General features: G+C 71.4%; 51 protein-coding genes and 1 tRNA gene (1 of these 52 running past the window's edge). 20 read left to right on the plus strand and 32 right to left on the minus strand.

Annotated features, from left to right (window positions below; all coding sequences use genetic code 11):
* Positions 1-362: 362 nt before the first annotated feature.
* From ACZ4W5_RS21985 to ACZ4W5_RS22020, 8 genes are all read right to left on the minus strand, one after another.
* On the minus strand, positions 363-1,058 hold the full coding sequence (locus tag ACZ4W5_RS21985; protein ID WP_360226129.1) for a response regulator: 696 nt from the start codon (positions 1,056-1,058) through the stop codon (positions 363-365).
* Complete coding sequence (locus ACZ4W5_RS21990) at positions 1,051-3,696, minus strand: ATP-binding protein (protein ID WP_465656343.1); 2,646 nt, start codon at positions 3,694-3,696, stop codon at positions 1,051-1,053. The genes ACZ4W5_RS21985 and ACZ4W5_RS21990 overlap by 8 nt, the downstream gene beginning before the upstream one ends.
* Positions 3,697-3,870: 174 nt before the next feature.
* Positions 3,871-4,500 (minus strand): potassium-transporting ATPase subunit KdpC, encoded by a 630-nt coding sequence (gene kdpC, locus ACZ4W5_RS21995; RefSeq protein ID WP_360226123.1) that lies wholly within the window; start codon positions 4,498-4,500, stop codon positions 3,871-3,873.
* Between the two features lie 22 nt (positions 4,501-4,522).
* On the minus strand, positions 4,523-6,637 hold the full coding sequence (gene kdpB, locus ACZ4W5_RS22000) for a potassium-transporting ATPase subunit KdpB (protein WP_465656344.1): 2,115 nt from the start codon (positions 6,635-6,637) through the stop codon (positions 4,523-4,525).
* Entirely contained in the window at positions 6,637-8,298 is a 1,662-nt protein-coding gene (gene kdpA, locus ACZ4W5_RS22005) for a potassium-transporting ATPase subunit KdpA (RefSeq protein WP_360226117.1), read from the minus strand. Before kdpA ends, kdpB begins: the two co-directional genes overlap by 1 nt.
* 1 nt (position 8,299) lies before the next feature.
* Positions 8,300-8,389: a K(+)-transporting ATPase subunit F gene (gene kdpF / locus ACZ4W5_RS22010; protein ID WP_360226114.1), complete on the minus strand. Its 90-nt coding sequence runs from the start codon at positions 8,387-8,389 to the stop codon at positions 8,300-8,302.
* 411 nt (positions 8,390-8,800) lie between these two features.
* Positions 8,801-10,630, minus strand: a complete 1,830-nt coding sequence (locus ACZ4W5_RS22015) for an APC family permease (protein WP_465656346.1) — start codon at positions 10,628-10,630, stop codon at positions 8,801-8,803.
* Between the two features lie 390 nt (positions 10,631-11,020).
* Positions 11,021-11,101: transfer RNA gene (locus ACZ4W5_RS22020), tRNA-Tyr, on the minus strand.
* 218 nt (positions 11,102-11,319) lie between these two features.
* Between ACZ4W5_RS22020 and ACZ4W5_RS22025 the strand changes: the two genes are divergently transcribed.
* Positions 11,320-11,808, plus strand: coding sequence for a YajQ family cyclic di-GMP-binding protein (locus tag ACZ4W5_RS22025; RefSeq protein WP_360226108.1), 489 nt, complete (start codon positions 11,320-11,322; stop codon positions 11,806-11,808).
* Between the two features lie 190 nt (positions 11,809-11,998).
* Here the strand turns inward: ACZ4W5_RS22025 and ACZ4W5_RS22030 are convergent, their stop codons facing one another.
* From ACZ4W5_RS22030 to ACZ4W5_RS22040, 3 genes are all read right to left on the minus strand, one after another.
* Entirely contained in the window at positions 11,999-12,763 is a 765-nt protein-coding gene (locus ACZ4W5_RS22030; protein ID WP_465656348.1) for a hypothetical protein, read from the minus strand.
* Positions 12,764-12,924: 161 nt separating this feature from the next.
* The gene (locus ACZ4W5_RS22035; RefSeq protein WP_465656349.1) at positions 12,925-16,119 is read right to left on the minus strand and encodes a hypothetical protein; all 3,195 of its coding nucleotides are present in this window, start codon (positions 16,117-16,119) and stop codon (positions 12,925-12,927) included.
* A 52-nt stretch (positions 16,120-16,171) separates the two neighbouring features.
* Positions 16,172-17,491, minus strand: a complete 1,320-nt coding sequence (locus ACZ4W5_RS22040; protein ID WP_465656351.1) for a tyrosine-type recombinase/integrase — start codon at positions 17,489-17,491, stop codon at positions 16,172-16,174.
* Between the two features lie 600 nt (positions 17,492-18,091).
* On the opposite strand from ACZ4W5_RS22040, the gene ACZ4W5_RS22045 reads away from it, so the two are divergent.
* The 5 genes from ACZ4W5_RS22045 to ACZ4W5_RS22065 all read left to right on the plus strand — a co-directional run bounded on the left by ACZ4W5_RS22045 (position 18,092) and on the right by ACZ4W5_RS22065 (position 22,286).
* On the plus strand, positions 18,092-18,304 hold the full coding sequence (locus tag ACZ4W5_RS22045) for a helix-turn-helix transcriptional regulator (protein WP_400469269.1): 213 nt from the start codon (positions 18,092-18,094) through the stop codon (positions 18,302-18,304).
* A 126-nt stretch (positions 18,305-18,430) separates the two neighbouring features.
* Complete coding sequence (locus ACZ4W5_RS22050) at positions 18,431-19,714, plus strand: DUF3631 domain-containing protein (RefSeq protein WP_465656410.1); 1,284 nt, start codon at positions 18,431-18,433, stop codon at positions 19,712-19,714.
* Between the two features lie 269 nt (positions 19,715-19,983).
* On the plus strand, positions 19,984-21,027 hold the full coding sequence (locus ACZ4W5_RS22055; protein ID WP_465656352.1) for a DUF2637 domain-containing protein: 1,044 nt from the start codon (positions 19,984-19,986) through the stop codon (positions 21,025-21,027).
* Between the two features lie 383 nt (positions 21,028-21,410).
* Complete coding sequence (locus ACZ4W5_RS22060; RefSeq protein WP_465656353.1) at positions 21,411-21,857, plus strand: plasmid mobilization protein; 447 nt, start codon at positions 21,411-21,413, stop codon at positions 21,855-21,857.
* Between the two features lie 111 nt (positions 21,858-21,968).
* Positions 21,969-22,286, plus strand: coding sequence for a hypothetical protein (locus tag ACZ4W5_RS22065; protein ID WP_465656354.1), 318 nt, complete (start codon positions 21,969-21,971; stop codon positions 22,284-22,286).
* A 70-nt stretch (positions 22,287-22,356) separates the two neighbouring features.
* On the opposite strand, the gene ACZ4W5_RS22070 is transcribed toward ACZ4W5_RS22065, so the two are convergent.
* From ACZ4W5_RS22070 to ACZ4W5_RS22120, 11 genes are all read right to left on the minus strand, one after another.
* On the minus strand, positions 22,357-23,001 hold the full coding sequence (locus tag ACZ4W5_RS22070; protein WP_465656355.1) for an L-threonylcarbamoyladenylate synthase: 645 nt from the start codon (positions 22,999-23,001) through the stop codon (positions 22,357-22,359).
* Positions 23,002-23,063: 62 nt separating this feature from the next.
* Positions 23,064-23,810, minus strand: a complete 747-nt coding sequence (locus tag ACZ4W5_RS22075; RefSeq protein WP_465656357.1) for a phytanoyl-CoA dioxygenase family protein — start codon at positions 23,808-23,810, stop codon at positions 23,064-23,066.
* 26 nt (positions 23,811-23,836) lie between these two features.
* Positions 23,837-24,625, minus strand: a complete 789-nt coding sequence (locus tag ACZ4W5_RS22080) for a creatininase family protein (RefSeq protein WP_465656358.1) — start codon at positions 24,623-24,625, stop codon at positions 23,837-23,839.
* Positions 24,622-25,413, minus strand: coding sequence for a methyltransferase domain-containing protein (locus ACZ4W5_RS22085; RefSeq protein WP_465656360.1), 792 nt, complete (start codon positions 25,411-25,413; stop codon positions 24,622-24,624). The genes ACZ4W5_RS22080 and ACZ4W5_RS22085 overlap by 4 nt, the downstream gene beginning before the upstream one ends.
* Positions 25,410-26,075: an HAD family hydrolase gene (locus tag ACZ4W5_RS22090; RefSeq protein WP_465656362.1), complete on the minus strand. Its 666-nt coding sequence runs from the start codon at positions 26,073-26,075 to the stop codon at positions 25,410-25,412. Before ACZ4W5_RS22090 ends, ACZ4W5_RS22085 begins: the two co-directional genes overlap by 4 nt.
* Entirely contained in the window at positions 26,072-26,512 is a 441-nt protein-coding gene (locus ACZ4W5_RS22095) for a hypothetical protein (RefSeq protein ID WP_465656364.1), read from the minus strand. The genes ACZ4W5_RS22090 and ACZ4W5_RS22095 overlap by 4 nt, the downstream gene beginning before the upstream one ends.
* Complete coding sequence (locus tag ACZ4W5_RS22100) at positions 26,509-27,549, minus strand: enolase C-terminal domain-like protein (RefSeq protein ID WP_465656366.1); 1,041 nt, start codon at positions 27,547-27,549, stop codon at positions 26,509-26,511. Before ACZ4W5_RS22100 ends, ACZ4W5_RS22095 begins: the two co-directional genes overlap by 4 nt.
* Complete coding sequence (locus ACZ4W5_RS22105; protein WP_465656368.1) at positions 27,546-29,591, minus strand: phosphoketolase family protein; 2,046 nt, start codon at positions 29,589-29,591, stop codon at positions 27,546-27,548. Before ACZ4W5_RS22105 ends, ACZ4W5_RS22100 begins: the two co-directional genes overlap by 4 nt.
* Positions 29,585-30,682, minus strand: a complete 1,098-nt coding sequence (locus ACZ4W5_RS22110; RefSeq protein ID WP_465656370.1) for a hypothetical protein — start codon at positions 30,680-30,682, stop codon at positions 29,585-29,587. The genes ACZ4W5_RS22105 and ACZ4W5_RS22110 overlap by 7 nt, the downstream gene beginning before the upstream one ends.
* Before the next feature lie 307 nt (positions 30,683-30,989).
* Positions 30,990-31,217, minus strand: a complete 228-nt coding sequence (locus ACZ4W5_RS22115; RefSeq protein ID WP_465596233.1) for a hypothetical protein — start codon at positions 31,215-31,217, stop codon at positions 30,990-30,992.
* The gene (locus ACZ4W5_RS22120) at positions 31,214-31,657 is read right to left on the minus strand and encodes an ATP-binding protein (protein WP_465656372.1); all 444 of its coding nucleotides are present in this window, start codon (positions 31,655-31,657) and stop codon (positions 31,214-31,216) included. The genes ACZ4W5_RS22115 and ACZ4W5_RS22120 overlap by 4 nt, the downstream gene beginning before the upstream one ends.
* Positions 31,658-31,794: 137 nt before the next feature.
* On the opposite strand from ACZ4W5_RS22120, the gene ACZ4W5_RS22125 reads away from it, so the two are divergent.
* From ACZ4W5_RS22125 to ACZ4W5_RS22145, 5 genes are all read left to right on the plus strand, one after another.
* On the plus strand, positions 31,795-33,021 hold the full coding sequence (locus tag ACZ4W5_RS22125) for a helix-turn-helix domain-containing protein (RefSeq protein WP_465656374.1): 1,227 nt from the start codon (positions 31,795-31,797) through the stop codon (positions 33,019-33,021).
* Between the two features lie 27 nt (positions 33,022-33,048).
* Positions 33,049-33,522 (plus strand): NUDIX domain-containing protein, encoded by a 474-nt coding sequence (locus tag ACZ4W5_RS22130; protein ID WP_465656375.1) that lies wholly within the window; start codon positions 33,049-33,051, stop codon positions 33,520-33,522.
* 187 nt (positions 33,523-33,709) lie between these two features.
* A complete protein-coding gene (locus ACZ4W5_RS22135; RefSeq protein ID WP_465656377.1) occupies positions 33,710-34,666 on the plus strand; it encodes a hypothetical protein in 957 nt (318 codons plus the stop codon).
* A 400-nt stretch (positions 34,667-35,066) separates the two neighbouring features.
* Positions 35,067-36,596 (plus strand): hypothetical protein, encoded by a 1,530-nt coding sequence (locus ACZ4W5_RS22140; RefSeq protein WP_465656378.1) that lies wholly within the window; start codon positions 35,067-35,069, stop codon positions 36,594-36,596.
* A complete protein-coding gene (locus ACZ4W5_RS22145) occupies positions 36,593-36,991 on the plus strand; it encodes a hypothetical protein (RefSeq protein WP_465656380.1) in 399 nt (132 codons plus the stop codon). Before ACZ4W5_RS22140 ends, ACZ4W5_RS22145 begins: the two co-directional genes overlap by 4 nt.
* Positions 36,992-37,435: 444 nt before the next feature.
* Here the strand turns inward: ACZ4W5_RS22145 and ACZ4W5_RS22150 are convergent, their stop codons facing one another.
* From ACZ4W5_RS22150 to ACZ4W5_RS22170, 5 genes are all read right to left on the minus strand, one after another.
* A complete protein-coding gene (locus ACZ4W5_RS22150; RefSeq protein ID WP_465656382.1) occupies positions 37,436-38,497 on the minus strand; it encodes a threonine aldolase family protein in 1,062 nt (353 codons plus the stop codon).
* Positions 38,498-38,606: 109 nt separating this feature from the next.
* Positions 38,607-39,389 (minus strand): hypothetical protein, encoded by a 783-nt coding sequence (locus ACZ4W5_RS22155; RefSeq protein ID WP_465656383.1) that lies wholly within the window; start codon positions 39,387-39,389, stop codon positions 38,607-38,609.
* A gap of 263 nt (positions 39,390-39,652) precedes the next feature.
* Positions 39,653-40,285 (minus strand): hypothetical protein, encoded by a 633-nt coding sequence (locus ACZ4W5_RS22160; RefSeq protein WP_402482237.1) that lies wholly within the window; start codon positions 40,283-40,285, stop codon positions 39,653-39,655.
* A 155-nt stretch (positions 40,286-40,440) separates the two neighbouring features.
* The gene (locus ACZ4W5_RS22165) at positions 40,441-40,929 is read right to left on the minus strand and encodes a hypothetical protein (protein WP_360226078.1); all 489 of its coding nucleotides are present in this window, start codon (positions 40,927-40,929) and stop codon (positions 40,441-40,443) included.
* 42 nt (positions 40,930-40,971) lie between these two features.
* Complete coding sequence (locus ACZ4W5_RS22170; RefSeq protein WP_465656384.1) at positions 40,972-41,631, minus strand: ArsR/SmtB family transcription factor; 660 nt, start codon at positions 41,629-41,631, stop codon at positions 40,972-40,974.
* A gap of 140 nt (positions 41,632-41,771) precedes the next feature.
* Between ACZ4W5_RS22170 and ACZ4W5_RS22175 the strand changes: the two genes are divergently transcribed.
* From ACZ4W5_RS22175 to mug, 7 genes are all read left to right on the plus strand, one after another.
* Positions 41,772-43,151 carry an MFS transporter gene (locus ACZ4W5_RS22175; protein WP_465656386.1) on the plus strand — a complete coding sequence of 460 codons (1,380 nt, stop codon included), beginning with the start codon at positions 41,772-41,774 and terminating at the stop codon, positions 43,149-43,151.
* A gap of 164 nt (positions 43,152-43,315) precedes the next feature.
* Positions 43,316-44,851: an APC family permease gene (locus tag ACZ4W5_RS22180; protein WP_465656388.1), complete on the plus strand. Its 1,536-nt coding sequence runs from the start codon at positions 43,316-43,318 to the stop codon at positions 44,849-44,851.
* Positions 44,848-45,285, plus strand: coding sequence for a hypothetical protein (locus ACZ4W5_RS22185; protein ID WP_465656390.1), 438 nt, complete (start codon positions 44,848-44,850; stop codon positions 45,283-45,285). Before ACZ4W5_RS22180 ends, ACZ4W5_RS22185 begins: the two co-directional genes overlap by 4 nt.
* A gap of 9 nt (positions 45,286-45,294) precedes the next feature.
* Complete coding sequence (locus ACZ4W5_RS22190; protein WP_465656391.1) at positions 45,295-46,641, plus strand: M20/M25/M40 family metallo-hydrolase; 1,347 nt, start codon at positions 45,295-45,297, stop codon at positions 46,639-46,641.
* A 218-nt stretch (positions 46,642-46,859) separates the two neighbouring features.
* Positions 46,860-47,939 (plus strand): aminopeptidase P family protein, encoded by a 1,080-nt coding sequence (locus tag ACZ4W5_RS22195; protein WP_402482448.1) that lies wholly within the window; start codon positions 46,860-46,862, stop codon positions 47,937-47,939.
* A gap of 148 nt (positions 47,940-48,087) precedes the next feature.
* On the plus strand, positions 48,088-49,104 hold the full coding sequence (locus ACZ4W5_RS22200; RefSeq protein WP_360226063.1) for a phosphatase PAP2 family protein: 1,017 nt from the start codon (positions 48,088-48,090) through the stop codon (positions 49,102-49,104).
* A gap of 17 nt (positions 49,105-49,121) precedes the next feature.
* On the plus strand, positions 49,122-49,664 hold the full coding sequence (mug, locus tag ACZ4W5_RS22205; protein ID WP_465656412.1) for a G/U mismatch-specific DNA glycosylase: 543 nt from the start codon (positions 49,122-49,124) through the stop codon (positions 49,662-49,664).
* 37 nt (positions 49,665-49,701) lie between these two features.
* On the opposite strand, the gene ACZ4W5_RS22210 is transcribed toward mug, so the two are convergent.
* Positions 49,702-50,604 (minus strand): LysR family transcriptional regulator, encoded by a 903-nt coding sequence (locus ACZ4W5_RS22210; RefSeq protein ID WP_465656392.1) that lies wholly within the window; start codon positions 50,602-50,604, stop codon positions 49,702-49,704.
* A gap of 133 nt (positions 50,605-50,737) precedes the next feature.
* On the opposite strand from ACZ4W5_RS22210, the gene ACZ4W5_RS22215 reads away from it, so the two are divergent.
* On the plus strand, positions 50,738-51,736 hold the full coding sequence (locus tag ACZ4W5_RS22215; protein WP_465656394.1) for an NADP-dependent oxidoreductase: 999 nt from the start codon (positions 50,738-50,740) through the stop codon (positions 51,734-51,736).
* Positions 51,737-51,752: 16 nt separating this feature from the next.
* Here ACZ4W5_RS22215 and ACZ4W5_RS22220 read toward each other — a convergent pair whose 3' ends face one another.
* From ACZ4W5_RS22220 to ACZ4W5_RS22230, 3 genes are all read right to left on the minus strand, one after another.
* Positions 51,753-52,709, minus strand: a complete 957-nt coding sequence (locus ACZ4W5_RS22220) for a M48 family metalloprotease (protein WP_465656395.1) — start codon at positions 52,707-52,709, stop codon at positions 51,753-51,755.
* A 3-nt stretch (positions 52,710-52,712) separates the two neighbouring features.
* The gene (locus tag ACZ4W5_RS22225) at positions 52,713-53,138 is read right to left on the minus strand and encodes a BlaI/MecI/CopY family transcriptional regulator (protein WP_360226051.1); all 426 of its coding nucleotides are present in this window, start codon (positions 53,136-53,138) and stop codon (positions 52,713-52,715) included.
* Between the two features lie 109 nt (positions 53,139-53,247).
* The gene (locus ACZ4W5_RS22230) at positions 53,248-54,177 is read right to left on the minus strand and encodes a DMT family transporter (protein WP_465656397.1); all 930 of its coding nucleotides are present in this window, start codon (positions 54,175-54,177) and stop codon (positions 53,248-53,250) included.
* On the opposite strand from ACZ4W5_RS22230, the gene ACZ4W5_RS22235 reads away from it, so the two are divergent.
* Entirely contained in the window at positions 54,176-55,630 is a 1,455-nt protein-coding gene (locus ACZ4W5_RS22235; protein WP_465656399.1) for an aminotransferase-like domain-containing protein, read from the plus strand. The two genes, ACZ4W5_RS22230 and ACZ4W5_RS22235, sit on opposite strands and share 2 nt — an antisense overlap.
* A 33-nt stretch (positions 55,631-55,663) precedes the next feature.
* Here the strand turns inward: ACZ4W5_RS22235 and htpX are convergent, their stop codons facing one another.
* Positions 55,664-56,474, minus strand: the 3' portion of a protein-coding gene (htpX, locus tag ACZ4W5_RS22240) for a zinc metalloprotease HtpX (protein ID WP_360226042.1). The gene runs 53 nt beyond the window's last position; 811 of the gene's 864 nt are visible here — the last part of the coding sequence; its start codon lies beyond the right edge, outside the window; it ends in the stop codon at positions 55,664-55,666.

Raw genomic sequence — 56,474 nt, forward strand, 5'->3', positions numbered from 1 at the left:
AACGGACCAAACTCTGTCGGGGGTTGGGGGGACACGGGGGGGTGGAAATTCCCCGGGCGGTCTGGTGGCGGGGGGTGGGGGGGGGGGGGGGAGGGGGGAGGGGGGGGGGGGGGGGGGGGGGGTCCCCCCCCCCCTCCCCCACTACTGGCCGCCCTTGGCCGGCGGCTGGAGCGACCCCGGACCTCCCCCACAAGGAGCCGGAACCGCTCGTTCCGGCACTGACACTACGACCACGGAACACCGTCCCCGACCGGCCTTGACGCTCCCCTGTCGCCCACCGACCGTCTCTTGACGGCTCGTTGACGCCGTCCCGGTCGGGACCGGCCCCGGCACTTACCGGTACCTACGGCACGTACCGGTGCCTACGGCACGTACCGGTAGCCGATCCCCGGCTCGGTGATCAGGTGCCGCGGCCGGGCCGGGTCGCGCTCCAACTTCCGTCGCAGTCCGGCCAGGTAGACCCGCAGGTAGTTGCCGCGCGCCTCCTGGGCCGGCCCCCACACCTCGCGCAGGATCTGCCGCCCGGGCACCAGCCGGCCGGGGTTGGCGAGCAGCAGGCCGAGGATCCGCCACTCGGTCGGGGTCAGCCGCACCGGGCCGCCCGGCCCGACCACCGTGGTGGCCGCGAGGTCGACGGTGTGGTCGCCGATCACCGGCCGGCCCAGCGGCACCGGGCCCAGCGGCCGGCGCAGCACCGCCCGCAACCGGGCCAGCAGTTCGTCCATCAGGAAGGGCTTGGTGAGGTAGTCGTCGGCGCCCGCGTCCAGGGCGCCGATCTTGTCGGCGGCGTCGGCGCGGCCGGAGAGCACGATGATCGGCGCCGCGCTGTGGGTGCGCAGTCCGCGCAGCACGTCCATGCCGTCGAGGTCGGGCAGGCCGAGGTCGAGCAGGACGGCGTCCGGGGCGGAGTGCGCGGCCCGGTCGAGCGCCTCGCTGCCGCTGGCGGCCGTACGGACGGCGTACTTGCGGGCGCTGAGGTTGATCCGCAGGGTGCGCAGCAGGGCCGGTTCGTCGTCGACGACGAGGATCTCGCAGTTCTCGATGGTGTGCTCACTCATGGTGCGGTGGCTCCTCCCCGGTGGCGCGGTGCTCGGTGGCGCGGTGCTCGGTGGCGGGCTCGTTGACAGCGGGCTCAGCGGCGGCGGGCCCGCTCCCGGCGGGCTCGGCAGCGGCGGGCTCAGCGGCAGCGGGCAGGGTGAGCAGCATGGTGGTGCCGCCGCCCGGGGTGTCCTCCACCTCCAGGCTGCCGCCCATGGCCTCGGCCAGGCCGCGGGAGAGGGCCAGGCCCAGGCCGACCCCGGTGGTGTTGTCGGTGTCGCCGAGGCGCTGGAAGGGCAGGAAGACCCGGTCGCGGTCCTCGGGGGCGATGCCGGGGCCGCGGTCGATCACCCGGATCTCGACCTGGTCGGCGTGGTGGCTGGCGGTGACCAGCACGGGCGCGCCGGGGGCGTTGTAGCGCAGCGCGTTGGTGATCACGTTGGCGAGCACCCGCTCCAGCAGCGGGGGGTCGGCGAGCACCGGCGGCGCGGTGTCCAGGTCGAGCGGCTGGACCGGCGCGTACGGGTCGGGGAGGCTGTCGAGCGCCCGCGGCAGGATCTCGTCCAGGTGGGTCTCGGTGAGGTGCAGGGTGAGCGCGCCGGCCTGGAGGCGGCTCATGTCGAGCAGGTTGTCGACCAGCCGGGTGAGCTTGACCAGCGATTCGTCGGCGGTTTCCAGGAGTTCGGTCTGGTCCTCGGGCGAGAACTCGACGTCCGGGCTGAGCAGCGAGCCGACCGAGGCGCGGGCGGCGGCCAGCGGGGTGCGCAGGTCGTGGCTGACGGCGGCGAGCAGGGCGGTGCGCATCCGGTCGGCGGCCTTGATCGGTTCGACCTCGGCGGCGACCACGGCCAGCCGGTCGCGCTCCAGCGCGGCGCCGACGTGGGCGGCGAAGGCGGTGAGCACCCGCTGGTCGGCGGCCGGCAGCCGGCGGCCGGTGAGGACCAGGACGGCGTCGGCGCCGACCGGGACCTCGGTGGTCTCCTGCTGCGCCTCGTCCTCGTCCGGGTACTCGGCCTCGCTGTGGGCGAGCACCTCGCCGTCGGAGCGGGAGAGCAGCACGACGGTCTGCATGCCGAAGGCCGTCCGGGACTTCTCCAGCAGGGCGGGCAGCGCGTCGGCGCCGCGCAGCACGCTGCCGGCCAGGGTGGAGAGGGTCTCGGCCTCGGCGGTGGCCCGGGCGGCCCGGGTGGTGAGCCGGCCGGCGTGGTCCACCACGGTGGAGACGGCGAGCGCGATGGCGGCGAAGACCACCAGGGCGACGATGTTGTTGGTCTCGCCGATGGTCAGGCTGTGCACCGGCGGGATGAAGTAGTAGTTCAGCAGCACCGAGGCGATGAACGCGGCCAGCAGGGCGGACATCGCACCGCCGAGCAGGGCGACGATGACCACGCCGAGCTGGAAGATCAGCGCGTCGGTGGTGAGGTTGATGGTGTCGTGCGCCTGGGAGAGCACGGCGGTGAGCAGCCAGGGGATCACCAGGCCGGCCAGGTAGCCGACGACGGTGCGGCGCCGGGAGTGGCGCCGGCCCAGCGAGGGCAGCCGGCCGCGGCCGGTGAACTCGTGGGTGACCATGTGGACGTCGATGTCCTCGGAGGCGTCCACGGTCGTCTGCCCGGTGCCCGGGCCGGTGAGGAAGCGGTTGATCCGGCCGCGACGGCTGGTGCCGAGCACCAGCTGGGTGGCGTCGTGGGCGCGGGCGAAGGCCAGCAGCGCGGTGGGGACGTCGTCGCCGACCACCACGTGGTAGCTGCCGCCGAGGCTCTCGACCAGTTGCCGCTGCTGGGCGAGTGCGCCGGAGGAGGCGCCGGCCAGGCCGTCGCTGCGGGACACGTGCACGGCCAGCAGCTCGCCGCCCGCGGCGACGGCGATCCGGGCGGCCCGTCTGACCAGGGTCTCGCCCTCCGGGCCGCCGGTGAGGGCGACCACCACCCGCTCGCGGGTCTCCCAGACCCGGTCGATGTTGTGGCTGGCCCGGTAGTCGCGCAGCCCCTCGTCGACCCGCCCGGCCACCCAGAGCAGGGCGAGCTCGCGCAGGGCGGTGAGATTGCCGACCCGGAAGTAGTTGGAGAGCGCGGCGTCCACCTTCTCCGCCTTGTAGACGTTGCCATGGGCCATCCGCCGGCGCAGCGCCTGGGGCGCCATGTCGACGAGTTCGAGCTGGTCGGCCCGGCGGACCACCTCGTCCGGGACGGTCTCGCGCTGCGGGATCCCGGTGATCTTCTGGACGACGTCGTTCAGCGATTCCAGGTGCTGGATGTTGACGGTGGTGATGACGTCGATCCCGGCGGCGAGCAGTTCCTCGACGTCCTGCCAGCGCTTGGCGTGGCGGCCGCCGGGGATGTTGGTGTGGGCCAGTTCGTCGACCAGGACGACGGACGGACGGCGGGCGAGCACCCCGTCGAGGTCCATCTCCTCGAACTCGGCGTCGCGGTAGGAGCGGCGGGCGCGCGGCAGGACCTCCAGGCCGTCGATCATGGCCTCGGTGTGGCGGCGGCCGTGGCACTCGATGTACCCGATCACGACGTCGGCCCCGCGCTCCTGTCTGCGCCGGGCCTCGTCCAGCATCCGGTACGTCTTGCCGACCCCCGGGGCGGAGCCGAGGTACACCCTCAGCCGACCGGTGCGGCTGCCGGAGCCGGGGGTGAGGTCGCGGGCCATGGGCACTGCTTCTTTCCATCAGGAGGTGGCGGCGGAGGACGGTACGCGTCTGCGGATACGGTGCGGCCGACCCGGGCGCGGGGAGCATCCTCCCGCGCCCGGGCCGGCCCGGTCATCCTGGTATGTCGTGCGGTGTCACTGTCCGATCACTTCTGCTCGGTCACTGCTGCCCGGTCACTTCGCTTCGCTGATGGCCGTGTTGAGCAGGACGACGTTGACGCCCTCCTGGCCGAGGAAGCCGAGCGAGCGGCTCTCGGTGTACTTGTCGACCAGCCGGGCGACCGTCTCCACCGGCAGCTTGCGCTCCTTGGCGACCCGGTTCACCTGCTCCTTGGCGTAGGCCACCGAGATGTGCGGGTCGAGGCCGGAGCCGGAGGCGGTCAGCGCGTCGACCGGGACGCTCGCCGGGTCGACGCCGTCGAACTCGGCGACGGCCTTGCGGCGGTCGTCGACCGCCTTGAGCAGGTCGTCGCTGTTCGGGCCGAGGTTGCTGGCACCGGAGCTGTCGCCGGCGTAGTTGTTGGCGGAGGGGCGGGGCTGGAACCACTTCGGGTCCGGCACCGGCTCCTCCTTGGTGTCGTCCGGGTTCTTCTTGGGGAGGTTGTAGTTCTGGCCGAGCAGGCTGGAACCGATCACCTTCCCGTCGGACTTCACCAGCGAGCCGTTGGCCTTGTCGCTGAACGCGACCTGGCTGATCCCGGTGACCAGCAGCGGGTAGGCGACTCCGAGGATCACCGTGAGCACCAGCAGCACGCGCAGTGCGGTGAAGTGGGTGCGGACGGTGGTCGGCAGGGGCTTGGACATGGCGTTTCTCTCCTTCCCTGCGTCAGCTGAGGCCGGGGATGAACTGGACGATCAGGTCGATCAGCTTGATGCCGACGAACGGCACCACCAGGCCGCCGAACCCGTAGATCCCGATGTTGCGGCGCAGCAGCGAACTGGCGTCGGACGGGCGGTACTTCACGCCGCGCAGGGCGAGCGGGATCAGGCCGATGATGACCAGGGCGTTGAAGATGATCGCCGAGGTGATCGCGGACTGCGGGCTGTGCAGGCCCATGATGTTGAGGTGCTTGAGGCCCGGGTAGACCCCGGCGAACATCGCGGGGATGATCGCGAAGTACTTGGCCACGTCGTTGGCGATCGAGAAGGTGGTCAGCGCGCCGCGGGTGATGAGCAGCTGCTTGCCGATCTCCACGATCTCGATCAGCTTGGTCGGGTTGGAGTCCAGGTCGACCATGTTGCCGGCCTCCTTGGCCGCCATGGTCCCGGTGTTCATCGCGACGCCGACGTCGGCCTGGGCGAGCGCGGGGGCGTCGTTGGTGCCGTCGCCGGTCATCGCGACCAGCTTGCCGCCCTCCTGCTCCTTCTTGATCAGGGCCATCTTGTCCTCGGGCGTGGCCTCGGCGAGGAAGTCGTCCACGCCGGCCTCCTCCGCGATCGCCTTGGCGGTCAGCGGGTTGTCGCCCGTGATCATGATGGTCTTGATGCCCATCCGGCGGAGCTCGTCGAAGCGCTCCCGCATGCCCTCCTTGACCACGTCCTTGAGGTGGATGACCCCGAGGACGCGGGCGGGCCTGCTGCCGACCTTGGCGGCCACCACCAGCGGGGTGCCACCGGCGGCGGAGATGCCGTCGACCAGGGTGGCGACCTCGTCGCCGACCGAACCGCCGTTGTCGGTCACCCAGTTGGCGACCGAGCCGGCCGCGCCCTTGCGGACCTGGTGGACGCCGTCGGCCTCGTCCAGGTCCACGCCCGACATCCGGGTCTGGGCGGTGAACGGGACCCACGTGGCGTGCGTCAGCTCGCCCTGGGCGCGGGCCCGCAGGCCGTACTCGGTCTTGGCCAGGACCACGATCGAGCGGCCCTCGGGAGTCTCGTCGGCGAGCGAGGAGAGCTGGGCGGCGCCGGCCAGTTCGTCCGTGGACACGCCCGGGGCGGGCAGGAACTCGGCGGCCTGGCGGTTGCCCAGGGTGATGGTGCCGGTCTTGTCGAGCAGCAGGGTGTTGACGTCGCCGGCGGCCTCGACGGCGCGGCCGGACATCGCCAGCACGTTGCGCTGGACGAGACGGTCCATGCCCGCGATGCCGATCGCGGAGAGCAGCGCGCCGATGGTGGTCGGGATGAGCGCCACGATCAGGGCGACCAGGACGATCATCGACTGCGGGGCGCCCGCGAAGGTCGCCATCGGCTGGAGGGTGACGACCGCGACCAGGAAGACGATGGTCAGCGAGGCCAGCAGGATGTTGAGCGCGATCTCGTTCGGCGTCTTCTGCCGGGCGGCGCCCTCGACCAGGGCGATCATCCGGTCGATGAAGGACTTGCCGGGCTCCGAGGCGATCTTCACCACGATCCGGTCGGACAGCACCTTGGTGCCGCCGGTCACCGCGGAGCGGTCGCCGCCGGACTCGCGGATGACGGGCGCGGACTCGCCGGTGATCGCCGACTCGTCGACGGACGCGACGCCCTCGACCACGTCGCCGTCGCCGGGGATGACCTGCCCGGCCTCGACCACCACGTGGTCGCCGAGCTGGAGCGCGGTGCCGGGGACCTCCTCCTCGGCGTCACTGGCCGGCCAGTTGGTGAGGCGGCGGGCGACGGACTCGGTCTTGGTCTTGCGCAGGGTGTCGGCCTGGGCCTTGCCGCGGCCCTCGGCCACGGCCTCCGCCAGGTTGGCGAAGATCGTGGTCAGCCAGAGCCAGACGGTGATGGCCCAGGCGAACACGGACGGGCTGGCGATCGCGGAGATCGTGGTGACCACCGAGCCCACCTCGACCACGAACATCACCGGGTTCTTGACCATCACCCGGGGGTCGAGCTTCTTCACCGCGTCCGGCAGGGAGGCGACGATCAGCTTCGGGTCGAGGAGGCCGCTCTGCACTCTGTGCGGCGCGGCGGGCTCGGCCTTGTCGGCCGGTGCGGGGTTGAGCGTAGGGGTGGACATCAGGAGAGACCTTCCGCGATCGGCCCGAGAGCCAGGGCCGGGAAGTAGGTGAGGCCGACGACGATCAGGATCACGCCCGACAGCAGGCCCACGAACAGCGGCTTGTGGGTGGGCAGGGTGCCCGGGGTGGCCGGCACCGGCTGCTGCTGGGCGAGCGAACCCGCCAACGCCAGCACGAAGACGATCGGCAGGAAGCGGCCGAAGACCATCGCCAGGCCGAGCGCCGTGTCGTACCAGTCGGTGTTGACGGTGATGCCCGCGAAGGCCGAACCGTTGTTGTTGGCAGCCGAGGTGAAGGCGTACAGCACCTCGGAGAAGCCGTGGGCGCCCGAGTTGAGCATCCCGGCCCGCTCGCCCGGCAGCGCCATCGCCACGCCCGTGCCGACCAGCACGATGGTCGGGGTGGTGAGGATGTACAGCGAGGCGAACTTCATCTCGCGGCCGCCGAGCTTCTTGCCCAGGTACTCGGGGGTGCGGCCGACCATCAGACCGGCGACGAACACGGCCACGACGGCGAGGATCAGCATGCCGTACAGGCCGGAGCCCACACCGCCGGGCGCGATCTCGCCCAGCATCATGTTGAAGATCGTGATCCCGCCACCGAACGGCGTGAACGAGTCGTGGAACGAGTTCACCGCACCGGTCGAGGTCAGCGTGGTCGACGTGGCGAACAGGGCACTGGCCGCGATCCCGAAGCGCTGCTCCTTGCCTTCCATCGCACTACCGGCGGCCTGCAGGGCGGTGCCGTGGTGCTGCGCCTCGGCGAGGGTCATCAGGGCGGTCGAGGCCACCCAGAAGAGGCCCATCACCGCGACGATGGCGTAGCCCTGGCGGTTGTCGCCCACCATCCGGCCGAAGGTCCGGGGCAGGGCGAACGGGATCAGCAGGATGAGGAAGATCTCGAGCCAGTTGGTGAACCCGGTCGAGTTCTCGAACGGGTGCGAGGAGTTCGCGTTGAAGAAGCCGCCACCGTTGGTGCCGAGCTCCTTGATGACCTCCTGGGAGGCCACCGGGCCGCCCGGGATCTTCTGGATCTCACCGGTGAGGGTGTGCGCCTCGGTGAAGCCGTGGAAGTTCTGGATCAGGCCGTTGGCGGCCAGGACCAGCGCGAACACGATCGCCAGCGGCAGCAGCAGACGGAGGTTGATCCGGACCAGGTCCACCCAGAAGTTGCCGACCCGGTCGGTGCGGTTGCGGGTGAAGCCCCGGATCAGCGCGGCGACGACGGCGATGCCGACGGCCGCGGAGACGAAGTTCTGCACCGCCAGGCCCGCCATCTGCACCAGGTGGCCCATCGCGGACTCGCCGCTGTAGGACTGCCAGTTGGTGTTGGTGACGAAGGAGATCGCGGTGTTCCAGGCCTGGTGGCCCTCCATCTGCTGGACGCCCAGGTTCAGCAGCAGGTAGCCCTGGAGCCGGATCAGGCCGTAGAGGAACAGCACCGAGACGGCCGAGAAGGCCAGCACCGAGCGCAGGTACACCGGCCAGCGCTGGTCGGCGTCACCGTCGACGCCGATCACCTTGTAGATGCCGCGCTCGACTCTGAGGTGCTTGGCGGACGTGAGGAGCTTGGCGATGTAGTCGCCAAGGGGGCGGTAGCACAGGGCCAGCGCGCCGACGAGGGCGAGGGCCTGCAGCCAGCCCGCGAGAGTGGATCCCATGTCAGAACTTCTCCGGGAAGATCAGCGCCACGACGAGGTAGCCGACGAGCGCGACGGCCACGACCAGACCAGCGAGGTTCTCAGCGCTCACAGCTTCTCCACCCCCCGCGCGATCAGGGCGATGACGGCGAACACGGCGACCGTGACACCGACGTAGATGAGATCGGACATGGGCTCCACCAGCGTGGTTCGGGGGATGCCGCGAACGGGCCGAATGGCTTCCGTACGGCGCCGGCGGACGACCGGCAGAGGAAGCAAACCAGCCGTCTAAGGCGCGTTAGGGAGCCCTGACGCCCTCCATACGGGTGACAGCGGTCCGTTGACGCGACCTTGACGCCCGCTTCACCGGGCCGAGACCACCGTGATCGGGCCGAGACCTGGGGTGCTTCGGGTAGGGCGCCGCGGTACGGGGTGGGCACGCGCCGGGCGGGCATGCGCAGGGCCCCGGTACGACACGGCGTCGTACCGGGGCCCGTCCGCCGCGCCTACCGGGGCGGTCGGATCACATCCGCATCCGCAGCCGGCAGACCACCGCGTCGGTGTGCCGGCGCAGGGCGCGGTCGATCACGGCGCCGCGCCGGTTCTGCAGCGCCCGCTGCCACCAGTGCGCGGGCTCGACCTCGGGGATCAGCACGGTGAGCCGGTCGTAGGCGTGCTCCTCGCCCAGCCGGTTGACGAAGTCGGCTATCGGCTGGCCGAGCCGCCGGTGGTCCTCCGGGATCTCCAGCAGCGGCACGCCGGGCTGCCACAGCTCCCAGTCCCGGCGCAGCGCCTCGGCGTCCGCCGGATCGTGCACCACGGTCACCGCGAACACCTCGTCGCCCAGCGAGAGCGCCGCCGACAGGCCGTCCCGGGTGAGCCGGGTGATCGCCGTCACCGGGACCACCACCAGGCTGCGCCGGCGGGTCACCGGGCCAGGCACCCGGCCGAGCTCCAGCCGCTCGCCGATCCGCCCGTAGCTGCGGTGGATCGCCTCGAACAGCACCACCAGCAGGGGCAGGGCCACCACGATGCCCCAGGCGCCCTCGGTGAACTTGGTGCCGGTCACCACGAGGGTCGCGACGCCGGTCAGCAGCGCGCCGAAGCCGTTCAGCGCGGCCTTCCACCGCCAGCCGGCCGGACGGTTCAGGTGCCAGTGCCGGACCATGCCGACCTGGCAGATGGTGAAGCCGACGAACACGCCGATCGAGAAGAGCGGCACCAGGTCGTTGACGTCGCCGCCGGAGCCGACCAGCAGCGCGGCCGACACCGCGGCCAGGAACAGCACGCCGTACCGGTACACCTGGCGGTCGGCGCGCAGCGCGAAGACGTGCGGGAGGTGGTTGTCCCGGGCGAGCAGGTCCATCAGCACCGGCAGGCCGCCGAAGGAGGTGTTGGCGGCGAGGCCGAGCAGGACCACGGTGGCGAACTGGACGACGAAGAAGCCGGCGCCGTGGCCGAGCGAGGCGTCCGCGAGCTGGGCGAGCACGGTGACGCCGTCGACCGGTTGGAGGTGGAAGCGGCCGATCAGCACGGCCAGGCCGATCAGCATCACGCCGAGCAGGGCGCCCAGCGCGACCTCGGTGTGCTGGGCCCGCTTCACCCGCGGGGTCCGGAAGGAGGGGACGGCGTTGGCCACCGCCTCCACGCCGGTCAGCGCCGAGCAGCCGGCCGCGAAGGCCTTGAGCAGCAGCAGCGCGCCGACCGCGGTGGCGTTCTCGGCGAGCACCGAGGCGTGGCCGGCGGCGGCCGCGGTGCTCGCCGGGGCGTCCCGGAACAGGCCGACCACGATGATCGCCAGGATGGAGAGCACGAAGACGGCGGTCGGCACCAGGAACAGGCGGGCCGACTCGGCGATGCCGCGCAGGTTGACGGCGGTCACCAGGGCGAGCACGCCCAGGCAGAGCCAGACCCGGTCGTCGTACAGGCCGGGGATCGCGGAGGTCAGCGCCGCCACTCCGGCGGTCACCGAGACCGCGACGTTCAGGATGTAGTCGATCACCAGCGAGGCGGCCGCGGTCAGCGCCGTCCGGCGCCCCAGGTGGGCCTTGGCGACCGCGTACGAGCCGCCGCCGTCCGGGAAGGCCGCGATCACCTGCCGGTAGGAGGCGACCAGCACCGCGAGCAGGACGGCGATCGCCACCGTGACCGGCACCGTGAAGCCCAGCCCGTACGCACCGGCCGCGGCCAGCACCAGCACGACCGCCTCCGGGCCGTAGGCCACCGAGGCCATCGCGTCCAACGACAGCGCCGCCAGGCCGCCGAGGGCGCTGAGCCGGTGCCGTTCGTCGCCCGCCCCGGTATCCGGCGGTTCGTCGGCCGTGACGGCCGGGCTGGAGATGGCGCTGGACATCGGACGGACCTCCGCAGTCGGTAGTTGCTCCGAATCCTGCGGTTCGCACGCCCGGGCCGAGCCCGTCCCCTACGCGTTCCTGACGCCGTCACCAGCGCCCTTGACGCGGCCTTGACGCCGCCGCCGTACGGCGGGAGGGGGCTTGGCGGGGGTGGGGTGAGCCGTTGTCCCGGCGGGCGCCGGTTGGGAAGACGATCAGCTCGGTCGAAGGACTCCCACCCCCGGGCTCCCACTCTGCTGCCTGGCCGAGGTAATTGCAAGCAATGCGCAATAAGTGCCGGCAGCCGCCCCGGACGGCCCCGCCGGTCGGCCCCGCCGTTCGATTCCGCCCGACAGCACGAAAAAGCCCCCGATCCGCGTTTCCGCAGATCGGGGGCTGTTCCTATCCGGTGGCTGGTGCAGGGTTCGAACCTGCGTAGCTTGCGCGACAGATTTACAGTCTGCTCCCTTTGGCCGCTCGGGCAACCAGCCAGGATGGTGTCTCGCGGGGCTTCTCGGCTCCGTTCGACGTGGTAAACCATACCTGATCCCGGGGGGTGCTACGCCACTCGGTAGATCACGCGATGATCAAGGACCGCCGCGCGGCGGTCACGGGCGGGGCCCGGGTGGCGCTGGATAGGCTTGGGCGGCGGGCGTCCGGTGGGGCGGGCCGTGTCAGTGAAGCCAGAGCATCAAGGAGACCAACACCCATGGCCGACTCCAGTTTCGACATCGTCTCGAAGGTCGAGTGGCAGGAGGTCGACAACGCGATCAACCAGACCTCCCGCGAGATCGCCACCCGCTTCGACTTCAAGGGCGTGGGCGGCGAGATCAAGCGCTCCGGCGAGAAGATCGAGATGAAGGCCAACGGCGAGGAGCGCGTGCTCGCCATCCTGGACGTGCTGCAGACGAAGTTCGTCAAGCGCGGCCTGTCGCTGAAGGCTCTGGACGCCGGTGAGCCGCAGCTGTCCGGCAAGGAGTACAAGATCTTCGCGGACATCAAGGAGGGCATCACCACGGAGGATGCCAAGAAGGTCGCGAAGATCATCCGGGACGAGGGCCCGAAGGGCGTCAAGGCCCAGGTCCAGGGCGACGAGCTGCGCGTCAGCTCCAAGAGCCGTGACGACCTCCAGGCCGTCCAGGCCCTGCTCAAGGGCAAGGACCTCGACTTCGCGATCCAGTTCGTGAACTACCGCTAGTCGACCCCGCTGACCTGCGGAAACGCTAGCTCCCCGGCCCGGGAGGGCACATCGAGGGCACTCGGTGGAACCGATGTCCACCGGCAGTCCTCGATGTGCCCTCGCCGCTGCGTATGAGCCCTCTCCGGCCCTGCGCACGCCCGCTTGGTCGCGGCACTCCGGTCGACGCCGGCCTGCAGCCCAGAGGCCCTCAGTACTTTGCGTCTGCCAGCTTGACAGCTGCCTGCCGGACGGCTTTGGCAGCCGAGCTCAGCTCGGATGGGAGCTCAACCAGTCCCGATAGGGCGATGGTGGCATTCGCCAGCAGCAGGGCGTTGTCCTGGAGGTGACTCAGGCCACGACTGGCCTCAAGCAGCGAAGGGGCGTTGTCCTGGAGGTGCTGGAGCCCGTTGCTGGCCTGGTGAAGCATCCAGGCTGTGTCCTCTGAGACTGCCGGCCAACGGCCTCGCAGCACCTCCAGATCTGACCTGAGGACCTTCACCAGCGACGCCAACTCCGGCATCTCCTTCGCGACGCTTTCCAGGAGAGGGCCGATCCGCTCGACATATGCCTCCTGCGCTTCGCAGATCATCTCCACTAGCCGGGCCTCGGTCAGGCCGCTGAGCCCCGCCAGGGCGTCTCGTCCATCCGCCTCACGAACGCGCTTCCACCCTTCCAAGATCTCGACGGTGTACGTCTCCCCACCCGCCCCGTCGACTCGCTTGTGGTGCACGTTGCACAGCAGCAACAGGTTGGCGAAGCTGTTCCTCTGCGCCACGGTCCACGTCGCGTCGAACCGCTTCCCCTCCGGCTTGAGGGCGCGGATGTGCGCGATGTCGAGGTTCAACACCGGCTCCCCGTCGATGACGCGCACGGTCGGAGCGCCGCACCGCGGGGCATAACACCCACCTCGGGCCAGGGTCATCAACGCGGCCACGGTGGCGTTGCTGTAGTTCCGGCGCAGTTGCTCGGCCATGGGCTTTCCTCCTCGTCAAGATGAACTCCACCTCGCACACGGTAGAGGCAGCCTCCGACAACGCTCCTTAAAACCATGGCAGTTGATCTCCAAAGGCTCACATCCGATGAAGCGCCCGGTCTCGCTTGGCGGCCCTGTGGTAGGTGGTGTCCGCCGGATCCCTACTGCGCGACCCGAGTTGCTGCTCGAACGCAGTAGCGCGGGTCAGCCGAAAGCAGCTCTGTGATTTCCTTGGCCGGAAGCGATCCTTCGTGGCTGGCTTTGGCAGCCGACTGAGCGAGGATGAGTCGCACCCGATAGTCAGCATCCTTGGTGAGGTTCACCGCCGTGTCATGGAAACGGCCAAGATCCCTCAGGCACAGGAGCGCGCTGACTTGGCGCACGGCGACGTAATGATGCGTAGCCAGAAGGCTAGCGTCAACTCGTCGTGCCTCGTCCTTCGGGAGCCAGTTCAAGACCCTGGCCGCCGCCTTCAGGTCATCAACGTTGTCCGCGCGCAACATCGAGATGGCGTGGTCACGCACCCAAGCGTGATCGACAGACGCCTCCGCCGCAGCGCTGGCCAGGGCCAACGCCTCCCCGCGCAGCGACGCACTCCCAAACGAGATCCTGAAGAAACTGAGTGGGTGTGGCGTTCCGCTCAGCTCGTCCAGGTAGCTGCCGTCATGCGCCCCGCCCACAAAGCCCTGAGCGATGCGAAACGCGCGCTGCCTCACCGTGAGGGGTGCGTCGATCAGCAAGTTGCGAGCCGCGGTGAGTGCTTCCTGCCTGTTCAAGGCAACCTCGTTCGGGTCCGACGCGATCTCCAGGACCTTGGTCAGGCATGCGTCACGATCCGCCTGGTCGAGCTTGCTCACCAGAAAGGAGTCCGCGGTCAGGTTGGTGCCGAACGCAGCGCTTCCAGGTTGGGGACACGGCCGTTGGAGAATGCGATCGCGGGCCTGTTCTGCTCGGCTGCGCACCAGCGGGTGGTCGGGCTCGATCAGGGCGTGGGCGACGTCGGCACGGAAGATGCCCTGTTGGTCGAGTTCTCCGACTCTCTGTCGCAGCCTCATCTTGTCCTCTTCGCCTAGGGAGGACTGATTGCTCGCCAGCAGGCCGATGACCTCGTCATCTGCCAGTAGTTGGAGGGCCTTGTCGACGGATCTCTCCGCTAGGTCGAACAGGCGGTTGAGCGCCAGCGCGGCAAGGCTCGGGTGCGCAGCCGCAATGGCACGGCACGCAGAAGCGTGACCGTCGTCCGAGTGGTGGTACCGGTTCGACTCGCGTGGCACGTCGGGAGCGAGGAGATCCAGAACAGCCTGGGCCTGTACTGGTGTCCCGCGGGCAGCGAGGACGCAGGCGCTCTGTGTCGCCTGGTGGGTGAGCGTGCCGGAAGGCGACTCTGCCAGTTCGCCTGCCCTGCCGCGCACAGCCAAGTCGGTCAACTCGTCGAGGAATGTCCCGACAGCGCCGTCCCTGATGAGATCGGCCTGCACCTCCAACAGGCCGGCCTGCGCGCTCAGGACCCACCACGGGCCGTGGGAGATCGACCCGATCGGCAGGAACAGGTCACCGACTGCCGCAGCTAGCTCCTTCGCTTTGCTCGTTTTGCCAGCACGCACGTAGTGCTTGGCGGCCAGCACGGGTTCCTGATTGTCACGGTAGAGGTCGCCGAGGAACTCCAACGCCTCGATCTCACCCGCCCAGTCGGCCGTGATCACGGTGTCAGTGAGCCAGCGCATCGCGCATTGGGCGGCTTCGCTCGGCCGATCTGCCTTCAATGCCGACAGAGCGTGCTCACGGGGAGGGCGTGCCCGCTCCAGAAGGCGCCCAGTTCCCGTCGCGCGCAGTGCTTGGGCCAGACGATGCTCATCATCGATATCCGACAACCACGGACCGTAGAGGGCGTTCACTGCCCGAATGGCATATAGCCATTCAGCTGCTTCTTCGGCCAACCCAGCGTGGATGCCGTCGTGCACCCCGTCCCGCCAGCCTTCCACGGCTTCCTCGGCCTGCCCCTCGATTGCACACCGACGAGCCTCGCGGGCGTGGACCTGTGCAGCATGCCGCCCCGACATCTGATGGCGGCGGGCCTCCCGTAGCAGTTGAGTCCGCTCGGCAGCGTCATAAGCTGCGCGGACCAGCCGCAGTCGTAGGACCGCGTCCAAGCCAGGGAGAACAGACGCTGACTGCGCGCCAGTGATCGCTTCCCTGACGAGCGGGTCCAGGTCCTGAACCCGCTCTGGGTCCGTGGCAAGGCGATTCTCGGCCAGCAGGAGTACCAGGAGTGGTTGATATGCGGGCTTCACCGACGATGCGGTCACGAGTGCACTCTGGAGTGCACTGAAGTCGCCAAGGGGGTGAAAAGCACTGATGACCGCTGCGTTTACCAGCTGGGAGTGGCGCCGGGTGTGGGGCGCATGCTCGGTTCCGGCTGCCTCCGCCTGGGCTGCCAATTTCTCCAACAGGTCGGCCAGCGCTCTCGGTTCGTACCACTCGCCCCGATTCAGTGCGCTGACGGCCAACTGCGCGGCGAGTTCAGCCGCCTCGTCAGGGCGGCCGGCCAGCTGCAGCGCATCGACTTGCTTGCCACGCAGGACCCCCGCGTGCCCGCGGAAACCCGCTTCGTCGAGCTGCCTCGCGAGATCAGCGTACGCACGCGCAGCTTCTTCCGGGTTCGTTGACCGTTGCTCTTCCGCCTGGCGAAGCGCTGGTGCGACATCATCGGTCCGAAGAGGGCCGATGAGGATCCTCAATGCCTGTTCCTGTCGATCCAGCGGCGGAACTGGTACCCCTGGCAAGGGCGCCCCCGTGCAGAACTGTACGGCCGTCTCCCGAGTCCAGAACTGGGCGACCACGTCGCCGTGCGGGCGCAACAGGTCATTGATCTGTTCGGCGCCCCACAGCTCCAACTCCAGGTCCGGGTGTTCGCTCCGGAGCCGCCCCAGTTCGTCGGCCACCTGAGTCGTCTGGGTCGAGGCGGAGGTCGCGACAATCAGGCTGTGGGCGTCGAACGGGCGCCTGCCCGTGGTGAACGTCTCGACTGCCGCACGGAGGTCCGCGGCCGTGAAGACCTGGTATTCCTTGCACTGGACTACCGTGTACTGGTCGTCAGGTTCACGGCCAGCCAGGTCAATACCGTGCTGTGCTTGTCCCTGGACCCCGTATCGCCGGAACTTGGCGCCTCGCAGACCCAGCGAGCGATTCGCCACGGCCAGGACAAGCCTTTCGAAACGATCCCACCCAATGTGAAGATCGAGATCCTCTCCAGGCGGGACGTTGCCTGGTCCACCAGGACCAGGCGGGGTGCTCAAGACGGGGTCGGTCCGGACCGGCTCCCAGCGTCCGTCCACGAACGAATCTTGCTCAGGCATGGGGCTCAGTGTGACAGCCAGGTCTGACAGCTCCGGGAGCGTGAACCGACAGTCAGAGCTTCTGCCGAGGAGGGCACATCGACGGCACGGCGCTGAAGACAGCCTCGATCGCCGCCCTCGTGGTGTCCTCCTCGTCCGGCCACAGGTGGGTGTAGGTGTTCAGCGTGATCGACGGCTTGGCGTGGCCGAGCCGCTTCTGCACCGTCTTGACGCTCTCTCGGTGCTTGATCAGCACCGAGGCGTAGAAGTGCCGGAGGTCGTGCATCGTCGCGTCGTCCGGCACCTGGCGGAGCGTCGGCTCCGCGTCGTCCGGCCGGCCACGGCGCTCCCAGCTCTTGAGCGCGCCCTCGTGCTGCTTCAGCAGGGCCTTGTCGGCGACGCGCACGAGGTTCTCCCAGACCGCCGCCCAGGCCGCGCGGCGGATCGCCTCACCGCGCTCGTTGGTGAAGACGAGCAGCGCCTTCCGGCGCTTCCACTTGGCGGGGCGCGGGTCGGTGCGGTCCTCGATGTCGACCCGGCGGGCCGGGTACTTCTCCAGGTGCGCCGCCAGCGCGTCCATCGCGGGCTTGGCCACCGGCACCGTCCGGTAGCTCTCGTGGGTCTTGGGTGGCGCGAGGTAGGGCTCACCCCGATCGGGGCCGACCACCTGTTGCTTCACCTGGACCGTGCCGCGCTTGAAGTCGATGTGCGCCAGCTCGAGCCCGAACAGCTCACCCTGCCGCAGCCCCGAGGCCGCCGCCAGGAGCAGTAGCACCCGGTACCAGCTGGGGGCAGCGTCGACCAGGGCCGCCACGACCTCGACGGCGAGCGGGACGATCTCCTTGCGCGGCGGAGGTGGCAGCTTCACCCCCTTCGTCGGGTTGAACGGGATCTGGCGATCCAGCTCCGCAACGCGAAAGATCGCGGTCACGTAGCTGTAGTGCACCCTCAGGGTCGACGGCGCCAGCACCTTCGAGCGGTCCTTGACCCACGCCTGGATGTCCGAGGTCTTGACGCCCGCGATGGCCCCGTCGCCGAGGATCGGGTAGATGTGCAGGCGAAGCGCCCGGTCGACGCGCTCGATGGTGCTCGACCCGTGGACGGCGCTCGCGCGCCATCGCTCGCCGACCTCGCGGAACGTCTCCTTGCCGAGGGCGGGGTCGATGTAGGCACCGCGGTTGAGGTCGTTGTCGAGGCGGGAAGCCCCCGCGTCGGCATCGGCCCGCCGGGCGAAGTTGAGCTTGCGCTGCTCGCCGCTGGGGTCTCGGTAGCGGACCTGCCAGCGCTTGCCCTTGCCGTGGTCGGCGGTGGGGTACTTGCCCTTGTGCTCACCGCAGGGCTTGTCGGTGGGGCGCGGGTGGGTCTTGTGCCAGGTGTCGTAAACGGTCGCCATTCGGCTCCTCTGGTCGGGGACATGGGGAGGCGCGGCCTTTGGCCGGCGGTGAGGTGGGAAAGTCGCGGCAAGACGATCTGCTTGCCGCGTGAGCCGCTGAGAAGAAACGCGCACAGAGCCCACTCTCGGGCGGGTGTTGGATATTGATCGCCCGGCGGCCTTTTGTCAAGTATGGAGTCCCAAGAGGATTCATCCGTGTCCGATCGTCCCGATAGTGACGGATCGTCTCAGGCGGTCGACCTGCGTCGACAGGCCGGCCGAACCCTCTGCAAAAAACAGGGCTGCCCGCCTGCGACAGGGCCTCGCAGCGATCCCTCTGTGTGCCGCTTTGCCAGGCACAGCGCTCCCCGACCGGGTAGCCAGAGAGCCAGCTCGGGGCCTTTTTAGGTTGCGAGCCGGGGTGCGTGGAGAATTCCCCGCACGCCGCTCCTCGGGCAAGGCTTAGCCCTCGCCCGAGGTGTCCGACAGGCAGGACCGAGTCCTTTTTAGGTTTTCGGCCGCGCCGCGTGCAGACTCCTCCCCGCGCAGAAACGCGCCGGGCTCCTTGTGGGCCTTGCCGATCTGCCGGAATTCCCCATCCCCTACCCTCTGGAGACCTCTTTGCCGAAGAATTCCCATGCCGCCCTCGATCGTCGTCCGCTGGCCAGCGCAGAGGAGCTCGCCGCGTACCTCGGCGTCCCGCTGCAGACCGTGTACGCCTGGCGACACCGTCGCCAGGGCCCTGTGGCGATCAAGGTCGGCCGGCACCTGCGGTACCGCTGGGTGGAGGTGGAAGCCTGGCTCGACGGCCAGAGCACCGACCAGGCGGCCTGATACCGCCCCCCTCTCACTCGCCTGAGGAAGCCGGCAATCCCCTCCTCGCCCTCCTATCCCCCGAGCGGTGCGACCGGTTCGCCGTTGCAGCGCAGTCTGGAGTCCCTCATCACCTCCACGTCCCACCTGTCCAACCTTCCTGCCGTTGCGGCCTCGTGCCCGCCGGTCGCCAAGCCGGGCCACCCCGACGTCCGCGTGACTCACCAGCCGCTCCTGGCGCCCACGGCCTGTGGAGAGCCTGCAGCCGCCGAAGGCGCGGCCAACGATCTACCGGCTACGGACTCAGTTCCGAACGTGCCGGAGTCGCCGGGTGCCTCGCTGCTGGCGGAGCTGCACGCCCATGTCCGCCGGTACGCGATCCTGCCTTCGGCGGAGGCGCTCGACGCGGTCACGCTGTGGGCCGCCGCGACGCACCTGCAGGCGGTTTGGCACCACGCCCCGCGCCTGGCGATCGTCGCTCCGGCCCGGCGGTGCGGGAAGTCCCGCCTGCTGGACGTCCTGGTCGAGACCGTCCACGACCCGCTGATCACGGTCAACACCAGTGCGGCGGCGGTCTACCGCACGATCAGCGAGCGGCCCCGGACCCTGCTGGTCGACGAGGTCGACACCATCTTCGGCAACCCCAGGACCGCCGAGAAGTACGAGGACCTACGGGGTCTGCTGAACGCCGGGCACCAGCGCAATCGCCCGGTCACCCGGGCGGTCGGCACCGACCACCAGGCCCGCGAGTTCGAGACGTTCGCCATGGCCGCCCTGGCCGGGATCGGCGATCTCCCCGACACGATCATGGACCGGTCGATCGTGATCCGCATGCGCCGCCGCGCAGACGGCGAGGTCGTCGCGCCGCTGCGGGACCGCCGCGACGGCGTCCTGCTGCGGGAGACCCGCGCCAAGCTCTCCCTCTGGGCCTCCCAGGTCCACGACCAGGCCCAGGCCCTCGAACCGGACATGCCGGTCGAGGACCGGGCCGCCGACACCTGGGAACCCCTGGTCGCGGTCGCCGACCTCGCCGGCGGTTCCTGGCCACGCCGGGCCCGGCAGGCGTGCGTACGTATGGTCGCCGCCGAGGAGGAGATCGAGGAGGACGGCTGCGGCGGAGCGAGGATCCTCGCCGACATCCGCCGGATCTTCTTCGCCCACGGCGACCCGGACAGTCTGTCCACCATCGCGATCCTCGCCGCACTGAACGACGACCCCGAGGCGCCCTGGGGCGAGCACGGACGCGGCGGGCTCACGGCCCGTCCGCTCTCCGAGCTGCTGAAGGACTACCAGATCTCCTCGGCCAACATCCGCCTGCCCGACGGCACCCAGCGCAAGGGCTACACCTTCAACAAGTTCGCCGACTCCTGGCGCCGCTACTGCCCCAAGGTCCACCCGCTCCCTCCCCGCGTGCCTGCGAACGCTGCCTGACCCCACCCGCCGGAAGCGGTAGACGCCGTCCCCGCCGTCGCAGCCCATGCCCCGTAAGCCGTCACGGGGACGGCACTGCCCCGCCGCCCGTCGCACCGTCCGTCCCCGCGCCCTTCTGCCGCCCTGGCATCGCGTACGCCACCAGGACGGTGGCGGGACGGACCGGTCAGGCAACAGGCCAAGTGAGGCAAGGCCGTGGACGGCCAAGACGGATGCGACGGCCTGCCGCCACCAACATCCCGACCACCCCGAGGAGAACCGCCACCCGCATGCCCCACGTCCCAACAAGCCGTGCCGCTCACGCCCGCCGTGTAACCGTCTGGGACTACGCCGCCATCGGTCTACTCGCCGCCGCCGGCTTCGCCCTCTCCTACGACGCCCTGCGCCAGATGGCTCTCGCCATCCACATCCGCGACCAGCTGACCTACCTGTTCCCGCTCATCATCGACGGGTTCGTCGCCTACAGCGTCCGCGCCCTGCTACTCCTGCGCGCCGCCCCGCTCACCGCCCGCGCCTACGTCTGGCTGCTGTTCGGCGCCTCCACCGCCGCCAGCATCTGGGCCAACACCCTCCACGCCGTGCGCCTCAACCAGCAGACCCTCACCGCCACCGGGCACCTGCACCTCAGCGACACCTCCGTCTGCATGCTGTCCGCCATCTCCCCGCTCGCCCTCGCCGGAGCCGTCCACCTCGGTATCCACACCACCCGCCACACCCGGCCGGCCGTCCCGCCGAACGGCGAAGTGCCGGTCCCCATCGCGACCCCAGTCCCCACTCCCGGCGGCGGACAGGCCCCGGAAGACGAACGGTCCGCCGGACCGGACCAGACCGTGGCGGTCCGGCAAACCGGACTGGACCGGACGGCGAACGGGACAGCGGACGGGACCGCCACGCCGATGCCGCCTGCGCACGGACCGGACGAGGACAGCCGGCTGGCACCGGCCCCGGACGGACAGTTCCGCTCGGGCCGTCCGTCCGGTGATGCGGACCACCCGTGGACGGAACCGGACCAGGCGGAGCAGGTTCGGACCTACGACACTGCCGATGGCGAAGCCGCAGGCCAGGGGCCGAGCGGAATGCTCAGGCGGTCCTCGGCCTCAAAGCCCGCCGGCCGTCCGCCGGGCGCGTCTCTGAACGAACTGGCCGACATCGCCGTCCGGACGTGGACCGACACTGGGCGGCTGAGCCGATCCGTCGTCCGGGACGCGGTCCGCGCCCAGGGCCTCACACTGTCCGACGAACGCCTCACCACGGTCATGAAGATGGTCCGTCTGGACGAACCGGACGACGACGGACCCGCCACCGGCAACTGATCCGCGCACTTCCGCTCACCCCGGGTGCCTCGCCCGTCCCCGTCCCGCGAGGCACCCGGGTCCCCTCCCCGCAGCCCGTCCCCGTCCGGTCCGGTCCCGCCCGCCGTCCCGGTCCGTTCCAGGAGTCTCCTCTGACAAACCACCAGCACGACCCCGAGAACGCCGACAGCTCCGACAACGATCTGGAGGCGCTCCTCAACTCGCCCACTCTCAGCGGTGATCAGCGTCGGGCGTCCGAACCGACCGCCCCTGGCGCAGCAAGCTATCGCGTGGGACCGCCCCACGGGCAGTCCCACGCAACCCCCTCGCCCATCGGCGAGTGGGAGCCAGCGGCGAGTCGAGCGGGGGCGCTCGACTCGTCACCGGCCACCCGACACCAGGGGGTGCCGGATGAGGTTGAGGAGAACAACGACATCCCTGAGAACCTCGCTTCGAGCACTCCCGCGCGCCAGCCACGCCGCCGACACCGCGACCCGCAGCAGCGCCCGCACCGTGTGACCGTCCGATACAACGCCGCCGAGTACGAAGAGATCCGCCGCGCCGCCGCCAGCCGCACCCAGACCGTCTCACGTTTCTGCGCGACCAGCAGTCTGAACGACGCCCGCGGCCTCAGCGCGGGCGATCCTCAAGACCGACTCGACCGCGCAGTCGACGAACTGGCCAACTCCCGCGCCCAACTGGCCCGGGTCGGCAACAACCTGAACCAGATCTCCTTCGCCCTCCACGCCAACGGCTTCCACCGCCCCGCCGAGCTCGACGTGACCCTTCGCCTCGTCCGGCTCGCGGTCTCCCAGGTCGACACCACCGCAGCCAACCTCGTTGGCGGGTAGGGAAGTCAGGGCAGTTGATGTCGATTTGATGTAGTTCTGGCTAGTTGGGAACATTTCCGCACAGGGTCGTCTTGTGTCGGTTCCCACCGGCCAGAACCCCTGGAGGCGCCCGTGCCCGATCCCACCGACACCGACTGGACCTCCGACCGTCCCGTGATCCGTGCCGTCCCTCACCCGGGCGCGCTCGACCCGCGCGGCATCACCATCACCTGCCCGAAGTGCGACGCCACCCGCGACTGGCTCCTCCTCAACGTGCGTGCCCAGGTCTTCGTCCGCTGCCGCTGCACCGCCGAATGGCACGAGCCCGGCCTCACCCGCGCCTACTTCGACGAGCACTTCACCGTCCCCGAGCGCGAGTGGGCCGACTTCGATGCCGCCATGCGGGCCCTCGCGTTCGACGGCCTCCTCGCTGGCTCCATGTGGGATTGACGGCTCGCTCTGCGCGAATAGACGAAGCCCGGCTGACGCACAGGTCAGCCGGACTTCGGGCTACTGGCTCTCACTCCACCTGGCGGCCGAGCACGGCGGAGATCGCGCGCTGGTGGACAAGGCCGGTGCGGACGAGACGGGCTGCCGATGTCGAGCAGTCGACGATGGTGAGGTGGTTGGCGGCCGGCGAGACTCCTCCGTCGAGGATGACGGTCGCCTTGACGCCGGTGGAGTCCAGGAAGCGCTGGACCTCCCCGAGGGTGATCGCGGGGCCGGGTGCGTCGACTCCCGCGTCGCCCGAGATATTGACGGTCGTCGCCGCCACTGGCGTTCGGGCCGCCGCCGCGAGGGCGCCGAGTGGACCCGACGAGTTGGTGGCGAGGGCCGGCGACCCGACTGCGGGGTGCCGCGCCCCGACGTCCACCCTCTGCCAGGGAAGGAGCATGGCGAGGTCGCCGGGCCAGAAGGCGGCGGCCAGTTGCCTGGCCTCGGGGTGGATGACGAACTGCTTCTCGCACTCCTCCAGGGAGGGGGTGACGAGTACGAGGGACTTGGCGCGTGGCCGCTGCTTGCCGTCGAAGATGCTGTTGCAGGCGGCCAGGTTCGTGGCGTCGGCGCAGATCATGTACCACCGCTCGGTGGGCACGATGACAAGTTCGCCAGCCTCCAGAGCGCGGGCGGCGGCGGTGAGTTGTTCTGCTGGGATCGGTCGCACAGGTATCCCTCCGTCTCGGAGTCAGTGGACGGGCCGGGCTCGCTCCCGGCCCCGACAGGAGTTCACGCGGGCTGCGACAGCCCCAGGTAGTCGAGCCACGGGTCTTGCAGTGCCTGCAGCCGCCGTCGAGCGTGGTCGGGGTGCTCTACGCGGAAGTACGCCATGATCCGTGGCTCCGGGCTGAGGTTGCGGCCGACAGCGTGGGGGACGAGGTGGTGCATCAGCAGCAGGTCGCCGGGCTGGCCGAGGAACGGGGTGCCGGCACGGGCGTCGAGGTCCGGCGGGACCTGCTCGGTGATGCCGAGGGACCACTCGGTGCGGAACCACTTGGCCATGGCCAGGTGCCCGCCCGGTTGGTAGCGCAGGGCCCCGCCCCGTGGGTCCGTGATGTCGGACAGCACGATGCCGACCAGAAGCGAGAAGCTGCGGAGCTCGTCGGGGTCGAGGTGCGGGCAGGCGACGCCGTCCACGTGCATCGCCTTCTCTGGCTGAACCTGTTCGAGTTGGCCCTCGGGGATGCGGATCTGGAGTTGCACGGTGGAGACGGGTCGAACGGTGCCGAGCAGGTCTTGGGCGAGCTCGGCGGCCGGGGACGCTGAGAAGAGCGCGAGCAGGTCGGGGTGGCTTCCGAGCTCCGGTGCGAAGGTCCGCTGTGTGTAGGCGCTGATGAGCTCGGGGTTCATCGACCCGCGATACCAGTCGGTGACCAGTTCACGGGCTCGGACGATCTGGTCGTCGGGGACGGCGCCGCGCCTGACGAGCAGGCCGTCGCGCATGAAGGCGTGCTTCTCTGCGGCGGTGAGGGCCACGGGATCTCCTGGTAGGCCGGGGGCGGTTACGGGCTGTGGTTGGTGAGGTGGGTGAGCACGTGGCCGGCCGCATCGAGGGCGCTGTCGAGGATGGCTCGGCCGGCGTCGGCGGTTGCCCTGCGCGGGTCGCCTCCGATGACGCCGCAGGTGGCGATGGTGGTGTCGCCGGAGGTCCACGGCCAGGTCGTGCCGCGGTCCAGGACGAGCCGCTTCGCCTCGGCACCGTTGGCGGTGAAGTCCGTTGGGAGGCTGTCGAGATGGACGTCCTCGGGCGCGAGTTCGAGCATCATGGCCGTCTCGCGGATGCCCGCGTGGATCTCCGGGACGGTCTCGCCGCCGACCTGGACAGTGGACAGCGAGGCCGGGTGGATGACGCAGACGGGGAAGGCCTGCGTTCGCCTCAGCTCGTGGAGGGCAGGCTCCAGGATTCCTCGGTTGCCGCCGTGGCCGTTGATGATCAGGAGCCTTCGCGCAGGGGTCGCCTGCAGGTGCTCAGTGACCACGGCGTCGAGCAGGGACATGAAGCTCGCGATCCGTAGCGACACGGTTCCCGGTGACCAGGCGTGTTCGAGCGAGAGCCCGTACGGGATGGCCGGCAACGCCCACAGGTCGTGCTGTTCGCCGTACCGCTGGACCAGCAGGTCGGTGAACCGCTCCGCGATCACGGTGTCCGTGTTGAGCGGCAGGTGGGGACCGTGCTGCTCGTGGGAGCCGAGGGGCAGGCAGAGCACGGATTCGGTGGTGAGGTCGGTCAGGACCACGGGTGCGGCCAGCCGCCCGTACTGGCGGGCGGCTGGGCCGTCTGCTCGTATCACTCGGTGCCCCGCCGGCCAATGCGGATGAGGAACTCGTTGTCCTCCGGGAAGACGTCCTCGGTGCTGTGCTGGGCGAGGGCGGTCTCCACAGCGGCCTCGAACTCGTCGAGGCGGCCTCCGAAGAGGTGCGGTGCAGCGAAGCTCGTGGAGTAGAGGTAGCCGAGGATGCTGTTGGTGCTCCACGTCCGGTGGACGGGCACCCGGATCTCTTCGACCTGGTTGAAGGGCGACTCCTCCATGATCTCGCTGTAGGGCCGGTTGTGGTGCTTGAAGGTGCTGTTGCCGGCGCGCCGTTCCTCGCCGAGGAAGCTCTGGACGACCGCACGCACGGACTGCTTCCAGGGGCTGTCGGCGGCCCAGAAGCTGTTGTCGCCGAAGATGGCGACGGCACCGCCGGGGGCGACCTGGTCGTCGAGGAGCGCGAGGACGGTGGCCTGGTCGAGCCAGTGGAAGGCCCGGCAGATCGTGACGAGGTCGGCCTGCCACCCGGTCGGGGGCTTGAAGTCCTCCGCCGTCGACTCGATGAGCGACAGGCTGGCCCCGTCAGGGAGTTGGGGTCGGAGGGCCTCCTCGGCGGCCTTGAGCATGTCGGCGTCATTGTCGATGGCGATGATGTCGTCGAACCGGCCGAGGAGGGCCTCGGCGACCAGCCCGGTGCCGGTGCCGATGTCCAGGAGCCGGCGCGGCTTGCCGGGGGCGACGGCCTGGTCGAGGACGGTCGCGACCTCCTCGGGGATCCCCGGGCGGTACTGGCGGTAGTAGCTGGCGGTGCCGGTGAACAGGCTCATGGGTTCCTCAGATCGAGTAGCTGGCGAACGTGCTGGACTGCGTCGGCGAGATCGTGGGCGACGAGCACATCGTGTTCAACGAGGACGTGTGCATCGGGGACCGTACGGCCGTGGGAGAGCCAGACGGCGGCGTATCCGGCGGCCGTGGCGCCGCGGATGTCGCATTCCCAGTCGTCGCCGACATGGACCATGGTCGTGGCTGATACCTGGTGAGCGTCGGCGACGGTCCAGAATGCGCGGCAGTCGGGCTTGGCGAACCCGGTGCGGCAGGACGGGAAGTGGGCGCTGACCCACGGGGAGAGGAGCGCGAGGAGCCGGTCGGGGTCGGCCTCGGCGCAGGTCACGTTCGAGAGCGTGACCACGGTGGCGCTGTCGCTGAGTTGCTGAAGGGCCTCGACGGCTCCGGGGAAGAGGACGAGCGGGGAGACGGGCACATCCGTTGGGAAGTCCGACTGCTTGATGCCCAGTTCCGCGCAGACCTGCTGGATCACGGCGTCGGTGATCTCCGGGGCGGTGTGCAGGACGTCCCGCATCACGCGCCGGGCCTGCTTCGGGCCGAGCGGTGAGACGGCGGCGAGCCTGGCCGCTAGGCCGGGGCCCTGCGCGTTTCCGAGGGTTCCCCCGATGTCCAGGCTGACCAGCCGACTGACTGCTCCACTCATGCGGCCTCACCCCCGACCGGGGGCAGGGCGGAGACGATGGCGGCGATCCGCGCCGTACGGATCTGGGCGGTGGTGGCCTCACCGAGGAAGGTCAGCGCGTACCGCAGCTCGGCCGCGTCGAGCGCGTCCAGGTCGCGGCTGCCGGCCTGGGCAGCGTTCGCCAGGTCAGCGGGGACCACGCGCGGACGAAGTCCGTGCGGGACGTGGAGGATTCCGGCCCAGACCGGGCTGGGCGCCTCGATCGTTTCCAGCGGTCGGAGCACGGTGACGTCGTCGAGGGTGAAGATCCGTACGGCTGCGGTCCCTTGGCCGAGGTCAAGGATGCCGGAGAGGAAGGTGTCGTGTCCGTCGAGTCGTCGGTCCAGGACGAGGAGCAGGCCGTGTTCGTCGTGACGGGTTGTTCCTTGGACAGGGAAGTTGCCGATGGTTCGGGTCATCGCAGTCTCCGGGGTTGGGTTACGAGTCCGGGTGCGTCAGGGGCGGGAAGCAGGCCGCTTTTGGGTATCCAGGGCTCGGCGTAGAGGAGTTGGCGGCGCGGTTCCCACTGGCGGCGGTACTCGACGGCCGGGACGTCGTCGGGGAAGGCGGCGGCAAGGTGGATGCCGGGCACCATCGAGCGACCGTGTGGGTAAACGGGGACACCGGCCTCGCGAACGTTCGTGGTGATCTCGACCGCACGGGTGAGGCCGCCGCAGCCGACGACGTCGATGGTCAGCGCGGTGGGCCGAGTGAAGTCCAGGAGGGTGTCCAGGTCCTCGTCAGGTCGCAGGCGCTCACCCACCGCGACCGGCACGCCGGCAGCGGCCAGCTGGCCGTAGACGCGCAGGTAGTGCTCCGGCAGCGGGTCCTCCAGCCAGGCCAGCATCGGCTGATCAAGGCGGCCGGCGACAGCAGCAGCGAGCTGCGGACTCCACGTGCCCACCGCGTCGACGGCGAAGGGCTCACTGATGACCGCCGCAGCATCAGCCAGTGCCGCGACCAGATTCCTGGCCTCGGCGGCGACGTTCGTCCCCGGGCGCCGACGCAGTCCCCACTTGGTGAAGGCCCAGCCCTCTTCGAGAACCTGGGCCACCGCACCGTGGCTCGCGGGGCCGCTGAGATCCAGACGGAGCCAGGAGGCGTACGCCGGTACGGCCTGCGTCCTCCGTCCTGGTGCCAGGAGATCGGCCACCGGTTTGCCGACACGGCGGCCGTGGAGGTCCCACACCGCGCAGTCGATCGCTCCGACTGCCCAGTCCGAGACCTCTGGTGCGGCTGTCCGTATGCGCGGTCGGAGGCCGTGGTGATCGAGCAGCGAGGCTCCTACTACTACGGGGCCGATCGCTTCCACTGCTCGGCCGACCGTCGTGCTCACAGGCCCGTACCAGCCGGTCTGCCCAGCGCCGTGGACCGCGACGAAGACGCTGTCGTCCCCAGCCTCCGTTGTGCCGCTGACCGGCACCGTCTCCACCTTGTCGATGAGCGGCTCCGTCATTGCGCGGCCTCCAGCCTGGCTGTCAGCCGACCAGCCGCCCGGAGCAGTCCGGCGGTGTCCAGGCCGAGCTCGCGCGCGAGGGCGTCCTGCGACATCGGTCCCGGCGGCTCGCGCCAGCCGATCACCTCAACCGGCCGCCGCAGGCGCCCCGCCAGTAACCCCCACACGGCTGCCGGGTGCCCAAGCGTGACGACCAGAACAGCGGAGCGCTCGCCCAAGTAGTGATCGACCTCGGCGTCGGTCAGGCCCTTGGGCCAACGCCCAGGGTCGCCGAGAACGGTGAGGTCGAGAACGCCCACGACGCGGATTCGGCCGCCCAGTCGGTCGCGGAGTACCGGCTCTGCCGTCGTGACGGCTTCGGCCGGCAGGTCTCCCGCCACGACGATGGTGAGGTCAGGATCCTCCTCGTCGCTCAGGTGCGGCCAGATCGCGAGCCCGCGTGCCAGTTCCTCCTCGGCGGTCTCAAGCGGAAGCCGCAGTTCGGTGTGCTTGCCCGCAATCAGGACGTTGACGCGGCCCGTCGAGTTCAGCGCCGCGTCGAGCGCGGCGGCCGTCCGCTGCGTGTCGGCCGGAACCAGCACGGTCACCGCAGGGTCCTCCGTCGCGAGCAGGGCCGTGGCGAGCGACGGATCGCCGTGGGTGAGGACGTTGTGCCACCCGTACGAGGTCAGCAGCAGATTGAGGCTCGGGGACGCCTTCTCCTCGGCGAGGCGACGGTGCTTGAGGTGGCCGACGATCCCGGCGGTGAGGAGCGGGGCGAATGCCTCGTAGGACACCAGGACGCCGCGTCGACCACTGCTGATCCAACCGGACAGCCAGCCGAGGAGCACCTCCTCGGCCAGTACCTCGGACACCCAGGGCTCGTCCCGCAGTGCGCCGAGGCGGTTCGAGGACAGCTCGTCCGGGCTGAAGACCCGGAAGCCCCCGGCCGTGGCATGCCTGCGGAGAACACTGCCTACTGCCTCACCGAAGCGGGCGGCCCTGCGGAGAACGACCGGCTTCGGCCCCTCACGGGTCGGGCGTCCAGGGCCGACCGCAGAGTGCCACGCGGCAGACTCCAGGGCCTCGGCCAGAGCGCCGATCGGCTGGCCATCGTGGTCGAAGAGCTCCGCGGGCTGGTACGACGCCAACCACCTTTCCAGCTGGCCGCGCTGGGCTTCATTCTGGCGGGCCCCGTCAAGTGGCGTCTTGTGGGCTGCGGCCGTCCCGAGCACCTGCCGCCCGTCGACCGCCTCTGGTCCGCTCCAGCCCTTCACGCAGCGGAGAAACACAGCCGTCCGTGAGCCGTCAGCGACCTCATCGGCGGACACTGCCATGGCGTCCCGGAACGCCTGGTGCTCATCGGCGCTGGCCGCCGTCACGTGCACCACCCGGCCTCGCCACCCGAGGCCGGCCGCGTACCCAACGAGCTCGGCGTCGCTCATTGCCCCCAGCAGCGACCGGTCACCCATACGGAACCCGTTGACGTGGACGATTGGCAGGACAGCGCTCCCCTGCAGAGCCCGGGCCGCAAGCCACGACGCCGCGGTTGTGGGGGTCTCGCACTCCCCGTCGCCGACGATGGGCACCACGACCCGTCCAGGCACGTCGAGCGCCACGCCGTGACTGAACGCGAGAGCGCCGCCAAGGCACCCGCCGGGCGCCGCTCCCGCCGGCAGCAGCGGATGGGTTTCCGCACCGAGGCCGTCGACGTCAGGGAAGTTCCGGGCCAACCGCCTGAGCCCGGTTGCGTCACGGGAGTACTGAGGGCGTACGGCTGCCAGCTCGCCGGTGAGCCAGGCGTAGGCGAGCTGGACCACCCCCGCGTGGCCGGCGCCGATCACCGGGACCAGCTCACGGCCGGGCCCCAGCTCGCCAGCAGCGAGAACCGTGTGGGCGAGGGCCCACGCCGTTCCGGGGACGGTTCCCCAGTGACCGGCGGGGCGAGGCTTGACGTGGCCGGCCCGGAGCGGCTCGGTCAGCAGTTGGTTGTCGTCGAGGTGCAGCACCGCCACCGCGACATAGGTGGCGGCCCTCCACAGCACATCGGCCCGGTTCAGCATGGCGGCACCAACTGCTCATCGCCGAACGTGAAGTACCACAGCGGCCGGTAGCACTCCCATGCCGCCGGGCGGAGGCCGGTCGGCCCGACGATGTCCTCGATCTCCCGGCGGGCCTGGAGGTAGTACTCCAGGGAGTCGGAGCCGCTGGCACGAAGGCCCGCCATGATGGCGTTGTGCGCCTGGTACACCTGGAAGTTGGGGAACTCGGTGACGAACGGCATCAGCTCGGCCACACCGGTCCGGAGGTCGGCGAGCCGGTCCAGGCCGACGATGTAGGTGAACGAGGTCGCGTGGCCAGCGCGCATCGCCCGCCGCAGGACCCCGGGCATCTCCTCGGTGGTGAGCGTCGCCTTGCTCGCCTTGAGGAGCAGGTCTCTCCGGCTGAAGCATTCGGCGGTGAGCCGCAGCACGAACGGGGCGACGCGCTCTGCCAGTTCCTCGAACGCCTCGCTGGAGCGGATGACCGAGGTGAGGAACCCGATCCGAGCGCCGATGCCGTGGGCGGCAAGCACGTCGCGCAGGCCTATCAGATGATCGACGGCCGCCCGCTCCCGCTCGAAGCACCCGGTCGACACGGTGACCTCACGGAGTTCGGCCAGATTGCGGCGAGGATGCTGCTCGACCATCGCGGCCAGCAGTTCGGCCAGCTCCCGCTCCTCCGAGAGACGGGGATCGGCAGCGGCCTCCAGGGTGTTCGGGCAGAACGAGCACCCCACACAGCGGCTCCGGGCATTGGGGTTGAGCGTCGCGGCCCGCCCGTCGTCCCTGAAATACCCCCCGACCGCCTCGTCGGCGGCGACGCGGTCGATGGAGCCGACTGCGACGCCGCCCAGCGACAGCTCGTCGCCGGCCAAGTGGAACGGCGAAGCCTTTGCGTTGAGCGGGACGATCACCATCCAGGCGACGTCCGGCCGGGTCGTGAGACGAACCGAGATCCGGGCGCGATGACGACCGTGGGCGGAGGAGATCCCGAACAAGTTGATCGCGATAAGCAGGGCGTCCTCCACGGGCACCCTGTAGCGCTCCGCCATGCCCCTGACCGCCGGGAGGGTGAGGACCGCTGCGGGTTTGCTGCCGAGCGCTGTTTTCATGATCCACTCTCCGTCACTGGCTGGACCGGGCTTCGCTGCCCTGGTCGTCGTTCTCTGCTGGATCTGCCTCGCTCCCCTCCACTGGTCGGGGAGGATGAGCCCGTGTGGGCCTGCCGGTGTCCGTCCGGAGGCCCACACGGTTCCTTCGCTCAGCGACCGGGGTACGGCGGCTGCGGGGTCGGCGGTGCCGGCGGCGGCGGGGGCGGAGGCGGCGGCGGCTGGGGCGCCTGCAGGCGCGCGATGGACGACATGGCGGTGTTCCCTTCTCGCTCGGTGGTGCGTGTGGCGACGAGGCGTGACTCCGTTGTCATGCCTCGGGTTCGACCGCGGGGTGCTGCTCAAGGTCGCGGTCGGGCTCGTGATCGGCAGCAAGGACGGGGCCGAAGTGATCGGAGCTGAGCTGGTGGTCGGCTGCCACTCCGAGCAGGGCGAGGACGATGAGGTGGCCGAGCGCCCAGAGCCAGGTGAGTACGGCTTCGACGGGATCCCGGTGAGCAGCGCGGTAGATGTCTTCGTGCGGCTGGTAGTTGGTCATGCCGCATCGGTCCTGAGCTCGGCCCAGACCACGGTGCCGTCGCTCGTCGCGTCGACGCCCCAGCTCTCGCACATCCGGCTCACGAGGAGGAGCCCCCGGCCGTTCTCGGCCAGGGCGGACGGGGCGGGCCGGTCGACGAGCCCAGGCCCCGCGTTCGTGACCTCGATTCGCAGACCGCGCGGCTGAGGTGCCAGGCGGACGTCGAAGCAGCCAAGGCACGACGCCGCGCCGTGAAGAACGGCGTTGGTGCAGAGCTCGGATGCGACCAGCTCGATGTCCTGGACGAGTGGCCTGTCGAACTCCCATGCGCCGACGACCCCCCTGATCAGCGCCCGGGCCAAGGGCACGGAGGCGTGAGCGTGCAGGAAGCTCATCTGCACCGACAGGCAGCCGGCCACCTCGATGGCTTCCTTTGCTCGAAGGTCCTGACGTGCCACCACGATCAACCCTCCTCGTTGCCCAATCACCCGTCAGGCAGAGCTGCTTGAGGGCGAGTCAGAACGCTAGGAGGATGGATGGAGGGGAACCCGGAAAATCCTTCCGGGGTAGGCAGCGGGGACGCCCTCAGGCTGGGAGCATGCCTGGAATGAGTGAGACGCTGAGCATCGGCGAGCGCGTCGCCTGGTACCGCCGTCGACGGGGCATGCCCCAGGAGGTTCTGGCCGGCCTCGTCGGGCGAACAGCCGACTGGCTGAGCAAGGTCGAGAACGGCCGCATCGAGCTCGATCGGCTTTCGGTCATCAGGGCGCTGGCCGATGCCCTCGACATCCGGCTCGGCGACCTGCTGGCGGAGCCGTCACTCCTCGACTGGCCCGGCGATACCCAGGGCGGAGCCGTCTCGAAGCTGCGCGAAGCGCTCATGGACTACAAGCAGCTGTCGCCGTTCCTGGCGGCCGACGACGCCGAACAGCCGCCCGACCTCGACATCCTGCGCGCCGAGGTGGGTTCCGCCTGGTCCGCCTACCAGGACGCCAGATACTCCCGCGCGACCAGACTCATCCCGGACATCCTCTCCCAGGCCCAGCGCGCGGTGCGCATGTACGAGGGCGATCAACAGCAGCAGGCCAAGGCGTTGCTCGCTATGGCCTACCAAGGCGCCGCGATGGTCCTGACGAAGATAGGCGAAGCCGACCTCGCCTGGATGTCGGCCGACCGCGGCCTCACAGCGGCCCAGGAGTCGGGCGACATCGTCGTCACCGGCTCGCTGTTCCGTTCGGTCTCCCACTGCCTGCTCAGCAACGGCCGTCTCACAGCCGCCAGGGACCTGGTCATGAACTCGGCCTCGTTCCTGGAGGCCGGCTTGGAGGACGGTTCCCCGACCTACCTGTCGATCTACGGAACCCTGTTCCTCGTCGGGTCGATGGCCGCAGCGAGGATCGAGGATCGGAGCACGGTGCGCGACTTCCTCGCCGAGGCAGACCGGGCCGCACAGCGCCTCGGCCACGACGCCAACCACATGTGGACGGCCTTCGGGCCCACCAACGTGGCCATCCACCGGATCTCGACCGCCATGGAGCTCGGCGACGTCCAGATCGCCCTCGACCAAGGCCCGCGCGTGGACTCCTCGACCCTGCCGCTCGAACGCCGAGTGCGGCACTCACTCGAAATCGCCCGCGCCTACAGCGCACAGAACCGCATGGACGAGGCCCTCGCCCTCGTACTGGACGCCGAGGAGCTGGCCCCCGAGCAAGTCCGCTACCACTTCATCCCCCGGCACCTGGTGACCAACTGGGTCCGCCAACAGCGCGGCAAACCCAGCTACCTGCTGGCGGGCGTCGCGCAGCGGCTCCAGATCGTCGCGTGACGCGGCTGGACGGCTACAGTCGTCGCCATGAGCGACTCCCAGTCCCACGAGGTCGTGGCCCAGCCCCGCACCGCCGCCGGCGTGCTCTTCTTCGACGAGGACGACCGCGTCCTCCTCGTGAAGCCGACCTACAAGCCCGGCTGGGAGATCCCCGGCGGCTACCTCCACGCCGGCGAGACCCCGAGCGAGGGCGCGGCCCGAGAGGTCAAGGAAGAACTCGGCATCACCCCGCCGATCGGCCGCCTGCTCGTCGCCGACTGGGCACCCCACCCCACCGAGGGCGACAAGCTCCTCTTCGTCTTCGATGGCGGCGTCCTCCCCGTCGACGAGCTCGACAACATCACCGTCGACCAGGTGGAGATCGGCGAGTACGCCTTCCAGACCACGGACCAGCTCGACGAACTCCTCATCCCGCGCCTGGCCCGCCGCGTCCATGCCGCCTGCGTCGCCAGGACACAGTCCGCGACCGTCTACCTGGAGCACGGAGCGACCCGCGCGTAGATCCACGACCTCACTCCGGCAGCACGGAGCTTCCTTCGATGCAGCCAGTGAGTGTGATCATGGTCGCTCGCGCCAACAAGGCTCATCTGCCTTGGCATTGTGGTACGTTCCGTGATCCAACCGAAAATAGGCGACCCCGGCGATGCGCGAACATCCCGGGGTCCGGCACCAGGAGCGCGAACTCCCGATGCGAGTACATCGTACCGAACACGTACGTAACTTCACCGTGCTGCCCAACTGCATGCTGCAGTACCGGCGGCTGTCCTACACCGCTCGCGGCCTGCTCGCGGATCTCCTCTCCCGCCCTGACGGCTGGCGCGAGGACGGCCGCCACATGGCCGACACCAGCACCCAGGGCCGCGGTGCTGTCCGCAAGGCTCTGAAGGAGCTGGCCGAGGCCGGCTTCTACCGGGTCGAGAAGATCCGCATGCCGGACGGCACGATCATCACCGAGACCCACGTCTATGACACCCCGCAGCTGGCGCTGCCGGGTACCACCCGTCCGGTCTCCGGTGAAGCGACCACCGGCGATGCTGACGTCCTTCCAAAGGACCGGTTCAAAGGAACCTCCCTCCCCGCCGAGCAGCCCGACGAGCCGGTCCTCGCCGACGAGCCGCAGGCGAACACGGGAGGGCGGGAGGAAGAGCCCGAGGAGGAGGCCGACGAGCAGCCCGTGGCGGTGCCGGACGAGCAGGTCCGCGAGGCGGTCGCCACGCTGTTCCGGGTGATCCGCCCCGAGCCGCGCCTGCGGCTCGGCCAGGCCGAAGCCGAGGAGCTCGCACCCCTCGTCGCGCAGTGGCTGGAGCGCGGCGCGACCCAGGCCGATCTCGCCCACGCCCTGCTGCCGGGCCTACCCGCGCCGGTGCACTCGGCGGTCGCGGTGCTCCGCTACCGCCTCGAGCACAAGATGCCGCCCGTCCAGCCCGCTGTGCGGCCCGCAGCGGCCCGGTACGCCGAGTGCGCCAAGTGCCACGACCCGGTGCCCCAACCGGGCATCTGTGGCCCCTGTGCGGGCCTCGGGGCGCGAAAGGTCGGGGTCGGCGGCGGCGAGGCGGCCACCCGCAGCGGCGCGGCCCGTGCCAGAGCTGCCCTGCGTGCTGCCAAGGAACCGTTCAGCGTCGGCAGCCTTGCTGTCACCGGATAGCCGCCACGTGGCCGGGTGCCAGGCACCTACGGATCAGACGCGCCCTGCCCTGGTCTGAAGGCGTGCCGCAGACCGCCTCAGCCGGGGGCCCTGACCGGCGAGACATGGCCCCATACCTCCGTCGTCCAGTTGTTGCTGCAGTAGCGCGAGCACAGACTGTTTTCTCATTCAGCCAGTACAGCCTGCTGCCGCTTGGTACGGTCATCCCCGCGCGATCTTCTGTGATCATCCGGCTTCAGGGGGTGACTGGACGGTGTCGGGGGGCGGCTCCGCAATGGTCAGTTCAGCAAACGGATTTGGACAGTCAGGGCCTGAGGGGAGAGCGGACTCGTCGCAGGACGGGCCAAGTGTGCCGATCGGGACCGCTGCTACGTACGCATTCGCTCCGAGACTGTCCGAGGTGACTCGAAGACTCTCGGCGATCGCCTACGCAAGGCCCAACCGCCTGGCGGAGCTGTCCGCTCACCTGACAGCAAAGATCGCCGGCGGCGGCAAGAAGGCCGCCACTGGCGGAGAGGCTTCGTCCGGCAGCGAGTCACCGGGGCAGGGCGAACCGAAGATCCTGGTCGGCGAGGACTACATCGGCTGGGTCCGGAGCCGCATCGTCGGCGGCGGTAGGCCCTTGCCGTCGTTCGGGTTCGACGAGTCCATCGTGCTGGGCCACTGCTTGCGCGCCTACCAACTCCGTCGCTGGAGGCGCTCTCTGGCGGCTGTCCTGACGCTGCCTGGGATAGCGCTCGGGCTGCTACAGCTGGTGTCATGGGGGTGGGCACTCGGGCTTGCCGCCGCTGGCATGTGGCTGGCCTTCTACGCGGACCGGATGGTGGCCCAGGCGTTGCTCTACCAGCTACGCCCTTCGCAGTTCCTGGTCGGCCACAGCCCCGAGCCGGCGGGAGCCCCAGGATTCCTCCAACGACGATTCCAGTCGTGGGCGTTGCCCTACACCCGGGAATGGCGGGGCAGGAGTTCACCGAAGGAACACTTCATCGGAGCAGGCCGTCTGGTCTGGGGCACGGCCTCGATCGGTATCGACGTCGAACCGGCGCCGCGACGACCGGCAGCTCCGGTTGATCAGGATGACGAGGCCAAGGCGACTCTCATCCCCGTGCAGCTGCAGAAGTCGATCGATTCGGAACAGGCAATCCCTGCTGGCACGTTCAGGAACTTCAAGGTAGAAGAGCTCTACGACTTCGTGGCCAACAGGCTCGTCGACCCCGCGCCGTCGCATGCCCCCGGGCATCCGTTCGCAGACATCGAGGTCATAGGCGTCGCCGCCGTCTCGGCCAATAGGTGGACACAGCTCGACGACGTGACCTGGCAGAGCATGGAGTCACTCGCGGCTGGGCATCCTGACGGCGGCCCGGGACCCTACGTCGCTCGCCGATACCTCTGGGCTCGGATCATCTCGTGGGGCGGTGAGATGAGCGCCTCCATCCTGGTCAACTTCGCCTACGAGAGTGGCTTTCTCCGGGTCACCGTCCGTCCGCACATCATGGCCCCGCTCAACAGCGCGCTCGCGGCGACTGTGGCTCCACTTTCACCGTTGTCCTGGCGCTGGCAGCGAACGGCCTGGCTCCAGGCGCTGTGCGATCTCGTCAGCGCGGCCAACCGGCTCATCTCGGGCCGCGTGGTTTCACCGAAACCGGAGCTTGACCAAGGTGGTCCGGTGAGCCTTCGGGAGATCTACTCGACCCGCTACGTCGACGAGATGCACATGTACGAGGACGCCCGCCGCTACGTGCAGATGATGCAACGCAGAGTCTTCGACACGGTCGAGGCGTTTCTCGGCAACCACCAAGTCGACACCCGCTCGTACCAGGCGCAGGCGCTGGCCATCTACAACTTCGGTGTCATGGCCGGCGGCGACATCAGCGGCAATATCCAGAACGGACCCGGTGCCACCGGCACCTTCATGAGCCAGGAGGCATGATGCCCTTCCGTCGCCAGCAGAATCCGAACCCGTTCCCCGCCGGCAGCGGCATCAGCGCGGGTGGGAACATCACGGGCAACATCCAGAACGCGCCAGGAGCGCAGAACGCGACCCTGAACCAGAATGTCGCCGATACGAGCGACGAGAAGCTCAACGAGGCCCGACGGCAGCTGCACGAGCTGCGCGAAGCCGTCGAGCGGCATGCCGCGCAACTCGCACAGCCTCAAGCCTGCCTCGAAGAGATCACAGCAGTCGAGCAGCACCTCGACCGGGCGGGAGACGACCCCACCACGCTGCGTGTCCTCATGGGTTCCGTGTACCAGCACTGCGGCGGGGTACCTGGGCTGGTGGCCATTGCAGGTCTTGCCCAGCAGACAGTCGCCGCCCTGCTCTGATCTCCTGCAGCACTCGGTGCAGCTTCGAAGGCCACGTGGGCCGGACGGGTACTGATCGCCTTGCCGCTCAGCCCCGCGTCGGGGATGGCTCGGGCACTGCTCACCAACCATCCCGGGCAGACGCCAGCCCATGTTGTCCAACCCTGCGAAGTGCTGCGAAACGAGGGCACATCCAGGGCACATGCGGGCGGAAAACGGCGCTGACCAGTGAAAACCCCGTGTGAGAGTTTTCCCAGGTCAGCGCCATGGTCGCAGCAAAGTCGCAGGTCAACGCGACGCTCGTGCAGTACGTGAACTACCGCTAGTCGACCCCCGGTCGGCCCGCCCCCGAGCGCGGGTGGGCGGCAGGACGGCACGGCCCCGCTCCCGGGTTCGGGGGCGGGGCCGTTCGCGTCGGTGCGGCCGGTGCGGCCGGTGTGGCAGGGCAGCGGGACGGCCGGGCGGTCAGAGCGCTGCGGCGAGTTCCTCGGCGATCGCGGCGGCGAAGGCGTCGACGTCGGCCTCGGTGGTGTCGAAGGAGGTCATCCAGCGCACCTCGCCGCTCTGCACGTCCCAGGTGTAGAAGCGGAAGCGCTTCTGCAGGGCCTCGGTGGCGGCCGGCGGCAGCACGGCGAAGATCTGGTTGGCCTGCACCGGCCGGTCGATCCGGATGCCGGGCATGTCCCGGACGGCCGTGAACAGCCGCTGGGTCATCGCGTTGGCGTGGGAGGCGCTGCGCAGCCAGAGGTCGGTGCCCAGGAGGGCCTCGAACTGGACCGAGACGAAGCGCATCTTGGAGGCCAGCTGCATGGAGGTCTTGCGCAGGTAGCGCATGCCCTGGACGGCCTCCGGGTTCAGCACCACGACCGCCTCGCCGAACAGCAGGCCGTTCTTGGTGCCGCCGAGCGAGAAGGCGTCCACGCCGGCGTCGGTGGTGAAGGCCCGCATCGGGACGCCCAGGGTGGCGGCGGCGTTGGCCAGCCGGGCACCGTCGAGGTAGACCTTCATGCCCAGGCCGTGCGCGTGGTCGCAGATCGCCCGGATCTCCTCGGGCGTGTAGCAGGTGCCGACCTCGGTGGACTGGGCTATCGAGACGACGGCAGGGCGGGCCCGGTGCTCGTTGTCGAAGCCGTAGGCCTGGCGGTCGATCAGCTCGGGGGTGAGCTTGCCGTCCCAGGCCGGGACGGTGAGCAGCTTGAGGCCGGCCACCACCTCCGGCGCACCGCCCTCGTCCACGTTGACGTGCGCGCTCTCGGCGCAGACCAGGGCGTCCCGGCGGTCCATCATGGCCTGCAGCGCGACCACGTTGGCGCCGGTGCCGTTGAACACCGGGAACACCTCGGCGGACGGGCCGAAGTGGCCGCGGAACACCTCCTGGAGGTGCTCGGTGTAGACGTCCTCGCCGTAGCTGACCTGGTGACCGCCGTTGGCGACGGCGATCGCCGCCAACACCTCGGGGTGGACGCCCGCGTAGTTGTCGCTGGCGAAGGCGCGGAGCTCGGGGTCGTGTCGTCGCTGCGGGGTCATCGGGTGCTGTTCCTCCACTGGAACGGGGTTGCCGGAACGGGGTTGGTCGTCACCGGCTCTGTCGCCACCGGGTTGGTCGTCGCGGGGTCGGTGGTCGCGGGGTCGGTGGTCACGGCCGGGCCGGTTCGACGTCGAGCCGGTACTCGGCCATGATCCGGCGGGCCGCGGCCCGCACGCTCCGCTCGTCCGGCCCGGACAGCCGGAAGCGGCCCGGGACGTGGAAGTAGCCGCCGGTGCCGTCGTACACGGCGCCGGGCTCGGGCAGCACCTCGGCGTACACCTGCGGCACCACGCCCTTCATCGGGGTGCGGTCCAGCACCCGGGCGGGCCGGACGGCGGGCTCGGGCATGACGACCCAGCCGGCGCTGGCCATCGACCTGATGGCGGAGACCCGCGGCCGGCCGACTCCAGCGGGAGGCCGAGCACCGCCGCCCGGGCGCATGCCGGCCTCCAGGAAGACCGGTTCGCCGCTCGGCCGGCGGATCACCTCCAGGTGGAAGCAGCCGGTCTCCAGGCCGAGCGCCCGGACGCAGGCGAGCGCGAAGGCGGCGAGTTCGTCCCGCAGCGCGCCCGGGCTCAGGAACACCGACCGGCAGGGCGCCGTCGCGTCGCCGACCAGCTGGCCGTCGACCCCGGCCGCGCCACCGGTCGGCAGTACCCAGTACTCGCGCCGCGCCTGGGCGTTCAACGCCTTTGCGAGCGCGGCCAGTTCGGCCCGGAGTTCGAGGCTCCGGCGGGCCGGCGCCCGCTGCTCCTCGGTCCGCCCGGCCGGGTTGTCCACCGCGAGCGAGCGGACGGTCGAGCCGTCGTGCACGGCGCCCGCGCAGACCGCGACCACCGAGGCGCCGGGGTGGCGCAGCGCGAAGTAACCCACCGTACGGCCGGACGCCATGGAAGTTCCCCCGTGAACCTCGGAAATCGCCACCCCGGCCGGGCTGTTCGGAGCCCGGCATGAGCACGACCGTAGCCCGTCGGAAACGGAAAAGCTAGATCCATTTCCTGCCCTGACATGAAGATCTGTTCTTATCTGACGCTGCGACAGGAAGATCTGTTGGCAGATGCCGGGACGACGACAAGGCCCCGCTCCCGGACCGGGGAGCGGGGCCCTGTGCGGCGGCCGACGGGGGCCGGCCGGTCACCACCGGCTGATGACGGTCAGCCGGTGGCGGGGTGGGAATGGGCGGCGCCGGCGCTCAGCGCCCGCGCCTGGGCGCGCAGGGCGTCGAGCTGCTCCTGGAGGCCCGCGGGGGCGGAACCTTGGTGCTGCCGGGACGGGCTCGCGGCGGTGCCCGGGACGGTGGGCAGCGTCGGCACGCTCGGGACCTGGCCGAGCAGGGCCTGCAGCGCGGCGAGGAGCTGCTGGACGAGGCCGCCGACGTCGGGGACGGCCGAGGTCACCGTCGAGAGCAGGCCGGTGACCAGCTTGACGACGTCGCCGAGGGCCGCGCTCGGGTCCGGCGTGGCCGGGACGGCGGGGAGCGTCGGGAGCGTCGGGGTGTCGGGCACGGCGGGGGTGTCCGGCACGGCCGGGGTGTCCGGCACAGCGGGGGTGTCGGGCACGGCGGGCGTGTCCGGCACGGCGGGGGTGTCGGGGGCCGTGGGCGGGTCGACGACCGGGAGGGTGGCCGGCGGTGCCGGGACGGTCACCGGGGCGACGGGGACGACGGGGGCGGAAACGGGGGTGCGGGGGGCCGCGGCTCCGTGGCCGGCGGCGGTGGCGGACGCCGTGGCGACCATGGTCAGCGCGAGGGCTGCGGTCAGCGCCGCGGCCATCCGGGTGGCACGCATGGGTACTGCTTCCTCTCGGTGCGAGATCAGGCGAGATCGCCTGACTCACACCGTGCGGTCGCCGTCCGGACCCGGCCACCGCAGGTACGCCGAACGGCGGCGCGCCGGACGACGGTCCACCGAACGGGCCGTGGTACGACGCGCCGAACGACGGCTCAGCCCTCCGCCCACCCCGCGGTGTTGCGGTGCGCCCCCAGCCCGACCGAGTCGAACTCGTCCACCCGCCCCGCTTCGACGCGCCCGCCGAGCCACCGCAGGGCGCGCGAGATCGGGGTGCCCTCGGCCGGCGCGGGCTCGAACTCGCCACTGGCGAGCGGGCCCAGGACGACCCGGCCGTCGAACCAGACGACGGCGCGCTGAGTCCCGCCGCCACCGGAGTACTCGGCCTCGACGCAGGCGATCGGACCGGCCTTGGACCAGGCGGCGAGCCGGAGTTCGAACCCGTCGGAGTGCCCGCCGAATCCCGCCCCACCGGCGGACTTGGCCACCGCGGCGTCGCCCTGGAGCGCGGACAGCACGGCGGGGGTGACCGGGATGAGCGCCAGCCCCTGGGCCAGCGGCACCACCCGGGCCTCCGGCACCTCCGCCGCCGCCACCGTCAGCAGCTCCAACATGCCGATCAGCGCTTGGAGTTCATACGACATGCCGGCCATGCTGTCCCACCGCACCGACAGTCGGCCCGGAATTTATCGTTCCGTGCCCGCGCGGAGACCGTAGAGCAGGGTGAAGAGGGTCACGTCCACGGCGTCCTCGGCCGTACTCGGACCTTCTTCGGACAAGCCGTCGAAGATCTCGGCCAGTTGGGCGCGGAGCCGGGTCAGCCGGTCCGGGTCGAGCCGGAGGGTGAAGTGCGCGAACAGCCCGGCCGACGGACCCGAACCGTCCTGCGGGCGGCTGAAATCCAGCCGGCCGTCGGCCACATGGGCGCGGAACTCGCCGCGGACCCGGTCGATCGCGGCCAGCATGGCGTCGTACGCCTCGGAGCGGGCCGGGGAGTCGGCGGTGAACATCTCCGGGGCGAGCCGGATGGAGTCCTGGGCGACCCGGTAGCGGCTCTCCACGATGCCGGAGACCAGCCGGGTGCCCGCCACCAGGACCAGCCCGGCCTTCTCCAACTGCTTGATGTGCCGGTAGAGCTTGGTCTGCGGCTCGCCGAGCTCGGCAGCGAGCTCCTTGGCGGTCAGCGGACGGTCCTCGGCGGTCTTCAACGCGCCGAGGATGGCGAGGCGCAGCGGGTCGGCCAGTGCCTTGAGCACCGCGACGTCGCCCACCTGGCGCTCCTTGACCCAGCTGGTGGGCTGCTGCTGCTCGTCCCCGTCGGCGGGTTCCCGTTCGTGCTCGGCCACGGGCCCACCCTCGCAGATCGGCCGCTCCGCATGCAATCACGCCCCGGTGAGCGCTCACCCTTGCGCAATCGCTCACACTCACGCCATCATTCACGTGAGCGTGAACGGTGTCGGAGAACGCGAACGATGGGGGTCGGTCCATGACGGAGCACACCACGGCGACGGCCGAACGGACGGCGGTCGGGCAGGCGGTAGCGCCCGCACGAGCGGCAGCGCCCGGACCGGCGGACTCGCCGCCGCCCGTACCGCTGCGGCGCAACCTGCGGTTCCAGGCCCTGTGGGCCGGCACCTCCTGCGCGACCCTCGGCCTGATGATCGGCGAGACCGCCTTCCCCCTGCTGGTGCTCGCCCTCACCGGCTCGTCCACCGCCGCCGGGGCCTTCGGCGCCGTCCAGATGGCCGCCACCCTGCTGCTCGGCGTGCACGGCGGCTCGGTCGCCGACCGGTGGGACCGCCGCCGGGTGCTGGTCGCCTCCGACGCCGTCCGGCTGCTGGCCCTGGCCAGCGTCCCGGCGGCCCTGGCCCTCGACCGGCTGACCCTGGCCCACCTGCTGGTGGTCGCCGCGCTGGTGGGCGCGACGATCGCCTACAGCGGCCCGATCCGGCTGCTGGCCCTGCGCTCGGTGGTCGCGCCGGAGCAGCTGTCGCAGGCGCTCGCCCAGGACGAGGCCCGGATGAGCGGCGCCGCGCTGGCCGGCCCGCCGCTGGCCGGGTTCCTGTTCGGACTCGGCCGCTCGGTGCCCTTCCTCGGCGCCGCGTTCGCCTCGCTGGTCGCGCTGACCACCGCACTGCTGGTGCGCTTCCCGGCCGGACCGGCGGCCGCGGCCGCAGCCGAGCAGCAGGGCCGGGAGGGCCGGGCGGAGCAGGGCCGGGCGGAGCAGGAGGAGCAGGAGAAGGGCGGCGCACTGGCCGGCTTCCGCCTCCTCGCCGCCTCCCCGCTGCTGCGCCCCGCCCTGGCCGTACTGCTGGTGGTCAACCTGACCGGGGCCGCGCTGCTGCTGCCCGTCATGGTGCTGCTGCGCGAACACGGCACCAGCAGCGGCGGGATCGGCCTGGCACTGGCCGGCGAGGCGGTCGGGGCACTGGCCGGGGCGACCCTGGTCTCCCGGCTGCACCGGCTGGCCGGCCCCGGCGCGCTGCTGCTCGCGGTGGCCTGGATCGCCGTGCCGGTCCCGCTGGCACCGCTGCTGCCCGGCGGGGCGGTCACCGTGTTCGCCGCGCTCTTCCTGGTCGGCGCGGGCACCCCGGCCCTGCGGGTGATGCTCGACCTGTTGGTCTTCCGTCAGGTGCCCGACCGGCTCCGCGGCCGGGTGATCGCCGCGACCATGACGCTGCTCACCGCCGGGATGCCGGCCGGCTCCTTCGCCGCCGGCCTGCTGCTGGACCGCTTCTCCCCCGCCGTCACGCTCGTCGCGATCGCCGCCCTGCTCGCCGCCGCCCTGCTGCCCGCCACCGCGAGCCGCACCCTGCGCCGCGCCGCCTGGCCCACCGCCGCGCCGGTGGCGGCCCAGCTGGACTGAGCACGGGTCACCCGCACGGCCGCCCGCCGCATGCGGCGGGCGCGGCAACCGGGTGAACTGACCGGGTACGGCCCGCCTCCGGGGCCCTTCCCCGGCGCCCTGGTCCCGCCCTGCCCCCGCCCTGCCCCCGCGCAGCCGAACGGGGCCGTACCGGAGGAGTCTCGATGAGTGCCACGGACGCGCCCCCACCCGGCCCCGGGGGCGAGGCCGGCCCCGTCACCCGGGAGCGCGGCGGCTCGGTGGCCAGCCGACTGGCCGCCGCCCCGCGGATGTCCTGGATCACCCTCGCCCTGATGACCACCAGCTCGGTCGCCAGCCTGCGCTCCGCCCCGACCATGGCGGTGTACGGGCTGGCCTGCGTCTTCCTCTACCTCGTCCCTGCGGTGGTGTTCCTGCTGCCGACCGCGCTGGTCTCCGCCGAGCTGGCCTCCGGCTGGGAGGGCGGCGTCTACCGCTGGGTCTCGGAGGGCCTGTCGAAGCCGCTGGGCTTCCTGGCCGTCTGGTGCCAGTTCGCGATGACGATCTTCTACTACCCGTCGCTGCTGGCCTACGTGGCCTCGACCATCGCCTACGTGGTGAACCCCCGGCTGGCCAGCAACGGCCCGTACACCGCGGTCGTGATCATGGTGCTGTACTGGACCGGCGTCTGGGTCTCCGCGCGCGGGACGAAGGCGGTCGCCGGGCTGTCCTCGATGGGCCTGGTGATCGGCACCCTGATCCCCGGCACCCTGCTGGTCGTGCTCGGCTTCGTCTTCCTCGGCGAGGGCAACGCCTCCGCCGCCCCGATGGACGCCTCGCACCTGTTCCCGCAGTGGACCGGACTGGCCAGCCTGGTGCTGATCGTCAACAACTTCCTCAGCTACTCCGGCATGGAGATGAACGCGGTGCACGTCTCCTCGCTGCGCGACCCGGCCAGGGAGTTCCCGCGGTCGATGTTCACCGCCTCCGCGATGGTGCTGGCGATCTTCATCCTGCCGGCGCTGGCGATCAGTTGGGTGGTGCCGTCCAGCGAACTGAGCCTCACCGCCGGGGTGATGCAGGCCTTCGACGCCTTCTTCCAGTACTTCCACATCGGCTGGCTCACCCCGGTCATCGCGGTGGCCCTGATCGCCGCCTCGCTCGGCGGCATGCTGACCTGGCTGGCCGGGCCCTCCAAGGGGCTGCTGATGATCTCCCGTCAGGAGGGCTACCTGCCGCCGTTCCTGCAGAAGCTCAACCGCGCGGGCGTCCAGCAGAACCTGCTGGTCACCCAGGGCGTGGTCACCACCGCCATCGCCCTGCTGTACGCACTGATCCCGAACGTCTCCAGCGCCTACTGGATCTTCTCGGTGATCACCACCCAGGTGTACCTGATCGTCTACCTGCTGATGTTCAGCGCCGCGATCCGGCTGCGCCGCACCCAGCCGGACCACCCGCGCGGCTACCGGGCCCCGGCCCTGGTGCCGATCTGCGTGACCGGACTGCTCGCCTCGGCCGCCGCGATGGGCATCGGCTTCGTACCGTCCTCGCAGTTCGGCAGCGGCAGCGTCTGGTCGTACCTCGGGATCGTCGGCGGCGGCCTGCTGCTCCTCGGGCTGGTCATCCCCTTCCTCTTCCTGCGGCTGCGCAGGCCGAGTTGGCGCTCGCCCGGGGCGGCGGCCGAGCTGGCCGCCCAGGAGGCGCAGGAGCTGCGCCGGACCGAAGGAGGTACGACGTCATGACCACCGGCCTGATGGCCTCCCGGCACCGCTGGATCTACCTCGGCTCGATCGTGCTGCTGGTCGCGATGCTGGTCACCGGCCTGCTGTCGTTCACCCAGCTGCACGCCACCGACCTGGCGAACGAGAAGGCCAAGGAGCTTGCCGCGAGGCTGGGTTCGGCCGGCTACCCGGTGCCCACCCAGGACCAGATCACCCACACCCTCGGCGAGGACGGCGGCGCGGTCTGCGCCGACCCGGCGAACGCGCTCAACCAGGCGCAGTGGACGTACGGGATGTCCAACGGTGCGGGCGGGCCGGGCCGGCGCCCGGTGCTGTCCGACCGCGAAATCGTCAAGGCCGAGGCGATCGTGCTCTCGGTGTACTGCCCGGACCGGCTCGCCGCCGTCCAGGACAGCATCGACGACCTCGACCTGCGCGACACCGTCCGCAAGTAGGAGCCCCAGATGACCGACGAACTCGCCCGGCGGATCGACGAGTTGATGCCCCAGGCCAAGGCCGACCTGGCCGAGCTGGTGGCCATCCCGTCCGTCGCCGACCCCCGGCAGTACCCGCCGGAGAAGTGCCGGGAGGCCGCCGAGTGGGTCGCCGCCGCGTTCACCGGGGCCGGCCTGCGCGACGTCCACCTGGAGGAGACCCCGGACGGCAGCCACGCCGTGGTCGGCCACCGCCCGCCCCCGCCCGGCGCCCCGACCGTGCTGCTGTACAGCCACTACGACGTCCAGCCCCCGCTGGACGAGGCCGCCTGGACCTCCCCGCCGTTCCGGCTCACCGAGCGCGACGGCCGCTGGTACGGGCGCGGCGCCGCCGACTGCAAGGGCAACATCGTCATGCACCTCACCGCGCTGCGGGCACTCGGCGAGGACGTCCCGGTCGGCCTCAAGCTGGTGGTCGAGGGCTCCGAGGAGCAGGGCACCGGCGGCCTGGAGCAGTACGTGCCCCCGCACGCCGGGGAGTTGCACGCGGACGCCCTGCTGATCTGCGACACCGGCAACGCCGCCGTCGGCGTGCCCACCGCCACCACCTCGCTGCGCGGGGTGGTCACCGTGGTGGTCGGCGTCGAGGCGCTCACCGGCGACGTGCACTCCGGCATGTTCGGCGGCCCCGCCCCGGACGCCCTGGCCGCGCTGATCCGGATGCTGGACTCGCTGCGCGACGCCGACGGCGGCACCCGGATCGAGGGCCTGGACTGCACCGGCACCTGGAGCGGCGTCGGCTACGACGAGGGCACCTTCCGGACCGACGCCGGGGTGCTGGACGGCGTCCGGCTGACCGGCTCCGGCACCGTCGCCGACCGGCTCTGGGCCCGCCCCGCCGTCACCGTCCTCGGCATCGACTGCCCGCCCGTGGTCGGCTCCGCGGCCGCCGTCCCGGCCGCCGCCCGGGCCCGGGTGAGCCTGCGGGTGCCGCCCGGCACCGACGCCCGGGCCGCCCAGGACGCCCTGGTCGCCCACCTGGAGGCGGCCGCGCCCTGGGGCGTCCGGGTCACGACGGAGCGGGAGAGCGCGGGCGCGCCGTTCCGGGCCGACACCGGCGGGCCCGCGTACGCCGCGCTCGACAAGGCCGCGCAGGAGGTCTACGGCAAGCCGCTGTCCTTCCTCGGCCAGGGCGGCTCGATCCCGCTGTGCAACGTGCTGGCCACCGCCTTCCCGGCGGCGGAGCTGGTGCTGATGGGCGTCGAGGAGCCGCGCTGCCTGATCCACGCGCCGAACGAGAGCGTCGACCCGGAGGAGATCCGGCGGATGGCCCACGTCGAGGCGCTGTTCCTCCGGTACTTCGCCAACAGCCGCTGACCGTGGCGCAGTCGGGCGGCGTCGGCCAACATCGAAGGACCGGCACAGGACCCGGCACCTCAGAACCCGCACCGCAGAACCCGCACCGCAGGCCCGACCTCGAAGGACCCCGCATCGAAGGACCCCGCACCGCAGGACCCCGGACCAACCGCCCCACCCGGCCCCGAGGAGGAGCAACCGTGCCCCGTCCGTTCACCACCGAGGACCACGCCGCCCGGATGGCCCGGGCCACCGCCGAGGCGACGGCCGCCGGGCTGGCCGGCCTGGTGGTCGCCCCCGGCCCCGACCTGAGCTACCTGTGCGGCTACCGTCCCACCGCCGTCACCGAGCGGCTCACCGCCCTCGTCCTCACCCCCGGCCGCCGCCCCGCGCTGATCGTCCCAAGGCTGGAGCGCCCGGACGCCGAGAAGGCCCTCGGCGCCCCGGCCGTCGAGTTGCTCGACTGGTCCGACGGCGAGGACCCGTACGCCACCGCCCGCCCGCTGTTCGAGCCGGCCGGGCGCTACGGCATCTCCGACAACGCCTGGGCGATGCACCTGCTCGGCCTCCAATCCGCCCTGCCCGGCGCCGGTTTCAGCTCGCTCACCGAGGTGCTGCCGATGCTGCGCGCGGTCAAGGACGGCGAGGAGCTGGAGCGCCTGGCCGCGGCCGGCGGCGCCGCGGACGCCGCCTACCGGGGCATCCTGGAGGTCGAGTTCGCCGGCCGCCGGGAGACCGACGTCGCCGCCGACCTCGGCGCGCTGCTGATCCAGTACGGCCACAGCCAGGTCGACTTCACGGTGGTCGGCTCCGGCCCCAACGGCGCCAACCCGCACCACGAGGCCGGGGAGCGGATCATCCGCACCGGGGACACCGTGGTGCTGGACTTCGGCGGCCTCAAGGACGGCTACGGCTCCGACACCACCCGCACCGTGCACGTCGGCCCGGACGTCCCGGACGAGGTGCGGCAGGTGCACGACCTGGTCCGGCTCGCCCAGCAGACCGCCTTCGAGGCGGTCCGGCCCGGAGTGAGCTGCCAGGAGATCGACCGGATCGCCCGACGGGTGATCACCGAGGGCGGCTACGGCGAGTACTTCATCCACCGCACCGGCCACGGCATCGGGATCACCACCCACGAACCGCCGTACCTGGTCGAGGGCGAGGAACAGCCGCTGGTACCCGGCATGTGCTTCTCGATCGAGCCCGGCGTCTACCTGCCCGGCCGGTTCGGGGTGCGGATCGAGGACATCGTCACGGTGACGGCCAACGGCGGACGACGCTTCAACAACACCCCGCATGAGCTCGGTGCCGTCGCCTGACCGGGGCGGCGAGGCCGCTCCGGCCGAACTTTCGCCCGGATCACGGGACTTTCGTCCGACGAGATTTGACCCGACCGTGGGATTTTCTTACGAGCCGGTCATGGTTCGCCCAGAGTCCTCCAAGCTTGCGTTGCTAGTTTCGCTGAACATGACGAAGCTGCTGAGCCCGGCCCCGCCGACCCCGGTGCGGGCCGGACGTCTGCGTCCCGCGACCGAACGCGACCGCCGGACCGGCCTGGCCAGACTGCGGCTGCTGGCCTGGCCGGCCTACCTCACCGCCTTCGTCTGGTTCCTCGCCACCCAGGGCATGGCCTTCGCCAACGACGTGGTCTTCCTCTGGCTGATCGGCGCCCTGCTCACCGCCGCCGTGCACAGCGGACACGGCACCCGCGGCTTCCTGCTGGTGCTGCGCGACTGGGTCCCGGTGATGGCCGTGGTCTGGGCCTACTCGCTGCTGCGCGGCTACGGCGCCCACACCCCCTGGGCCCCGCACTGGCTGCCCCAGCTGCGCTTCGACGAGGTGCTCGGCGCCGGGGAGACCTGGACGGTACGGCTCCAGCACGCGCTCTACACCCCCGGCTCGCCGCACTGGTACGACTACGCGGCGACGACCGTCTACCTCTCGCACTTCCTCGTCGTCTTCGTCCTGCTCGCCGTGCTGTGGCGGCGCGCCCACCAGCGCTTCCGTCAACTCCTCGCCTGCTACTTCACGCTGACCTTCGCCGGCTTCGCGACCTACCTGCTCTACCCGGCCGACCCGCCGTGGCTGGTCGGCCAGCAGGGCAACCTGCCCGAACTGCACCGGGTGGTCTGGGAGACCATCTCGAACCTGGGCCTGCCGCAGGCCGACTCGCTGCTGGAGAACGGCAGCCAGTTCGCCAACGACGTCGCCGCGATGCCCTCGCTGCACTCCGCCTACCCGGCGATGCTGCTGTTCCTGTTCTGGCCCACCGCCCGGCCCTGGCTGCGCGCCCTGCTGGTCGCCTATCCGCTCGCCATGGCGTTCACCCTGGTCTACGGCGCCGAGCACTTCATCATCGACATCCTGGCCGGCTGGACGTACGCCGCCGTGGTGGTGTTCGGCCTGCGGTGGCTGCGCGACCGCCGCACCGCACGGGCGACGACGGTCAGGGCAGAATCGGCCGGGTGCACTCCCCTTCCGTGAAGCCGACCCCGACGCCGATGAAGCCGACCCCCGAGCAGCTGCGGGCCGCCCAGGACACCACCATCCCGGACGTCACCGGGCCCGGGCTGCGGGTGCTGTTCTGCGGCATCAACCCGGGCCTGTGGTCCGGGGCCACCGGGCACCACTTCGCCCGCCCGGGCAACCGCTTCTGGCCCGCCCTGCACCGCTCCGGCTTCACCGAGCGCCAGTACCGCCCGGACGAGCAGGGCGAACTGCCCGCCCTCGGCCTCGGCATCACCAACGTCGCCCCGCGTACCACCGCCAAGGCGGAGGAGCTCACCGCCGAGGAGCTGCGCGCGGGGGGCGCGGCGCTGCGCGAGCGGGTGCTGCGACTGCGGCCGCGGGTCCTCGCGGTGCTCGGCATCGGCGCCTACCGGACGGCCTTCGGGCAGCGTCGGGCCGTGATCGGGCGCCAGCCGGAGGGCATCGGCGACACCGAGGTGTGGGTACTGCCCAACCCGAGCGGCCTCAACGCCCACTACACCCTGGACGCGCTGGCGGCCGAGTTCCGCAAGCTCCGGGAGAGCCTCGACGGCTGATCGGCTGATCGGCCCGGGCCGGGCCCGGCCGCACTGATCAGGCCGCCGTCAGCCCGGCCGGCAACGGCAGCTCGCGCAGTTCGCGGATCAGCGCCCGGACGGCAGCCGTACCGGCCAGCTCGGGGGTGGTGACGTACCCGACGAAGCGGCTGGGCGGCCGCGGGCCGAGGTCGGTGACGGCCAGCCCGGGCGGCGCGCCGAGCAGTGCCGTCCGGGGCATCACCGCCATGCCGAGGCCCTGGGCGACCAGTGAGAGCGCCACCGTGTCGTCCTCCGCGTCGACGGTCGCGGGCGGCAGCCAGTCCTGCCGCCGCCACCAGTCCCTGGTGTACGAGCCGCAGTTCTCCGCCCAGTCCACCAGCGGCAGCCGGCGGGGCTCCGGGTGGCCCTGCGGGTGGGCGAGGGCGTACGACTCCTGGTACAGCCGCACCGCGACCAGTCCGGGCACGGCCGGCGGACCGCCCGCGTCCAGGGTGGCCAGCCCGAGGTCGGCGCGCCCGTCCGCGACCTCCCCGGCGGTGCCCCGGCCGAGCTCCCGGACGATCCGCACCCGCGGGGTGAGCCCCGGGTGCTCGGCGGCGAGCCGGGCCAGCACGGGCGGCAGCAGGTGGGCGGCGGCGCTGCGGAAGGCCGCGATCCGCAGCGTGCCGGTCAGCGGACCCGCCGGGCCGGCGCCCGCGCCCCGCACTTCGGGGCCCATCACCGCCAGCAGCCGTAGGATCCGGCGGGCGTAGCCGACCGCCCGCGCGCCGGCCTCGGTGGGGCGCGCGCCGTGGCGCCCGCGGTCGAAGAGCACCGCGCCGAGCTTCCGTTCGCAGGCGCGCACGGCGTGCGAGACGGCGGACTGGGTCGTCTCCAGGCGCGCGGCGGCCGCCGTGAAGCTCCGCTCCTCGTCGACGGCGACCAGGACGCGCAGCTCGTGCGGGGCGAGTTCGGTCATACGGCGAACCTACCGTCCATCGAATCCGCTCATGGAAGGAGCCGATCCATCGCCGCCGCCCCCTGCCCGGCCGCTCCCCCGCTTCCTACGGTGATCACGTCCCCGCCGATCTCCCCCGTACGGAGCACCGCCGATGTCCCGCCCCACCGCCCGCGCCGTCCACCTGGTCTCCCGCCCCTCCGGCGCGCCGAGCGCCGAGAACTTCGCCTTCGTCGACGTGACCCTCCCGGCGCTCGCCGCCGGCGAGGCCCTGGTCGAGAACCTCTACCAGTCCGTCGACCCGTACATGCGCGAGGAGATGGACGAGGGCGGCTGGCAGCTGCACGCCCCGTTGGAGGGCCGCACCCTCGGCCGGGTGGTGGAGTCCCGGGCCGACGCGCTGCCGGTCGGCGCCCTGGTCTTCCACCGGCAGGCCTGGCGCACCCACTCGGTGGTGACCGCCGAGCGTGCCAACCTGCTGCCCGACTTCGCGGGTGTCCCGCTCAGCGCCCACCTCTCGATCCTCGGCGGCACCGGGCTGTCCGCCTGGGTCGGCCTGACCAGGATCGCCCGGCTCCAGCCCGGCGAGACCCTGTTCGTCTCGGCCGCGGCCGGCGGGGTCGGCACCGCCGCCGGCCGGATCGCCCGACTGCTCGGCGCCGGCCGGATCATCGGCAGCGCCGGCTCGCCCGCGAAGGTCGCCCAGCTCACCGGGCACGTCGGCTTCGACGCCGCCTTCGACTACCACGACGGCCCGATCGCCGACCGGCTGCGCGAGGCCGCCCCGGACGGGCTGCACGTCTACCTGGACAACGTCGGCGGCGCCCACCTGGAGGGCGCGATCAGCGCGATGCGCGACCACGGCCGGATCGCCTGGTGCGGCGCCGTCGCCCAGTACAACAACCCGCTGGACCCGCCGCCCGCGCCGCGCAACCTCTACGAGGTGGTCGGCCGGAGCCTGCGCCTGGAGGGCTTCCTGGTCCGCAACCACCTGGACGCCCGCCCCGAGCTGTACGACTTCGCCGTCCCGCACCTGCGCTCCGGCGCCCTCGTCCCGGACGAGACCGTCGTGGACGGCTTCGACCACGTGGTGGACGCCTTCCTGGGCATGCTGCGCGGCGCCAACACCGGCAAGATGCTCGTCCGGATCTGACCCTCCCAGGGCGGGCCTAGAGCGGGGTGACGGCCTTCAACACCACCAGCAGCGCCACCGCCGCGTTGAGCGCGCACAGCGCCGAGGCCGCCGTGCCGACCGCGGCCACCATCGCCGCCAGGCCCGCCGGGGTCTTGGCCGGCGGCCAGTTGCGGGCCGTCGGCACCGGGCCGAGCAGCGCGGCCACCCGGCGCGGCACCGGGCCGGGCGCCGGGGCCGGAGCGGCGAAGGCCGCGAAGCCGGGCACCGGGGCGGCGTGCGAGACCAGCGCCGCCCGGGCCACCGCCCGGGCGGTGATCCGCCGGTCGCCCACCGCCTGGGCCGACTCCTCGTCCGCCCACCGCTCGGCGCTGAACGCCACCGCCTCCTGCAACGGCCGCAGGAACGGATTGACGCAGGCGGCGAGCTGGGTGGTCAGCAGGTAGCGGTGGTGATGGTGGCGCAGGTGCGCCCGCTCGTGCGCGAGCAGCGCCTCCCGCTCGTCCTCGGCCAGCCCGGCCAGCATCCCGGTGGAGACCACCACCCGCCCGGGCGAGCCGGGCAGCGCGTAGGCGTACGGGCTGTGGTCCGGCAGCACCGCGAGGCCGCCGGCCTCGGCCGGGGCGTCCGGCAGTCCGGCCAGCGCCCGACGGGCCCGGGAGCGGACCCGCAGGTGCCGCACGACCGTCCGGGAGCAGGCGAAGCCGACCAGCGCCAGCAGCCACATCGCGGCGGTGCCGACCGTCTCGTGGTACGGCAGCGCGTGCCGCACCTCCGGGTCGGACCAGCTGTCCGGCAGCGGGTTGCCGGGGATCTGCGCCGTGCCCACCACGCCGATCAGCCCGAGGCAGAGCACGCTGCACACCGCCATCACGGCGCTGATCACGGTCATCAGCCGGGCGGCCCCGCGCGGGTGCAGGTGCTGCTCGGTCAGCCGGGCGATCGGCACCGCCGTCAGCGGCAGGATCAGCGGGAGGAAGACGAAGAAGCCCACGAGTCAGCTCTCACGGTCGGCCGCTGGGGGCTCCGCGGACGCGGCGTCCAACAGCGCCCGCAGCAGTTCCTCGTCGTGCGGCAGCAGCGCGGTGACGAAGCTGGCGAGGACGGCGTCCCGGTCCGCCTCGCCGTCGAGCATCCGGCGCATCCGCAGCGCGGCCAGCCCGGCGGCGTCGGCGGAGGCCTGCCACAGGTAGGAGCGGCCGGAGCGGCTCCGGGAGACGGCCTTCTTGGCGTGCAGCCGGGACAGGATGGTCATCACCGTGGTGTACGCCAGGTCGCCGTCGATGCGTTCCTGGACCCACCCCGCGGTGGCCGGGCCGGGCGCCCGCTGGAGCACCGCCAGCACCTGCGCCTCCAGCTCGCCCTGCCCGCGCCGTCGGGTCGGCGCGTCCCCGGACGCCGGGGCGTGCCTCTCGTCTGCCATGACGGCCCACTCCCTCCGGATGCCGCTCCCCGGACCGACGGGGGCGCGGGGTCATCCTAACGAGCCGGCGGCTCCTCCGGACGGCCCTGCGCGAGGGTTCGGGCCCGCACTACGCTCGGGCCCGCTGGGTGACCGCGATGCAGCCCAGCACCACCACGGCCGTCAGCGGCGCGGCCACCGGCAGGTCCTCGCCGAGCAGCAGCACCGACCAGACCAGCGTCAGCAGCGGCTGGGCGAGCTGCAGCTGGCTGGCCCGCGGCACCCCGATGGCCGCCATCCCCCGGTACCAGAACACGAACCCGCCGAGCTGGGAGACCGCAGCGATGTACGCCAGTCCGACCAGCGCCTTCGCACCGAGCCGGACCGGCTCGGCGGAGAGCCCGTAGGCGGCGGTCAGCAGCATCACCGGCGCCGCGGCCACCACCGCCCAGGCGATCACCCGGGCGCCCGGGAGGTCCCGGGAGAGCCGCCCGCCCTCCGTGTACCCGGCCGCGCAGACCAGCACCCCGGCGAACAGGTAGAGGTCGGCGACGGTCGGCCGGCCGTGGCTCTGCAGCAGGGTGAAGCCGAGCACGGCCGCCGCCCCGGCCAGCGCCGCCGCCCAGAAGGCCCGGGACGGCCGCCGGCCGGTGCGCAGCGCCGAGGCCACCGCGGTGGCCAGCGGCAGCAGGCCGATGACCACCGCCGAGTGGGCGGTGGAGGAGGTCCGCAGGGCGAGCGTGGTGAGCAGCGGGAACCCGACCACGCAGCCGGCCGAGACCACCAGCAGGCCGGGCCACTGCCGGGCCTTCGGCAACGGGGCGCCGGAGGCCAGCAGGTAGAGCCCGGCGAGCAGGCCGGCCACGGCGCCGCGCAGCCCGGTCGAGGTCCACGGGCCGAACCCGTCGAGGGACCACACGGTGGCCGGGAAGGTGAGCGAGAAGGACGCCACCCCGAGGGCGGCGAGGGCCGTTCCGGAGGCGGTGCCGGGGGCGGTGCCGGAGGTACCGGTCCCGGGTGCTATCGCCACGGACCGGGTAGCGCTATCTTGTGCCGTCATGAACGAGCGTAGCAGCGTGACCGAACTCGCCGAAAGCCTCCGGCAGGAGGTCGAGCGCTACCCGGAAGGGCGAAAGCTGCCGTCCAGCCGGGCCCTGACGGAGCGCCACCAGGTCAGCCCGGTGACGGTCTCCCGCGCCATCGCGGTGCTGGTCGCCGAGGGACTGGTGGTCTCCCGGCCGGGTGCCGGGGTGTTCCGGGCGGCGGCCTTCGCCGCGGCCCCCGACTCCCCGGCGGCCCCGGCCGCCCGGCCCGGCGACCTCTCCTGGCAGGAGGTCGCGCTCAGCGCCGACTCCGGCCCGCGCGACCTGCTGGCCGCACCGGTGTTCGCCACCCTCCAGGTGCCGCCGCCGGACGTCATCGACCTCAACAGCGGCTACCCCCACTCCTCGCTGCTGCCCGAGCGGCTGCTCGCCGCCGCCCTCGCCCGGGCCGGCCGCCGCCCGGGCGCCTGGGACCGGCCGCCCACCGACGGCCTCACCGAACTGCGCGGCTGGTTCGCCCGCGACATCGGCGGCCACGCCGGGCCGATCAGCGCCGGGGACGTCCTGATCACCGCCGGCGGGCAGGGCGGCCTGACCGTGGCGATGCGCTCGCTGGCCGCGCCCGGCTCCCCGGTGCTGGTCGAGTCGCCGACCTACTCGGGCATCCTCGCGGTGGTGCGGGCGGCCGGGCTGCGGCCGGTGCCCGTCCCGGTCGACGCCGACGGCGTCCGCACCGAGCTGCTGGCCGACGCCTTCGAGGCCACCCGGGCCCGGGTGTTCGTCTGCCAGCCGCTGTTCCAGAACCCCACCGGCGCGGTGCTCTCGCCCGCGCGCCGGGCCGAGGTGCTGCGGATCGCCCGGGCCGCCGGGGCGTTCGTGGTCGAGGACGACTTCGCCCGGCTGCTGGTCCACGCGGACGCCCCGGCGCTGCCGCGCCCGCTGGCCGCCGACGACCGGGACGGGGTGGTGGTGCACCTGCGCTCGCTCACCAAGGCCGCCTCCCCCAACCTGCGGGTCGGCGCCCTCACCGCGCGCGGCCCGGCGCTCGCCCGGCTGCGGGCCACCCAGGTGGTGGACAGCTTCTTCGTGCCCCGGCCGCTCCAGGAGGCGACCCTGGAGCTGGTCTCCGACCCGGGCTGGGCCCGTCACCTGCGCACCCTCGGCGCCGAACTGCGCGACCGCCGCACCGCCGCCGTGGCCGCCCTGCACCGCGAGCTGCCCGGGGTGCTCGGCGCCCACCGGCCCGGGGGCTACCACCTGTGGCTGCGGCTGCCGGACGGCACCGACGACGGCGCCCTGGTCGCCGCCGCCCGGCGCCGGGGCGTCCAGGTCACCCCCGGCCGGCCGTACCACGCCGCCGAGCCCCCGGCCCCGCACCTGCGGCTGAGCTACGCCGCCGCCGACAGCCCCGCCCAGGTCGCCGAGGGCATCCACCGCCTGCGGACGGCCTACCAGGAGTCGACCGGCTGACCGCGCCCCCAACCCCAGCCCGCGCAGCGGCCGCTACGACCGGTACCCGGCCATCCGCTCCAGCCGCGCGATCCGCTCCGCCATCGGCGGATGCGTCGAGAACAGCCGCGCCCCCGCCTCCCCCGGCCGGAACGGGCTGGCGATCATCATGTGGCTCGCCGTCTGCAACTGGGGCTCCGGCGGGAGCGGCAGCTGGCGGGTGCCGGCGTCGAGCTTGCGCAGCGCACTGGCGAGGGCGAGCGGGTCGCCGGTGATCCGGGCGCCGTCGGCGTCGGCCTGGTACTCGCGGGAGCGGCTGACGGCCAGCTGGATCAGCCCGGCGGCGATCGGCCCGAGGATCATGATGGCGAGCATCCCGAACAGCCCGGGGCCGTCGTCGTCCTCGTTCCGGCCGAACGGGATCAGCCAGGCGAAGTTCACCAGGAACATCACCACCGAGGCCAGCGCCCCGGCGACCGACGAGATCAGGATGTCCCGGTTGTAGACGTGGCTGAGCTCGTGCCCGAGCACCCCGCGCAGCTCGCGCTCGTCCAGGATCTGCAGGATGCCCTCGGTGCAGCAGACCGCCGCGTTGCGCGGGTTGCGGCCGGTGGCGAAGGCGTTCGGGGCCGGCGTCGGGGAGATGTAGAGCCGGGGCATCGGCTGCCGGGCCGAGGTGGAGAGCTCCCGCACGATCCGGTACAGCACGGGCGCCTCGAACTCGCTGACCGGCCGGGCCCGCATGGCCCGCAGCGCGAGCTTGTCGCTGTTCCAGTAGGCGTAGGCGTTGGTCCCGAGGGCGACCAGCAGGGCGATCACGAAGCCGGTCCGGCCGAAGAATCCGCCGATCACCAGGATCAGTGCC

The organism is Kitasatospora sp. NPDC029367 (assembly GCF_055569135.1).

Excerpts from the sequence above, each read along its gene's own strand:
- ACZ4W5_RS21985 (WP_360226129.1), bottom strand. The coding sequence starts at position 1,058 with ATGAGTGAGCACACCATCGAGAACTGCGAGATCCTCGTCGTCGACGAC.
- ACZ4W5_RS21990 (WP_465656343.1), bottom strand. The coding sequence starts at position 3,696 with ATGGCCCGCGACCTCACCCCCGGCTCCGGCAGCCGCACCGGTCGGCTG.
- kdpC (WP_360226123.1), bottom strand. The coding sequence starts at position 4,500 with ATGTCCAAGCCCCTGCCGACCACCGTCCGCACCCACTTCACCGCACTG.
- kdpB (WP_465656344.1), bottom strand. The coding sequence starts at position 6,637 with ATGTCCACCCCTACGCTCAACCCCGCACCGGCCGACAAGGCCGAGCCC.
- kdpA (WP_360226117.1), bottom strand. The coding sequence starts at position 8,298 with ATGGGATCCACTCTCGCGGGCTGGCTGCAGGCCCTCGCCCTCGTCGGC.
- ACZ4W5_RS22015 (WP_465656346.1), bottom strand. The coding sequence starts at position 10,630 with ATGTCCAGCGCCATCTCCAGCCCGGCCGTCACGGCCGACGAACCGCCG.
- ACZ4W5_RS22025 (WP_360226108.1), top strand. The coding sequence starts at position 11,320 with ATGGCCGACTCCAGTTTCGACATCGTCTCGAAGGTCGAGTGGCAGGAG.
- ACZ4W5_RS22030 (WP_465656348.1), bottom strand. The coding sequence starts at position 12,763 with ATGGCCGAGCAACTGCGCCGGAACTACAGCAACGCCACCGTGGCCGCG.
- ACZ4W5_RS22035 (WP_465656349.1), bottom strand. The coding sequence starts at position 16,119 with ATGCCTGAGCAAGATTCGTTCGTGGACGGACGCTGGGAGCCGGTCCGG.
- ACZ4W5_RS22040 (WP_465656351.1), bottom strand. The coding sequence starts at position 17,491 with ATGGCGACCGTTTACGACACCTGGCACAAGACCCACCCGCGCCCCACC.
- ACZ4W5_RS22055 (WP_465656352.1), top strand. The coding sequence starts at position 19,984 with ATGCCCCACGTCCCAACAAGCCGTGCCGCTCACGCCCGCCGTGTAACC.
- ACZ4W5_RS22085 (WP_465656360.1), bottom strand. The coding sequence starts at position 25,413 with ATGAGCCTGTTCACCGGCACCGCCAGCTACTACCGCCAGTACCGCCCG.
- ACZ4W5_RS22090 (WP_465656362.1), bottom strand. The coding sequence starts at position 26,075 with ATGAGTGGAGCAGTCAGTCGGCTGGTCAGCCTGGACATCGGGGGAACC.
- ACZ4W5_RS22095 (WP_465656364.1), bottom strand. The coding sequence starts at position 26,512 with ATGACCCGAACCATCGGCAACTTCCCTGTCCAAGGAACAACCCGTCAC.
- ACZ4W5_RS22100 (WP_465656366.1), bottom strand. The coding sequence starts at position 27,549 with ATGACGGAGCCGCTCATCGACAAGGTGGAGACGGTGCCGGTCAGCGGC.
- ACZ4W5_RS22105 (WP_465656368.1), bottom strand. The coding sequence starts at position 29,591 with ATGCTGAACCGGGCCGATGTGCTGTGGAGGGCCGCCACCTATGTCGCG.
- ACZ4W5_RS22110 (WP_465656370.1), bottom strand. The coding sequence starts at position 30,682 with ATGAAAACAGCGCTCGGCAGCAAACCCGCAGCGGTCCTCACCCTCCCG.
- ACZ4W5_RS22115 (WP_465596233.1), bottom strand. The coding sequence starts at position 31,217 with ATGACCAACTACCAGCCGCACGAAGACATCTACCGCGCTGCTCACCGG.
- ACZ4W5_RS22125 (WP_465656374.1), top strand. The coding sequence starts at position 31,795 with ATGCCTGGAATGAGTGAGACGCTGAGCATCGGCGAGCGCGTCGCCTGG.
- ACZ4W5_RS22130 (WP_465656375.1), top strand. The coding sequence starts at position 33,049 with ATGAGCGACTCCCAGTCCCACGAGGTCGTGGCCCAGCCCCGCACCGCC.
- ACZ4W5_RS22135 (WP_465656377.1), top strand. The coding sequence starts at position 33,710 with ATGCGAGTACATCGTACCGAACACGTACGTAACTTCACCGTGCTGCCC.
- ACZ4W5_RS22145 (WP_465656380.1), top strand. The coding sequence starts at position 36,593 with ATGATGCCCTTCCGTCGCCAGCAGAATCCGAACCCGTTCCCCGCCGGC.
- ACZ4W5_RS22150 (WP_465656382.1), bottom strand. The coding sequence starts at position 38,497 with ATGACCCCGCAGCGACGACACGACCCCGAGCTCCGCGCCTTCGCCAGC.
- ACZ4W5_RS22155 (WP_465656383.1), bottom strand. The coding sequence starts at position 39,389 with ATGGCGTCCGGCCGTACGGTGGGTTACTTCGCGCTGCGCCACCCCGGC.
- ACZ4W5_RS22160 (WP_402482237.1), bottom strand. The coding sequence starts at position 40,285 with ATGCGTGCCACCCGGATGGCCGCGGCGCTGACCGCAGCCCTCGCGCTG.
- ACZ4W5_RS22165 (WP_360226078.1), bottom strand. The coding sequence starts at position 40,929 with ATGTCGTATGAACTCCAAGCGCTGATCGGCATGTTGGAGCTGCTGACG.
- ACZ4W5_RS22175 (WP_465656386.1), top strand. The coding sequence starts at position 41,772 with ATGACGGAGCACACCACGGCGACGGCCGAACGGACGGCGGTCGGGCAG.
- ACZ4W5_RS22180 (WP_465656388.1), top strand. The coding sequence starts at position 43,316 with ATGAGTGCCACGGACGCGCCCCCACCCGGCCCCGGGGGCGAGGCCGGC.
- ACZ4W5_RS22185 (WP_465656390.1), top strand. The coding sequence starts at position 44,848 with ATGACCACCGGCCTGATGGCCTCCCGGCACCGCTGGATCTACCTCGGC.
- ACZ4W5_RS22190 (WP_465656391.1), top strand. The coding sequence starts at position 45,295 with ATGACCGACGAACTCGCCCGGCGGATCGACGAGTTGATGCCCCAGGCC.
- ACZ4W5_RS22195 (WP_402482448.1), top strand. The coding sequence starts at position 46,860 with ATGGCCCGGGCCACCGCCGAGGCGACGGCCGCCGGGCTGGCCGGCCTG.
- ACZ4W5_RS22200 (WP_360226063.1), top strand. The coding sequence starts at position 48,088 with ATGACGAAGCTGCTGAGCCCGGCCCCGCCGACCCCGGTGCGGGCCGGA.
- mug (WP_465656412.1), top strand. The coding sequence starts at position 49,122 with ATGAAGCCGACCCCCGAGCAGCTGCGGGCCGCCCAGGACACCACCATC.
- ACZ4W5_RS22210 (WP_465656392.1), bottom strand. The coding sequence starts at position 50,604 with ATGACCGAACTCGCCCCGCACGAGCTGCGCGTCCTGGTCGCCGTCGAC.
- ACZ4W5_RS22215 (WP_465656394.1), top strand. The coding sequence starts at position 50,738 with ATGTCCCGCCCCACCGCCCGCGCCGTCCACCTGGTCTCCCGCCCCTCC.
- ACZ4W5_RS22225 (WP_360226051.1), bottom strand. The coding sequence starts at position 53,138 with ATGGCAGACGAGAGGCACGCCCCGGCGTCCGGGGACGCGCCGACCCGA.
- ACZ4W5_RS22235 (WP_465656399.1), top strand. The coding sequence starts at position 54,176 with ATGAACGAGCGTAGCAGCGTGACCGAACTCGCCGAAAGCCTCCGGCAG.
- ACZ4W5_RS22230 (WP_465656397.1), bottom strand. The coding sequence starts at position 54,177 with ATGACGGCACAAGATAGCGCTACCCGGTCCGTGGCGATAGCACCCGGG.